Source organism: Muribacter muris (assembly GCF_001038205.1).
In the GTDB taxonomy this organism is placed as follows: Bacteria; Pseudomonadota; Gammaproteobacteria; order Enterobacterales; family Pasteurellaceae; genus Muribacter; species Muribacter muris.
This window is the reverse complement of sequence record NZ_JWIZ01000062.1, coordinates 1-47,975: the sequence shown is the minus strand read 5'-3', so window position 1 is coordinate 47,975 and position 47,975 is coordinate 1. Positions and strand designations below refer to the sequence as shown.

Genomic DNA, 47,975 nt, shown 5'->3' with positions numbered 1-47,975 from the left:
CTACGGGCAAAAGGCAAGCCCTTTAAAGTGGCGCTTAATGCCTGTATGCGTAAACTTTTGACCGTGATTAACGCTATCATCCGTGATGGCTCACAGTGGCAGCCTCTGGCTGTTTAATTAACGAATATGTCTCTTTCCAAGAGTTTGGGGGATACAGTTGCTACAAGCGGATAAAAAAATAACTTTGTGCAACTGCTATATAATATTGAATTTGTCCTCAAAATTTACTTTTTCACGTCCGATGCCTGCGGCAGTTTATACAGTTGATTTTTATAGAGATAGCTGCCGAGTAAAGCGTGTGCCAGTGCCTCTTTTTTCATTTCCGCCGATTGTGCTTTCGGCTGAAACTGTTTGCTAACAAAATCGTATTGATAGCCTTTAGGTTCGGTATTGGGCTGCAAAATAATCACATCTTGCCCTTTTAGCATCGCTTGGGTTTGATCGTACTGCATAAAGGCTCGATTAGGATTGACGTTTTGAGTGAGGTCAAACCCAATCATTGGGTAATCGCTGGATACGCCGGCTAAGGAAAGCAAGGTTGGCGGCATATCAATTTGGCTGACTAAGCGATTATCCCGTTTTGGCTCAATTCCCTCGCCCAAGATCAGCGCAGGAATATGGAAGTTGTAAATCGGGACTAAATCCGCCCCGTTGACCCGTGAATCGTGGTCGGCAACTACCAAAAATAGCGTGTCTTGCCAATAATCCGATTGCTTGGCGAGATCGAAAAAATAGCCCAGCGCATAATCGGCGTATTTAGCGGCATTATTGCGGGTTTGCTTTTCCTTATCGTAAAGGGCAATTTTACCGTCTGGAAACTCAAAAGGATCGTGGTTGCTGGAGGTAAATACCAAGCTGAAAAACGGTTTATCCGTTTTTGCCAGTGTATTAAAGGTTTCGTGGGCTTTATCAAACAGATCTTCATCGCTCATTCCCCAAGTGCCCTTAAATTTCGATTGTTTATACGCTTTTTCGTCAATGATCGTTTCAAAGCCGTTACCGTAAAAATAGCTTGCCATATTGTCGAAATGTTTTTCGCCACCATAGAGAAATGAGGTTTGATAGCCTTGACGGCGTAGTAATTCGGCAATGGTGAAAAAGCCGGTTTGGCTTTTGGTGAGTTTTACCGTTGAGCGTGCCGGTGTCGGTGTGAAGCCTGCCGTTATGGCTTCAATGCCCCGCACCGAGCGAGTGCCGGTTGCATAGATATTTTCAAATAGCCAGCCCTCGTTTGCCAGCCGATCAAAATTCGGTGAGAGCGGTTTGCCGCCGAGCGTGCCGATAAATTGCGCACCAAGGCTTTCTTGCAAAATAATCACAATATTACGCCGCTTGCCTTGATAGCTGGCTGGGTTGCGGGTTAAGGTGGGAATGTCTGCTGAAATATAGTCGGACTCCGGTCGGTTACGGCTTTTTTTTACGATCGCCAACATCTCCGCTTCCGTCATTTTGCCGTATTGCTCGGAAGATTTTTCTTCATCTTTTAATTGCTGCACCGCATACAGCACGGAATAGCCGGAGTTCAGCACTAAGGAATTAACCAGCGGATCGCCGGAAAATGCCACCATTGCCGGATTGATCCCGCGATGCGCGAAACTTGATCTTGCCCCCAAAATAGAAAGTGCAATCACCAATAACGCTAGCAGAGGTCGCCATTTCCAGCTAATTTCCGTGATATTTTGCGTTACCCGCTTCGCAAGCCGCCAATAGATCACGGTTGCCACCACGACACTGATAAGCGACAGTAACACGGCGGTTAAATGCCCGTTTGCCAGCATAGTGAACACTTCTTTGGGGTAGAGCAGATATTCAATAAATAGACGGTTCGGGCGGAAATCGTAGGTTTCAATGAATGCAGGTGTGGCAACTTCCATAAACAGAATAAATACACTGCAAGCGGTCAGCCACAGGCGTAAAATGACAAACCAAATTTTGCCCAAAGTATTATTGTGCCAAAGTAAAATCGTCAGTAAAGCGGGTGTGCCGAAAAGGTAGCAGATCGAAACAATATCAATGCGAATGCCCTGTAAAAAGAGCGTAGTCCAACCGTTTACGGCGGTTATCCGCTCTGCTTGCCATAGGGCTAATCCTAAGCGGGAGAGGCTTAGCACAATCAGGTTTAACCCGATAAAATAAAGGATAGGGAATAAAGGGGAACGATGTTGTCTTTGCATAGTGCAAACCTACGTTAAAAGGGTTAAATGATCACCCACTCGAATCACGCCGCTGTTTTTCGGCACAAGGTGAACCCCAAAAATAGGCTTGCCGTGTTCGTTGGTATGGTACTGTTTGAGGGTTCTAAAAGGCTCAACCTTAGGATCAAGTGCTAGGGTGTGCGGGTGGCGGGTGATCATAATGCAACGGGTGCAACATTGTGCGACAGTAAATGCGACGCTCCCGATTTGAATGTGCTGCCACTGTTCTTCTTCAAACGCTTCAACGCCGTCTATGACAATATTCGGGCGAAACTGTTCCATTGTAACGGGGACGGGAGACCAACTTTGTAGCTGACAGAGTGATTTCTCATTGGTGAGTAACAGCGGGTTACTGTCGGCAAAGCTCATTGGGTGAGGTTCAAAATGTCTGACTTGGCGCTCGCTCTGCGCCCCTAGCCAACGTAATTGTACTGCTCGCCCGAAAAGGGGGCTAAGCCATTGATTGACTTGCTCGCTTGCCACCCAAGAAGGAAAATGCGTCCCCCATACTTCACCGCTTTGTTGGCGGATAAAATCCCGATATAACGCCACACATTGTTCGCCATTATCTAATGTGATAACGATACCTGTCGAAATGGGCAATGCCGACAGGCGATACAGTGCTGCCTCTTTGCGTGCCGTGATAAATGTACCGTCTTGCTCGGTAATCATAAATTCACGGTCGAAATTTAGCCCTTGCGGTTGTACAAAGGCTTGAGCGACTTGATAGGCTCGGGTTGATTTTATTGGATAAAGATTAAGCGCTGTAACCTGCATTTTATGTCTCCTTTTGAAAAACGATCAAAAAAGCAAGATAGCAGAAAACAAGGCGTAGCGATATTTGTATTTCGGCATATTAAGATTTAATTTTAGACAATTTTTATCTGACAAGCGGTCAGTTCAGCCTAATATTTAACAAAATGCCGATTTTATATTGCAGTGGCACGCATTTTCATCGTAGCGCTGCAACGCCAAGAAAGGTCAAATTTTTCAAAGTGTGATAATCCTACGTTTCCTTTTGAATTGCCGTTTGTGCGTTTATATCATCATTACAAATATGCGCAAAAACCGAGCGTATTTGCCCTTTGGTGAATCTAGGCTATAATTCCGCCTTTTTAGTGAGGATAGATTATGTTTGAAATTAACCCGATTAAAACCCAGCTTGCCGACTTAGCCGCCCGTACCGCAACGCTCAGGGGGTATCTTTGACTTTGAGGCAAAAGTCGAGTGTTTAGAAGAAGTCAATGCGGAATTGGAACAGCCGGACGTTTGGAACGAGCCTGAAAAAGCCCAAGCGTTAGGCAAAGAGCGTGTTGCCCTCGAAACGGTAGTCAATACCATTCACGCCCTTGAGCAAGGTATTGAAGATGTAGAAGGTTTAATTGAGCTGGCGGTGGAAGCAGAGGACGAGCAAACCTTTCACGAAGCCGTGCAAGAAGCCGAACAATTAGAAGAAAAATTGGCTCAACTGGAATTTCGCCGAATGTTTAGCGGTCAGCACGATGCCGCCGACTGCTATGTTGATCTACAAGCCGGCTCAGGCGGTACGGAAGCGCAGGATTGGACGGAAATGCTGCTACGAATGTATCTGCGCTGGGCGGAAAGCAAAGGCTTTAAGACTGAGTTAATGGAAGTTTCGGACGGCGATGTGGCAGGGATTAAATCGGCGACTATCCGCATTTCAGGCGAATATGCGTTCGGCTGGCTGCGTACCGAAACCGGCATTCACCGCTTGGTGCGTAAAAGCCCGTTTGATTCCAACAACCGCCGCCATACCTCGTTTAGTGCGGCATTTGTCTATCCGGAAATTGATGACGATATTGACATTGAGATCAACCCGGCGGATCTGCGTATCGATGTTTACCGTGCCTCCGGTGCCGGCGGTCAGCACGTCAATAAAACCGAATCGGCGGTGCGGATTACCCACATTCCAAGTGGAATTGTGGTGCAGTGCCAAAACGACCGTTCCCAACATAAGAACAAAGATCAGTGTATGAAGCAGCTTAAAGCCAAGCTGTACGAAATGGAAATGATGAAGAAAAACGCCGATAAACAGGCAATGGAAGAGAGTAAATCCGATATCGGCTGGGGCAGCCAAATTCGTTCCTATGTGTTGGACGACTCCCGCATCAAAGATTTACGCACCGGCGTGGAAAACCGCAATACGCAAGCGGTACTTGACGGTGATTTAGATCGCTTTATCGAAGCCAGCCTCAAAGCCGGTTTGTAAATTTTCTCCCAAAACCGACCGCTTGTAGCCTGGCTTTGGGTTGTTCAAAAGGCGGATTTGTGAAACAATTCACGCTATTTTATAAAATTTAGAAATTAAGGCGGTCTGAATTGATCGATTTCGATGGTTACCGCCCGAATGTTGGTATCGTCATCTGTAATCAGCAGGGGCAAGTTTTGTGGGCGAGGCGGTTTGGTCAGAACTCGTGGCAGTTTCCGCAAGGGGGCATTCACGAGGGGGAAAACATTGAGCAGGCAATGTACCGTGAGCTTTACGAAGAAGTCGGCTTGTCTAAAAAAGATGTGCGGTTGATTTGGGCATCTAAATACTGGTTGAAATATAAGCTGCCGAAGCGTTTGGTGCGGGCGGATACGGCACAGCCGGTTTGTATCGGGCAGAAACAGCGTTGGTTTTTGTTGCAACTGGTCAGTGATGAGAGCACAATCAATTTAAAAACGAGCAAAGTGCCGGAGTTTGACGGCTGGCGTTGGGTGAGTTTTTGGTATCCGGTTCGGCAGGTGGTGTCGTTTAAGCGTGATGTTTATCGTAAGGTGATGAAAGAGTTCGCCCAAGTGCTGATTAACGAAGCAAAAAAAACGGAAGCGGATAAATCGGAGAAACGGGCGTTTCGTGCCGACAAGCGTGAGTGGCGTAAGCCTTATCGAGTCAAAAAATAGGAGAGTTGTATGTGGGAAATTATCATTGTTTGCCTTGCTATCGGGGTGTTTGCGGGATTTATCGCAGGCTTGCTGGGATTAGGCGGGGGGACGGTGGTGGTGCCGACCTTATACTACGTGCTGCCTTATATCGGCATTCACGAGGACATACTAATGCCGGTTGCATTGGGAACGTCTTTTGCGACCATCGTCGTCAGTACAATGTCCGCCGCTCAACAGCACCATAAAAACGGCAATGTAGATTGGAAAACGGCGAAAACCTTAGCGCCAACCCTGATGATTTCGGTATTTATTGCCGGTTTGTTTGTCAGCGGTTTGCCGAAAGCGCATTTGACTAAAATGTTTGCGGTTATTGTAATCTACCTTGCTGTTAAGATGTTGATTTCATTGAAAACTACACCGAAGGTTAAACCTCTTACTACCAAATCGACCGTGATTGCCGGCGGAGTGATCGGGGCAGTATCCAGTATGGCAGGTGTTGGCGGCGGGGCGTTTGTCGTGCCGTTTTTAAACGGGCGAGGAATGGCATTAAAACGGGCAATCGGCACATCATCGATCTGCGGTTCATTGTTGGGCTTGGCAGGCGCATTGAGCTTTATTTCAAGCGGTTGGCACAATCCGTTATTGCCAGAGTATTCCCTTGGCTATGTCTATTTGCCGGCATTGCTTGGAATTACGATTAGTTCGTATTTCACCTCAAAAATCGGGGCGAATTTGGCAAATAAATTGCCGGTGTCCGTCTTAAAACGCATTTTTGCGGTGTTCTTAATTTTTGTCGGCTTGAGTATGCTGGTTAAATAATCTAATAAAGGAAAGTTATGCAAGAATTTATTCCCTTCCCCAAAATAAGTCCGGTGATTTTTGAAGTGGGCGGCATTTCGCTCCATTGGTACGGGGTAATGTATTTACTCGGTTTTGGTTTTGCCTATTGGCTGGGGACGCGTCGAGCAAAACAGTCTAACGGCATTTGGACGGTAGAACAGGTCGATCAACTGCTGTTCAATAGTTTTCTCGGTGTGGTGTTGGGCGGACGAATCGGCGATGTCTTCTTTTACAGTTTCGACCGTTTTTTAGCCGATCCGCTCTACCTGTTTCGTATTTGGGAGGGGGGAATGTCATTCCACGGCGGCTTAATCGGCGTGATTTTGGCTATGCTCTGGACGTCCCATCGCCAACATCGCTCATTTTGGCAGACCGCCGATTTCGTTGCACCCCTGATCCCGTTCGGCTTGGGAATGGGGCGTATCGGCAACTTTATTAACGATGAATTATGGGGGCGCGTAACGGATGTGCCGTGGGCGGTGCTTTTCCCTAACGGCGGTTATTTGCCCCGCCACCCCTCCCAGCTTTATGAAGCGGTGTTGGAGGGCTTAGTGCTGTTTTTGATTTTAAACGGCTTTATCCGCAAGCCCCGTCCGACCGGCTCGGTTGCCGGTTTGTTCCTCATCGGCTACGGCACATTCCGTTTTATTGTCGAATATTTCCGTGAATTTGACCCAACCGTCAATACCGCTCAAGACCTGATTACCCGTGGGCAGTTACTTTCCCTACCAATGATAGTGCTGGGGGCGATATTTATGTTGCTGGCATACCGTCGCAAAAAATCGTGATAAATTGACCGCTTGTAACAGGTATAGAAAAGGATAGAAAAATGGCACGTTTTAAATTGATTGGCTTTGATTTGGACGGTACTTTGGTAAACAGCCTGCCGGATTTGGCGCTTTCACTCAACTCAGCATTTTCCGAGGCGGGCTTACCCCAAGCCGCCGAAGAATTGGTCTTAACTTGGATTGGTAACGGTGCGGACGTTTTATTTGAAAGGGGATTGGAATGGACGGGCAGAGCTGCCGAGTTTTCACCTGAACAGATTGGCGAGATTAAACGCCGATTTGGTCATTTCTACGGCGAAAATATCTGCAACATCAGTAAACTTTACCCGAATGTGAAATCGACCCTCGAATCCCTCAAAGCGCAAGGCTACATATTGGCGGTGGTAACGAATAAACCGACTAAGCACGTTCAGCCGGTATTAAGCGCATTTGGTATCGATCATCTTTTTGCCGAAGCCCTTGGCGGACAATCGCTGCCGGCAATTAAGCCTCACCCCGCGCCCCTTTATTATTTATGCGGAAAATTTGGCTTATATCCGCACGAAATTCTGTTTGTCGGCGACTCGAAAAACGATATTCTTGCCGCCAAAGCAGCCGGTTGCGCCAGCCTTGGTTTGACCTACGGTTACAACTATAATATCCCGATCGCAAAATCCGAGCCGGATTATGTTTGTCAGGATTTCGCAGAGATTTTAACGATTGTGGCAAACGCCCATTAACCCAAACAAGCGGGCGGTTGAGGTGGATTTTTTGCAAATATCTCCCCTAAACCGACCGCTTGCACATCAAGAGAAAGATTATGTCAAAACCCATTGTATTTAGCGGCATACAGCCCTCCGGAGAATTAAGCCTCGGCAACTACCTCGGCGCATTGCGTCAGTGGACAAAAATGCAGGACGACTACGAATGCCTGTTTTGCATTGTCGATTTACACGCCATCACTGTTCGCCAAGACCCACAGGCATTACGCAAAGCCACCCTTGACACTTTGGCAATTTACCTTGCCTGCGGAATTGATCCGGCAAAAAGCACTATTTTCATTCAATCGCACGTGCCGGAACACAGCCAGTTAGCGTGGATTTTAAACTGCTATACCTACTTTGGTGAAATGGGGCGAATGACCCAATTTAAAGATAAATCTGCCCGCCATGAAGATAACGTCAATGTCGGCTTGTTCACCTATCCGGTGCTAATGGCGGCGGATATTTTGCTCTATCAGGCTAATCAAGTGCCGGTCGGTGATGACCAAAAACAGCACCTCGAAATTACCCGTGATATTGCCAACCGCTTCAATGCGTTATACGGCGAAAAAGATGCGGAAGGCAACCTGCTTGCCCCGATTTTTGCCGTGCCGGAAGTGTTTATCGCCAAAACGGGCGCTCGAGTAATGTCGTTGCTTGAGCCGACCAAAAAAATGTCCAAATCCGATGAAAACCGCAATAATGTGATCGGCTTACTTGAAGATCCGAAATCGGTGGCGAAAAAAATCAAGCGGGCGATGACGGACGGTGATGAACCGCCAGTGGTGCGTTACGACGTGCAGAATAAAGCCGGTGTATCGAATTTATTGGATATTCTTGCCAGTGTTACCGGCAAAACGATTGCCGAGCTGGAAACGGAATTTGAAGGGAAAATGTACGGGCATTTAAAATCGGCAGTGGCGGAAGAAGTCTCGGCGATGCTGACTGCGCTACAAGAACGCTATCATCATTTCCGTAATGATGAAGCCTTGCTGGAAAAAATCTACCGTGAGGGCGCAGAAAAAGCGAGAGCCAGAGCACAAGCCACGTTGAAACAGGTATATCAAGCGCTCGGATTTGTTGCTTAATTTACAAATTTATGTGATAAAAAATGCCCCAATTCGTTGGGGCATTTTTTTGTCTAAATTATAAGGCTTTTAAAATATCATCAACCCGTTCTTTTGCATCACCAAAGAGCATTTGCGTATTTTCTTTGAAGAATAGCGGGTTTTGTACGCCGGCGTAGCCGACCGCCATTGAACGTTTGAAGACGATAACGTTTGCCGCTTTCCACACTTCCAATACCGGCATTCCGGCGATTGGGCTGTTTGGATCGTCCATTGCCGCCGGATTGACGGTATCATTCGCACCAATAACCAGTACAACGTCCGTTTCGGCAAAGTCATCATTGATTTCGTCCATTTCAAGCACCACATCGTAAGGTACTTTTGCTTCCGCTAATAACACGTTCATATGCCCCGGTAAACGCCCTGCCACAGGGTGAATCCCGAAACGAACATTGACACCACGTTCACGCAGTTTTTGCGTAATTTCCGCAACCGGATACTGAGCTTGTGCCACTGCCATTCCATAGCCGGGAGTGATGATGACCGAGCCGGCATTTTTCAACATTTCCGCCACTTCTTCTGCGGTGGTTTCACGGTGTTCGCCCTGTTCTTCTTCGGAAGAGGCAACCACATCGTTACCAAAGCCGCCGGCAATGACGCTGATAAATGAACGGTTCATTGCTTTACACATAATGTAAGAGAGGATTGCGCCCGATGAACCGACTAGCGCACCGGTTACGATCAATAAGTCGTTGCTGAGCATAAAGCCCGCCGCCGCCGCCGCCCAACCGGAGTAAGAGTTGAGCATAGACACGACTACCGGCATATCCGCTCCGCCGATTGAAGCAACTAAATGCCAGCCGAATGCGAGAGCGATTGCCGTCATCAATAGCACAGGGAAAATATTTTCCGGACTATTTAAGAACACCACCATTAACAACGCGGAAACGACTAAAGCCGCAAGGTTTAATTTATGGCGGTGCGGTAACATTAACGCTTTTGAGTTGATGATGCCACGCAATTTGCCGAAAGCAACGATTGAACCGGTAAAGGTTACTGCTCCGATAAAGATACCTAAAAAGACTTCAACATTGTGGATATTTTGTAGCACAGGATCTGCTTCGTGGCTTAAACCGTAGCTGTTAAAGCCGACCAACACTGCTGCTAAACCGACAAAGCTGTGTAGGATCGCCACTAATTCCGGCATTTCGGTCATTTCGACTTTTAAGGCTTGGCGAATACCGATTGCACCGCCGATCGCCATTGCGATTAAGATCCAAATTGTACCTTTGGATTCCGGCCCAAAAATGGTTGCAACGAGGGCGATTGTCATACCGACAATACCGTACCAGCAGCCCGCTTTGGCGGTTTCGTGCTTAGAAAGCCCCGCAAGGCTCATAATAAAGAGCAATGCTGCGATAATATATGCAGCTTGAACTAAACCTTCAGACATTGCTTTCTCCTTAACCTTTTCTGAACATTGCAAGCATACGTTGGGTAACTTTAAAGCCCCCGAAAATATTGATACTTGCGACTAAAATAGCAATAAATGCGAGGATACTGATAAAGAACCCGCCTTGAGCGATTTGCAGTAATGCCCCGACAATAATAATGCCCGAAATGGCATTGGTTACTGCCATTAACGGTGTGTGCAGGGCGTGGCTCACGTTCCATACCACATAGTAGCCGACTACACAAGCCAGTACGAACACGGTAAAGTGCGATAAAAACGCCGCAGGGGCAACGGAAGCAATCCAAAGGAAAGCCACTCCCGCTAATGCCATTGCACCGTATTTCACACGGGGATCAGTCGGTTTTTCTTCTTTTTTAGCAACCGGTTTGGCATCGGCTTTCTGCTGTGGTTGAGCGGACACTTGAATTGGCGGTGCCGGCCAAGTGATTTCACCATCACGGATGACCGTAACGCCACGCAATACCACATCGTCAAAATCAATTTGGATATTACCGTCTTTCTCTTTGCAGAGCAGTTTGAGTAAATTGACTAAGTTTGTGCCGTAAAGCTGGGAAGACTGGGTTGGTAAGCGACTTGGTAAATCGGTGTAACCGATGACTTTGACTTGATTGTCGGTAACGACCACTTTACCTGCTTGGGTTAATTCGCAGTTGCCGCCGGTGGCTGCCGCTAAATCAACAATCACACTGCCCGGTTTCATTGACTCCACCATCTCTTTGGTAATCAAACGTGGCGCAGGTTTGCCCGGAATTAACGCGGTAGTGATAATAATATCAACCTCTTTCGCTTGCTCGGCATAAAGAGCAAGGGCGCGGCGGTTAAATTCTTCCGACATCACTTTAGCATAACCGTCGCCGCTGCCGCCTTCTTCTTTGAAATCAATTTCAAGGAAACTTGCGCCCATACTTTCGACTTGCTCTTTGACTTCTGGACGGGAGTCGAAGGCTCTCACGATCGCACCAAGGCTATTTGCCGCACCGATTGCCGCCAAACCGGCAACACCTGCGCCGATTACCAATACTTTTGCCGGCGGGACTTTACCTGCTGCGGTAATTTGACCGGTAAAGAAGCTGCCAAATTCGTGGGCGGCTTCCACTACCGCACGGTAGCCGGCAATATTTGCCATTGAACTGAGTGCATCAAGAGATTGCGCACGGGAGATGCGAGGTACGGCATCCATTGCCAATACATTAATTTTTTTTGCGGCTAATTTTGCCATTAACTCCGGATTTTGTGCCGGCCAAATAAAGCTGACGAGCGTTGCACCCTCTTTAATTAAGGCAATTTCTTCATCGGTTGGGGCATTGATTTTAAAAATAATATCCGCATTCCAAACGGCAGTGGCATTCCCCACCGTTGCGCCGGCTTCAGCAAAGGCTGCATCTTCAAAACTGGCTTTAAATCCGGCATCGCGTTCAACGATCACATTAAAGCCTAGTTTGAGGATTTGCTGAACGGTCTTCGGCGTTGCCGCCACACGACTTTCATTGTCCAGCAGCTCTCTTGGTACACCAATAAGCATAAAGACTCCTGTATGATTTTAAAATGAAATAGTGAAACTGTTTTCGTGAAAAAACAGGCATAAATGTACCATTTATTTTTGTGATTGGGAAAAATTTTTCTAATCCATTATCTAAAAGGGATAAATTGCAGAATTGTACTGTCCAAACCAGTATTCCGATAAAAAATTACATTAATTATTGGAGTTAGCAAGGCTTTTTTGCTATATTGACGCACAATTTTCCCCTTTTCTCGCCAAGGGGTTTCTTTTTTGAATACAACGCAAAATTAACGGATCCCACTATGTTTAAAAAATTTCTTGGATTATTTTCAAACGATCTTTCTATTGATTTAGGTACGGCAAACACCTTGATTTATGTTAAAGGGCAAGGCATCGTATTAGATGAGCCTTCGGTGGTTGCGGTTCGCCAAGATCGTATTGGGTCGTTAAAAAGTATCGCAGCGGTCGGCACTAATGCAAAATCAATGCTCGGCAAAACCCCAAAAAGTATTTTGGCGATTCGTCCGATGAAAGACGGTGTAATCGCCGATTTCTATGTAACGGAAAAAATGTTACAGCACTTTATCAAACAGGTGCATAGCAACAATTTTATGCGCCCAAGCCCGCGCGTATTAGTGTGCGTACCGGCTGGGGCAACCCAGGTCGAGCGTAAAGCGATTAAAGAATCGGCAATCGGTGCAGGTGCGCGCGAGGTTTATTTAATTGAAGAACCGATGGCGGCAGCAATCGGTGCGGGATTACCGGTTACCGAAGCGGCGGGGTCAATGGTGATTGACATTGGCGGCGGGACAACCGAAGTGGCGGTATTATCGTTAAACGGCATCGTTCACTCATCTTCAGTGCGGATCGGGGGGGATAAATTTGACGAAGCGATAATCGCTTATGTCCGCCGTCATTATGGTTCGGCGATCGGGGAAACCACGGCAGAGCGTGTCAAAAAAGAGATCGCCACCGCTTGTATCCAATTAGATGATAAAACCAAAGAGCCTCTAGAAGGCGAAGTAAAAACAATGGAAGTACACGGCCATAATCTGGCGGAAGGTGCGCCGAGAACCTTTGAATTAAACTCAAAAGAAGTGCTGGAAGCGATTGAACAGCCATTAACAGGCATTGTAGAAGCGGTAAAAGGCGTATTGGAACAATGCCCGCCGGAATTAGCCGCCGATATTTTCGAGCGTGGAATGGTTTTAACCGGTGGCGGTGCGTTACTGAAAAACCTTGATGTATTGCTCTCAAGAGCGACAGGTGTGCCGGTGATTGTAGCTGAAGATCCGCTTACGTGTGTGGCGCGTGGTGGCGGTAAAGCGTTAGAGATGATTGACACCCACGGCGGCGATCTATTTAGCGATGATAACTAATTGGATATTGCGATAAATTAGTGAATTGGTAGGGACGCATTGCGTCCCTCTGTTTAACGGTAAGCCCAGTTTTATGCTTACACTATGCACAAGCGGTTAGTTATATGTTGCGATTTGCAAACGCATTTTTGTCATCTATTCATCAGCGAAAGACACAATGAAGCCTATTTTTGCCAAAGCGCCCTCCCTTGGCGTGAGACTTTTCTTTGCGGTGAGCATTTCTATCGCCTTTATTTTATTGGACGGTCGCAGCAATGCAATGATCCAAATGCGGAATATGCTTGAAACCGCCGTCAGCGGTTTATACTATTTTGCCAATACGCCCCGCACGGTGTTAGATAGCGTTAGCAATAACTTCATTGATAGCCAAAAATTACAGCTTGAAAACCAAGCCTTAAAAGAGCAGCTACGGGAAAAAAACGCCGATTTGTTATTGCTTGAGCAGCTCAAGGTAGAAAACCAACGCCTGCGTTTGCTGCTTAGCTCCCCCCTACGTCAAGACGAATATAAAAAAGTGGCGGAAGTATTAACCGCCGAAATGGACGCTTACCGCCAACAAATTATTGTCAATCAAGGTCGCAAAGACGGCGCATTTGTCGGGCAGCCGATTATTGATGAAAAGGGCGTAGTCGGGCAGATTATTTCTGTCGGCGAAACCAGTAGTCGAGTATTACTGCTGACGGATGTTACTCACGCCGTGCCGGTACAAATTTTACGCAACGATGTGCGGGCGATCGCTAACGGCACGGGCAATAATGATGAATTGATTTTAGATAATCTGCCTCGAACGGTGGACATTAAAACCGGTGATATTTTGGTTACTTCCGGCTTAGGCGGACGTTTTCCGGAGGGCTATCCGGTTGCCGTGGTCGAAATGGTGCATAATGACGGCTCAAACCATTTTGCCAAAGCTATTGCTCGACCCTTGGCATCTTTAGAACGGCTGCGTTATTTATTACTATTGTGGCCGACAGCGGAAGAAATGCATAAAACCCAGCGGCTTTCTCCGCAAGATGTGCGTGATGTGGTGGAAGAACGCCGCCGAAATTTACACCCGCTCTCTCGGCTTAAAAATGCGAAAAAGATGAAAATCGGTAATAACGAAGAACCGAAAAACGAACCGCTTGAACCGGAAGAATTGCTTGAAAATCCGGCAACTGCACCGGAGACAGAGAGCGAGATTAACCACAGTACAGATCAAGGGGCAGAATAATGAGAGAAAATGCACTGTTTCAAATTCTGGTATTGGTGCTGATTTTTATTGTGGCGTTTGTGTTGGAAATTATGCCGTGGCCGGCGGGATTTCAAGGGCTGCGTCCAACGTGGGTGGTGTTGGTGTTGATTTATTGGGCATTGGCACTGCCGAATAAAATCAGTGTCGGGACAGCATTTATTGCCGGTATTATTTGGGATCTGATTTTAGGTTCCATTCTAGGCGTTCACGCTTTAGTCTTGTCGGTTGCGATCTATTTTGTGGCGAAATATCACCTGATTTTGCGTAATCTTTCCCTCTGGTTGCAAGGGGTGCTAGTGATTGCCTATATTGCCGTGATCCGTTTTTTGATCTTTTTTGTCGAACTGGTTTTACACGGTGCCGTGTTTAACCAACAAGAGCTATTGGGGGCGATCATTAGCGGCGTTTTATGGCCTTGGATCTTCCTGTTAATGCGACAAATCCGCCGAGGGCTACACTTACGCTAATGAACAGTTTAAGCCTTGATTTTTCAGCCGATTTTCGCCCGCTTTCCGCCAGAATGCGCCCTCGCAATTTGACGGAATATGTCGGGCAGGGACATTTACTCGGACAAGGCAAACCGCTTCGCCGTGCGATAGAAGCAGGGTATAGCCACTCAATGATTTTCTGGGGGCCGCCCGGTACGGGTAAAACCACCTTGGCAGAGATTATTGCGAGCAGTCTTGATGCCGAAGTGATTAAACTGTCTGCGGTAACTAGCGGTATTAAAGAGATCCGAGAAGCGATTGAACAAGCTAAACTGCACCGTCAAACCGGACGGCGAACGTTGCTGTTTGTGGACGAGGTACATCGTTTCAACAAAAGCCAGCAAGATGCGTTTTTGCCGCATATTGAAGACGGCACGATTGTGTTTATTGGCGCAACCACCGAAAACCCTTCCTTTGAACTGAATAACGCTTTGCTCTCCAGAGCGAGAATTTACATTCTCAAACCGCTGCAAGCGGTCGAAATTCGCCAAATTTTGCAAAATGCCCTTACAGACAAAGAGCGGGGGCTGGGCAATGAGAAAATGGTGATCCAAGATAATGTACTGGATCTGCTGGCGGATTATGTTAATGGTGATGGTCGCTTTGCGCTAAATTGCTTGGAATTGATGAGCGATATGGCGGAAGCACTGCCACAGGGCAAATTATTGGATAAAAACCTGCTGGTAGAAGTGCTGGGGGAACGCCAAGCCCGTTTTGATAAAGGCGGTGATCGTTTTTACGATCTGATGTCCGCCCTGCACAAATCGGTGCGGGGATCATCACCGGACGGCGCACTCTATTGGTATGCCCGTATTTTGACCGCCGGCGGCGATCCCCTGTATGTCGCCCGCCGCTTATTAGCGATTGCTTCCGAAGATATTGGCAATGCCGACCCCCGAGCAATGCAAATTGCGTTGGCAGCGTGGGACTGCTACACCCGAGTGGGCGCTTACGAAGGCGAGAGAGCGATTGCGCAAGCGGTGATTTACCTTGCTGTTGCCCCGAAAAGTAATGCCGTGTATACCGCCTTTAATGCCGCCAAACAGCTCGCTGCTGAAGCAAAAGATTATGATGTACCGCCTCATTTACGCAATGCACCGACCGCATTGATGAAATCCCTCGGCTTTGGCGAAAGCTACCGCTATGCGCACGATGAAGCCTACGCTTACGCCGCCGGTGAGAATTATTTCCCGCCTGAATTAAAACAGACCCAATTCTATTTCCCGACAGACAGAGGAATGGAAAAACAGATCAGAGAAAAACTCGACTGGCTTAAACATTTAGATGCTACTAGTGAACAAAAACGCTATAAATAAAATCGCCGATTTAAAATTTAATTGAGCAAAAAAAAACAGAAGTAAAATAAAATTTGTTCAATTAACCTAAAAAGGAAAATTATGCGTTCTCGTATTTATACGCTCAAATGGGGTAATTTTAATCTGATTGACGGCGATTTTATCAGCGGCTACGCTCGCACTTATGGTGAATGGTCGGAAGTTGAAGTTCAATTTTTTCGTCAAGTTCTTTCAGCGCAAAGCAATATTATTGAGGTCGGGGCAAATATCGGTATGCACGCCGTCCCTCTAGCGAAAATGGCACACCAAGGCAAACTGTTTTGTTTTGAACCGCAGCGGATTATCTTTCAAGTGCTATGCAGCAATTTAGCTATCAATCAATTAACCAATGTTTATACTTATCAGCAAGGGGTTAGTGACGAAGCAGGCGTCATTCAAATTGCTTCTTCGGATTATGAAACAGCGTGGAATTACGGCAGTTTTTCACTGGATAAAGGCTTTAATACTGAAGGTACATTTCAAGGTAATATTGCATACGAAAGCGTGCAGGTTGTAAAAATCGACGAGCACCCTGAAATTCAAACACTCCCTCATTTATCATTGTTAAAAATTGATGCCGAAGGCTTTGATCTTAATGTATTGAAAGGGGCTATTCAAACGATTGAGAAGCACAAACCGGTGATTTTTATTGAAGCGCATCTCCATAAATCCCAAGATTTAATTCGCTACCTTAATCAACTCGGCTACCGCTGTTTTTGGTTTATCTCCGACCGTTATCAACCAAATAACCATTTTGGGCAGCCGAAAACAATTTCAGGGCTGGATTACAATCTTGCTTGTTTCCACGAAAGTCAAACACCGACCTTACCAACGTCTTTATTAGCAAATCCGGATAGCTTACCGGATACGCTCCCGCTCTTGTCTTACAACTGATTTTGTAAAGAGTTGCACTGTTATTGCACCAACTTAAAGTGCACTCAAAATGTAGGGACGCTACGCCGGCGTCCGTCATAAAATGATAGCTAATCGACCGCTTGCAACCTACTATTGAGGTTTAGCAGAAACAGGCTTTTTCTGTTAAAATCCGTACCTTTTCTCCCTCAATCAACGTACGAAAATGCGATGACATTAACTCAAAAAATCAACAACGCTTTTAGTGAAAGCGGCACATTAAGCCAGAATATTCAAGGCTTTAAGCCTCGTGAGGCGCAGTTGGAAATGGCGCAAGCGGTCGGCAGAGCGGTAAAATTGGCAAACAGTGCGGTGATTGAAGCCGGCACCGGTACGGGCAAAACCTTTGCTTATCTTGTGCCGGCGTTGTTGTCCGGCAAAAAAACGATCATTTCCACCGGTTCAAAAAACTTGCAAGATCAACTGTTTAAGCGGGATTTGCCCACAATCCAAAAAGCCTTGAAATATAAAGGTAAAATTGCCTTGCTCAAAGGGCGGGCGAATTATTTGTGCTTGGAGCGTTTAGATCAGGTGATCGCAATGGGGGTATTGGGCGATAAATCGGTGCTATCGGATCTCGGCAAAGTGCGTAAATGGCAGGCGGCAACCCAAACGGGTGATTTGAGCGAGTGTATCGCCCTTGCCGAAGATAGTCCGATTTTACCGCAGTTGGTTTCGACAACTGAGAGCTGCCTTGGATCGGATTGCCCGAACTATAAAGAGTGCTACATCGTTCACGCACGTCGTAGAGCAATGGAAGCGGACGTGGTGGTGGTTAATCATCATCTGTTTTGTGCGGATATGGCGGTTAAAGAAACGGGGTTTGGCGAGTTGATTCCGGAGGCGGAGTTGGTGGTGTTTGATGAAGCGCATCAGTTACCGGACATCGCCAGTCAATATTTCGGGCAGTCCCTAACCTCTCGCCAACTGTTTGATTTATGTAAGGATTGCACGATTGTTTATCGCTCGGAATTAAAAGATCTCGCCCAGCTTGGCAAAGCGGCGGATCATCTGCAAAAAGTGGTGCAGGATTTCCGTTTATTGATTGGAGAGGGCAACAAGCGGGGCAATTTACGGGAATTATTGCAAAATCGCACGGTGGTTGAGGGGCTGAATAAGCTGAATGACACCCTTGAATTTTTGAGCGATGTGGTGAAAAAATCGCTGGGGCGTTCGGAAACCTTAGATAAAATCTTCGAACGTTTGGCAGAAATCAAAGTCAAGCTTAAAAAACTCAGCGATACTACCACGGTAGGTTATTGCTATTGGTATGAAACGAACGGGCGGGCGTTCGGCTTGCACATTACGCCTTTGACGGTGGCGGATAAATTCGGCGAGCAGCTTAACACACAAAAAATCGGTTGGGTGTTTACTTCCGCCACTTTGGAAGTCGGCGGCAAGTTCGACCATTTCTGCCAACGGTTAGGGATTATGAATGCCGAGCAAATGGTGCTGCAAAGCCCGTTTGATTATGCGAAGCAGTCTCTATTGTGTGTGCCTCGTTACCTGCCCGATAGCAATAAAGCCCACACGCTCACGGCGTTGGGGCAGTTACTCAAACCTGTGATTGAGGCAAATAAGGGGCGTTGCTTTTTGCTCTGTACCTCTTATTTTATGATGCGGGGGCTGGCCGATTTTCTGCGGGAACACAGCGATTTAAGCGTATTGCTACAAGGGGAAACCAGTAAAAGTCGCCTGCTGGAAAAATTTGTCGCCGAGCCGAACAGTGTGTTGGTTGCTACTCAAAGTTTTTGGGAAGGGATTGATGTGAGGGGCGATGCACTCTCATTGGTGATTATTGATAAACTGCCCTTTACCGCACCAGACGAACCGTTACTCAAAGCAAGAATGGAAGATTGTCGCTTGCAAGGGGGCGATCCCTTTAACGATATTCAAATTCCCGAAGCGGTCATTACGCTTAAACAAGGTGTGGGACGGCTTATCCGTGATGTAACGGACAGAGGGGCGGTGATTATCTGTGATGCCCGATTGGTGATGCGGCAATATGGGGCGACTTTCCTGAAAAGCCTGCCGCCCTCCCAACGCACACGGGATTTGGGGAAAGTAATTGGCTTTTTAAAAGCACAGGGTAGCTAACAAGCGGTCGGTTACGGCATATTTTTTGCAAAATACCGCCTTTGTTAGTATTGTTTAAAGGATAATGGCGGTATGTTACGGATAATATTAGGCAAGCTGTTACGCTTTTGCGTCGCACTTGGGATTTTATGTTTAATGCTTTATTTAGGAAAAGGGCTGGCGTGGCTAGTACCAATTGGTATATCGGAAAGTATTTGGGGATTGCTGCTTTTATTCGGTGGATTGACGTTAGGTTTTATCAAGCTGAATTGGGTGTTACCGGCTTCCCGCCCCTTGTTACGTTATATGACACTCTTTTTTCTGCCGATTTGTGCCGGGATTGTTGAGCAAACAGAGGTGTTACTGGCGCATCTAAATGCGTTAGTGATGGCTAATTTTTTAAGTGCTGTGCTGTCTTTAGTTATTATTGGCTACTTTTCTCAATGGCTGTTTAGCCGTTCAGTAAAACGGGAGCGCCGTCGATGAATGTGCCGATTTATGCTTACTCATTACTGACGGTTGCGGTGTTTATTGTGGCGTTGAAGCTAAGTAAAACACTCAAATCTGCGGTGTTGAACCCTTTCATTTTATCGCTATTATTGTTAGCGGCGATATTGGTATTATGTCATATTCCCTTTGGCGATTATTATCAAGGTAATTTTCCGATCAATCAGCTATTAGGTGTGTCGGTTGTCGCGCTTGCCGTACCGTTTTATGAGCAATTACCGCAAATTCGCAAGCATTGGCGTGTCATTACAATCGTGGTGTTAGCCGGCTCGCTTTTTTCGATGTTGACGGGGGTATTGCTGGCATTACTGTTTGGTGCAAGCCAAGAGATCATTATGGCGATTTTGCCTAAATCGGTAACAACGGCGATTGCCGTTTCGATTGTCGATCAAATCGGCGGTAATTCGGCGGTCGGGGCGGTAGCGGTTACTGTATCGGGTTTGACCGGCTCGGCATTTGGTATTGCCGTATTACAGTGGCTAAAGGTGCATAATGCCCGTGCAGTCGGGTTGAGTATGGGGGCAGTCTCCCACGCATTAGGCACAGCTCGTTCAATGGAATATAGCGTAAAAGCAGGGAGCTATGCGTCTGTTTCGCTAGTGCTGTGCGGATTGGTATCGTCCCTGCTTGCCCCTTTGTTGTTTAAATGGGTGATTTGCGGGTGGTTTTAAATTTGGCATAACCGCCGTTTGCCTTTAGAATAAGCCACTTTTTACGATAAAGTTGAAATATTATGTCAAAACCTTCTTTCTCACTTGATGAGATAACCCACGATCAATCGACTTGGCAGACGTTTAAACGCTTGTGGCCGATGATCTCGCCGTTTAAAGCGGGTATTTTGGTGGCAATGTTAGCAATGGTGCTGAATGCAGGTGCAGACGCTTACCTCATCACAATGCTAAAACCGTTAATTGATGAGGGCTTTGGCGGAACGTCCGATCGTAACTTTCTGAAAATGATGGCGTTTATTGTGGTCGGGCTGATTTTCGCACGGGGGCTAACCAGCTTTGTATCCAGCTACTGTTTGGCGTGGGTGTCCGGTAAAGTGGTGATGACAATGCGTCAAAAGGTGTTTAAGCATTTGATGTTTATGCCTGTTACTTTTTTCGATCAAAATTCCTCCGGCAAATTATTATCCCGCATTACATACGATTCCGAGCAGATCGCCAATTCTTCTGCCAGTGCCTTGCAGAGCGTGGTACGGGAGGGAGTTTATATTCTCTTTTTAGTGGCAACAATGTTTTATTACAGTTGGCGGTTATCCCTTGTGCTATTTCTTATCGGGCCGATTATTGCCGTGCTGATTCGCCTAGTGGCGAAGCGCTTCCGCCGTTTAAGCCGCAATATGCAGGAATCAATGGGCAGTATGACGGAGAGTGCCGAGCAAATGTTGCGGGGACATAAAGTGGTACTCTCCTTTGGCGGGCAGGCGGTCGAAGAACACCGCTTTAACCATACCAGTAATGATATGCGCCGCAAAGGAATGAAAATGATGGCGGCAACAGCGATTTCCGACCCGATTATCCAAGTGATCGCCTCATTAGCGTTAGCGGTAGTGCTGTTCTTAGCCGGCTCGCCGGAGATTATGGGCGATAGCCTGACTGCTGGCGAATTTGCCGCCGTCCTTGGTGCATTGATGGGTATTCTGCGTCCACTGAAAACCCTCACTAACGTCAATGCGCAATTCCAACGGGGAATGGCGGCTTGTCAAACGCTATTCGCCCTATTTGATTTACCGACCGAGCGGGATCACGGTACTTATCAAACTTCTCGTGCAAAAGGTGATATTCGTTTTGAAAACGTCTCTTTCACCTATTACGGCAAAGATCAGCCGGCACTTAATCGCATTTCGTTTGAATTACCGGCAGGGAAAACGCTGGCATTAGTCGGGCGTTCAGGTTCGGGGAAATCTACCATAGCTAATCTGATTACCCGTTTTTATGAGATTGACAGCGGCACGATTTTACTGGACGGTAAAAATATTCAGGATTATCGCTTGAATAATCTGCGTGAGCAGTGTGCGATTGTCTCTCAACAGGTTCACCTGTTTAACGACACCATTGCCAATAATATCGCCTATGCCGCACAAGATAAATTCAGCCGTGCCGAGATTGAGCGGGCAGCCAAAGCAGCGTATGCGATGGAATTTATCGAAAAAATGCCGCAGGGGTTGGATACTGTAATTGGCGAAAACGGCGTGAACTTATCGGGCGGGCAGCGGCAACGTCTGGCAATCGCCCGTGCATTGTTGCGTAACTCGCCGGTGCTGGTCTTAGATGAGGCGACTTCCGCTCTTGATACGGAATCGGAACGGGCAATTCAAGCGGCATTGGACGAACTACAAAAAGACCGCACCGTATTGGTGATTGCTCACCGCCTTTCCACGATTGAAAAAGCTGATGAAATTTTGGTGATCGATCACGGTCGGATTATAGAACGTGGCACTCACCAAGCACTGCTGGCACTAGGCGGCGCGTACAAACAGCTCCACCAAATGCAGTTTAGTGAATAGCGGGGTGAAAATTCCTATTCGGTTGTAGCACGGCTATTTAGTGTAGAAATACGACGTTGATGCCGTTAAATAGATTGAAATCATTTCAGAGTAGATCTGATGTGGCATCGACAAGCGGTCATTTCCGCAATAACATTTGCAATTTCAGGCAGTAATCGGTAAGGTTATCACCTATTTCATTGTTTTTTATTTTTTAAGAGGTTTTCGTATGAAAATTATCCTATTAGGTGCGCCGGGGGCGGGTAAAGGCACGCAAGCCCAATTTATGATGAACAAATTCGGTATTCCGCAAATTTCAACGGGGGATATGTTCCGTGCGGCGATTAAAGCCGGCACCGAGTTAGGTAAACAAGCTAAGGCGTTGATGGACGAAGGAAAATTAGTGCCGGACGAGCTGACGGTGGCGTTGGTTAAAGATCGTATTGCCCAACCGGATTGTGCCAACGGGTTTTTATTAGACGGTTTTCCTCGCACGATTCCGCAAGCCGATGCCTTGAAAGAATCCGGTGTGAAAATTGATTTTGTGTTGGAATTTGATGTGGCTGATGAGGTGATTGTGGAACGTATGAGCGGTCGCCGAGTGCATCAAGCGTCAGGACGTACCTACCACGTGGTGTATAACCCGCCGAAAGTGGAAGGTAAAGACGATGTAACCGGCGAAGAGTTAATTATTCGCCCGGACGATAAAGCGGAAACCGTGTTAGAGCGTTTGGCAATTTATCATAAACAGACCAAGCCATTGATTGCCTACTACACCGCTGAAGCCGAAGCCGGCAATACCCAATATTTCCGTTTAGACGGCACACAGCCGGTCGAAAAAGTCAGCGAAGAATTAAATCGCATTTTAGGTTAATTCAATAAGCGCTCGGTTGGAGCAAATTTTTTGTAACACACGAGGATATATCCGTATCATATTTTGAAATCCTTTGGTGTTTGACGGGGTAGGTATAACTTGCCTAGGCTTCATTTTTGATCGTACGGCAAAAACTTTGCCAAAACCAACCGCTTGTACTACTTGGGACGCTTTTGCGTCCCTTTTGTTTTCGTGATCTGTGTAACAATTTTGCAATATTTCTTTACAAAAACACCGCTTGCATTAAAAAATCTATTGCAGTTCATTCAAAAATTTGTATATTGAAGCCCTAGCCAATTTTACAACGATGCAAATAACCCTAGGAGTGAAAATGAAAAAGCTAACACAACTCTCCCTCTTGGCTTTGGCGGTGGCGTCTGGTTCGGCAGTGGCAGCACCAAAAACCTTTGTTTACTGCTTGGAAGCCTCGCCTTCCTTTTTAAGCCCGCAGCTTGGGACAGACGGCGGAACCTTAGATGCCTCTTCCCGTGCTATGTTTAATCGCTTAACGGCGTTTAAAGCAGGAGAAACTAGCATTGAGCCGTCTTTGGCGGAAAGTTGGGAAGTGTCGGACGATAAGAAAACCTACATTTTCCATTTGCGTAAAGGCGTGAAATTCCATTCTGCGAAAGACTTTACCCCAAGCCGTGATTTTAATGCGGACGATGTGCTGTTCTCGTTCAACCGCCAGCTTGATCCGAATCACCCTTATCACAAAGTATCCGGCGGAAATTATGAATATTTTGTCGGAATGGATATGCAAAATATCATTCATAAAGTGGAAAAAGTGGACGATTATACGGTAAAAATCAGCCTAAATATGCCGAATGCGCCGTTTTTAGCCAATTTGGCGATGGATTTTGCTTCAATTATGTCGGCGGAGTATGCCGATAAAATGTTGAAAGCCGGTACGCCGGAGAAAGTGGATACCAACCCGATCGGTACGGGGGCTTTCCAATTTGTCGATTATAAAAAAGACTCCCAAATCCGCTATAAAGCCTTTGAACAATATTGGGACGGTAAGCCGGCGATTGACCGCTTAGTGTTCTCAATTACCCCTGATGCGTCCGTGCGTTATGCCAAATTACAAAAAGCGGAGTGCCACGCCGCACCTTATCCGAATCCGGCGGATATTGAAAAAATGAAAAATGATCCGGCGATTAACCTGATGAGTAAACCGGGGCTCAATATCGGTTATTTGAATTTCAACGTACAAAAAGCACCGTTTGATAATGTAAAAGTGCGTCAAGCGTTAAGTTATGCGGTGAATAAACAGGCGATCATTGATGCGGTTTATCAAGGCTCGGGACAAGTGGCAAAAAATCCGATTCCGCCGACAATGTGGAGCTATAACGAAAACACACCGGATTATGACTATAATCCGGAAAAAGCCAAAGCCTTGTTAAAAGAAGCCGGCTTTGAAAACGGTTTTGACACGGATTTGTGGGCAATGCCGGTTTCCCGCCCGTATAATCCGAACGCACGGCGAATTGCGGAGCTGATTCAGGAAGATTGGAAAAAAGTCGGCGTGAATGCCAAAATCGTTAGCTATGAGTGGGGTGAATACCTTAAACGTATGCGGGCGGGCGATCACCAAACAGGCTTAATGGGTTGGTCGGGCGATAACGGCGATCCGGATAACTTCTTAAATACTCTATTAAGCTGCTCCGCGGTGGAGTTAGGCTCGAACTACGCCAAATTCTGTCATAAAGGGTTTGATGAATTAGTGGTAGGCGCATCACAAGAAACGGATCACGCCAAGCGGGTCGCGCTGTACGAACAAGCCCAGCTCGTCTTTAAAGAACAAGCACCGTGGATTACCTTGGCGCACTCTACCTCGTATTTCCCTGTACGCAAAGAAGTCAAAGGCTATGTGATGAGTCCGTTTAACGTACACAGCTTTGAAAAGGTGGATTTAGACAGCCAATAATTCGGCAGTAATGCCCTTTACAAGCGGTCAGTTTATGGTAAATTCTTGCGATATTATGTCGCTTGCAATATCGTTCATCATTAGATGACGCAATACTTTGCCCGTTTAATGACAGCTTAATTGTGCCATTTATGACGAACAGCAGTAAGCATTATCATATTGTAAAAAGTACGCAAAAACCGACCGCTTGCTAACTTAAACATCGAGAGTTTGAATGTTTCAATTTATTCTTAAACGTATTTTAATGGTTATCCCAACCTTCTTTGCGATAACCTTAATTACTTTTGCTTTAGTTCACCTTATTCCCGGCGATCCGATTGAGATCCGAATGGGCGAGCGAGGGCTTAGCCCCGAAATTCACGCCCAAATGATGAGCCAGCTCGGCTTGGATTTACCCCTTTACGAACAATATTTCAACTATATCAAAGGCGTATTTCAGGGCGATTTGGGCAATTCTTTTCGCAATAATGAACCGGTTTTAAAAGAGTTTTTCACACTGTTTCCTGCGACGGTGGAATTAGCGTTTTTTGCGCTGCTATGGTCGCTGATCGGCGGTATTGTGCTGGGGGTGATTGCTGCGGTGAAAAAAGAGTCGTGGCTTTCCCACGCTGTAACGTCTCTGTCGCTGACCGGCTATTCAATGCCGATTTTTTGGTGGGGATTGATCTTAATTCTTTATGTTTCAACTCCCTTGGGGCTACCGGCTTCCGGTCGTTTACCCGCAGAATTTTGGATTGAGGCGGACACCGGATTTATGCTGATTGATACTTGGCGTTCAGACGAACCGGGGGCATTTTTAGCGGCGATCAAATCCTTAATTTTACCGGCGATTGTGCTGGGGACGATTCCGTTGGCAATTATTACCCGCATGACTCGTTCCTCAATGTTAGAAGTGTTGGGTGAGGATTATATCCGCACGGCGAAAGCCAAAGGGCTGAATACCACCCACATTGTCATTATTCACGCTCTGCGTAATGCGTTAATTCCGGTGGTTACGGTGGTGGGGCTGATTGTCGGGCAGCTATTATCGGGAGCAGTATTAACGGAAAATATTTTCTCGTGGCCGGGGATCGGCAAATGGATTATTGATGCGATCAATTCCCGTGATTACCCCGTATTACAAGGCTCGGTACTGATTATTGCAACCTTAATTATTTTCGTGAATTTGTCGGTTGATCTGCTTTACGGTATTGTGAATCCGCGTATTCGCCATACCTAATTTTGTTTGGAGTGATAATGTCTCATCTTGAATCCGCTTCGCCGGCACCGCTTACCCCGTTACAAGAATTTTGGTTTTATTTCCGCCAAAATAAAGGGGCGGTGATTGGGCTGGCTTTTATTGTTTTTGTGGCGTTTATTTGCCTTTTTGCCGATGTGATTGCCCCTTTCGACCCGATTAGCCAAAATCGCAGTGCCTTATTATTACCGCCTGCGTGGTTTGACGGCGGGCAAGCGCCCTATTGGCTCGGTACTGATGATATTGGGCGGGATATTCTGTCCCGTATTATTTATGGGGCAAGATTGTCGATTTTTATCGGCTTGCTGATTGTGCTGATGTCTTGCGTATTAGGCGTGATCTTAGGCTTAATTGCCGGTTACTATGGCGGCACGATTGACATTGTGATTATGCGCTTTGTCGATATTATGCTTGCGATTCCGAGCCTGTTGCTTACCATCGGCGTGGTAACGATTTTAGGGCCTTCGCTGGTGAATGCGGCGATTGCGATCGCCGTGGTCTCTATTCCGAGCTATGTCCGTTTAACCCGTGCCTCCGTGCTGAGTGAAAAAAATCGGGATTATGTAACCGCTTCCAAAGTGGCAGGGGCAGGTGTTGCACGGTTAATGTTCATCGTGATCCTACCAAACTGCCTTGCCCCACTGATTGTGCAAATGACAATGGGGATCTCCAATGCGATTTTAGAACTCGCCGCCCTCGGCTTCTTAGGGATAGGGGCGCAACCGCCGACACCGGAGTTGGGGACAATGTTGGCGGAATCCCGTAGTTTTATGCAGTCGGCGAACTGGCTGGTTACGATTCCGGGGCTGGCAATTTTATCGCTTGTGTTGGCATTTAACCTGATGGGCGATGGTTTGCGTGATGCGCTCGATCCAAAATTAAAGCAGTAGGAGGACGCAATGGCATTATTAGAAGTAAACCAGCTTTCCGTCCATTTCGGCGAACAAAAAAGCCCGTTTAAAGCGGTGGATCGGATTAGCTATCAAGTCAATGAAGGCGAAGTGTTGGGGATTGTCGGTGAATCGGGATCGGGTAAATCGGTCAGCTCACTGGCGATTATGGGATTGATTGATTTCCCCGGACGGGTAATGGCTGGCGAGCTACGCTTTCACGGCAAAGATCTGCTCGAACTGACGCCGAAAGAAAAGCAGCAGATTATCGGTGCCGATGTGGCAATGATTTTCCAAGACGCAATGACCAGTCTCAATCCGAGCTATACGGTCGGCTATCAGATTATGGAGGCGTTAAAGGTGCATCAAGGCGGCACAAAAGCAAGCCGTCGCCAACGGGCGATTGAACTATTGACAATGGTGGGCATTCCTGATCCCGAATCTCGCTTGTCCGTTTATCCGCACCAACTTTCCGGCGGAATGAGCCAACGGGTGATGATTGCAATGGCGATTGCTTGTAACCCGAAGCTACTGATTGCTGATGAGCCGACCACGGCGTTAGACGTAACGATTCAAGCGCAAATTATCGATCTGCTACTGACCTTGCAACGCAAAGAGAATATGGCGTTGATTTTGATTACCCACGATCTTGCGTTGGTGGCGGAGTCGGCACACCGTATTATTGTGATGTATGCGGGGCAAGTGGTGGAAGAGGGCAAAGCCGAGCACATTTTCCACTCCCCGCTTCACCCTTATACGCAGGCATTACTTAAAGCACTGCCCGAATTTGCGGAGGGCAAATCCCGTCTGCAATCGCTACCCGGTGTCGTGCCGGGCAAATACGATCGCCCGCAAGGGTGTTTGCTCAACCCTCGTTGCCCTTATGCAACGGAGCGTTGCCGCCGTGAAGAACCGCCGTTACATCAGCTTAACGGCCGCCAAGTAAAATGCCATACGCCATTGAATGTGCAAGGTCAGCCAGAGGCTTTTATCGGATAACTCAAATGCAAAAAAACGATCACAACGCACCGCTTCTTGAAGCGGTGGAATTGAAAAAATATTATCCTGTTAAACAGGGAATGTTCCGCCAGCCTAAGTTGGTTAAAGCGGTGGACGGCGTTTCTTTCAGTCTCGAACGGGGCAAAACCCTTGCCGTTGTAGGCGAATCAGGCTGCGGCAAATCAACCCTTGGGCGTATGCTCACAATGATTGAATGTCCGACCGAAGGGCAATTATTCTATAACGGGCAGAATTTTTTAGGCAGCGACCAAGCCACCAACCAGCTTCGTCGCCGTAAAATTCAAATTGTGTTTCAAAATCCTTATGCGTCCCTTAACCCTCGCAAAAAAGTCGGCACAATTTTAGAAGAACCGCTGAAAATTAACACGGCGTTATCCGCCAAAGAGCGAAAAGCCCAAGTGCTTGAAATGATGGCAAAAGTCGGCTTAAAACCTGAGTTTTACGACCGCTACCCGCATATGTTTTCCGGCGGGCAACGCCAACGCATTGCGATTGCCCGTGGGCTAATGCTACACCCCGATATTGTGGTGGCAGACGAACCGGTTTCGGCATTGGACGTTTCCGTACGGGCGCAAGTACTGAATTTAATGATGGATTTACAGGCGGAAATGGGGCTGTCCTATGTGTTTATTTCCCACGATTTATCGGTGGTGGAACACATTGCGGACGAAGTAATGGTAATGTATTTAGGACGTTGTGTTGAACAGGGTGAAACCAAAACCCTTTTTAGCAACCCACGCCACCCTTATACGCAAGCCTTACTCTCGGCAACGCCGCGATTAAACCCGAACCAACGGCGAGAGCGTATTAAACTGACCGGCGAGCTACCAAGCCCGCTTAACCCGCCGAAAGGTTGTGCTTTTCACGCGCGTTGTTGGAAAGCGACAGAGCGTTGCAAGCAAGAACGTCCTACGTTAGAAAGTCGGGCGGACGGCACAAAAATTGCTTGTTTTTGGGCTGATGAGTGATGTTTTGATGTGAACCTCATTGCAATGATTCTCACGTTGCCGATTTTCGTTTATGCCGTCGGTTAAATACGTTTCAAGAAAGGTAAGGATTATTCAAACGCCGAATATTCCTTACCTTTTTGCGCACTTGCAGTATTATATTACAGTTACACAACGTTAAATGAACCGCTGTCCGTTTAATCACACTACATTGTGTGGTTATATGAAAGAGGCTAGCGTGGCGTTTCTACAAGAATATTGCAAATTTTCTGCCCTAACCGACCGCTTGTACTTGCAGGAACGGAAGCGGTTGATTACACTTCCCTCTCTTTGACTACTATCGGCTGATTATGAGAATACCCAGAGTTTACCACCCAGAATTATTATCTGGCAAAACCCATTGCCAGTTAAGCGAAGATGCTGCCAACCATATTGGTCGGGTACTGCGAATGGGAGAGGGAGAAGATATTATTCTGTTTGACGGTACAAACCGGATTTTTCACGCGACCATTGCACAAGTGCATAAAAAGCAAATTGAGGTACGGATTCATCACAGCGAATTTGACGATCGGGAATCTCCCCTTGCTATTCATTTAGGACAAGTTATTTCACGGGGGGAGCGAATGGAATTTACCATTCAAAAATCGGTAGAATTAGGGGTGAAAACGATTACGCCGCTTTGGTCGAGCCGTTGTGGTGTGAAATTAGATGCCGAACGGCAGGATAAAAAAATTCAGCAGTGGCAAAAAATTGCAATAGCCGCTTGTGAGCAGTGCGGGCGTAATGTTGTACCGGAAATCCGTCCGATAATGCCGTTGGCGGATTGGTGTAAAGAGCAGGATGAGATGTTAAAACTGAACCTCCACCCTCGTGCCGAGTACAGTTTAAAATCCTTGCCGTCTATTCCGAAAGCGGGCGTTCGCTTGCTAATTGGCTCGGAAGGCGGGCTGTCGGCGGAAGAAATTGCAATGACGGAAACGCAAGGTTTCACCGAAGTGCTGCTTGGGAAAAGGGTACTTCGCACTGAAACGGCGGCATTAGCCACCATTACCGCATTGCAGATTTTATATGGGGATATGAGCTAAATGATGAATTTACAAGGCAAATTTTTAATTGCTACCCTTGATATGCAGGACGATTACTTTGATCGCGCGGTAATCTATCTCTGTGAGCATAATGAACAGGGCGCTTGGGGGGTAATGATTAACTCGCCGACTGATCTCTCGGTAATGGAATTGTTAGCAAAAATGGACTTTTTAATGGCAAACAGTCGGAATTACAGCCAAGATCAGTTGGTCTTGAGCGGTGGGCCGGTCAGCCAAGAGCGAGGCTTTATTTTACACACTCCGACACCGCAATCATTTCTACATAGCTATCCGGCGGGCAATGACTTGATAATGACAACTTCCGGCGATATTTTGGAAACGTTCGGGCAGACGGTTGCACCGGAGAATTTTATTGTCTGTTTGGGGTGCTGTACGTGGAAACCGGATCAATTAGAGCAGGAAATTGCGCAAAATAGCTGGGCGGTTGCACCGTTTGATAAAACTATTTTATTTCAAACGGGCTATTTGGATCGTTGGGTGGAAGCTAATGGCTTATTAGGGGATAACATTCCCACTGCTGCAGGGAGAGCGTAAATGGGGAAGACTGTGATTGCCTTTGATTTCGGCACAAACAGTATCGGTTGTGCTGTTGGTCAGAGTATTACCGGTACGGCTCAAAGTTTGCCGGCATTCAAAGCACAAGATGGGGTACCTAATTGGCAGGAAATAGGTAAGCTGCTGGCACAATGGCAGCCGGATCTGCTGGTTGTCGGCTTGCCGCTTAATATGGATGGTACGGAGCAGCCATTGACACAACGGGCGAAAAAGTTTGCCAACCGTCTGCACGGGCGTTTTAATTTGCCGGTTGTATTACAAGATGAGCGACTGACAACGGTTGAAGCGAAAGCAGAAATTTTTGCCCGTGGCGGCTATCGGGCATTAAAAAAAGACAAAGTTGATGGAATTTCAGCCTGTTTGATTTTAGAAAGTTGGTTTGATAGCCAAGGTTAGCGGATAACAAGCGGTCGGTTTTGTCTCAAAATATGCACGATGGCGTTATTGTCTAGTAAATGATAAAAAGCGCTTTCAATGACAATCTAAAGACAAATAGTGATGTTCGTTATATGCGGAAATCATTATTATATCTGTTGTTTTTATGTTTAGCGTGCAAAGCTAGGCATAATTCTGAATAATGTTTTTTAGTTTTGCCTATGGGTTGGCAGCTTGGCACGGAAATTGTCAATTGTTAATAAAATAATTGCAACGATAAGGCAAGCCAATAAAAGATAGGATTTTGTCTCTAACACTTCGCCGATCGCAAACGAGATCATCAGCATCACCAACGGTTCGGCATAGCCTAATAGACCTAATACGTTAATCGGTAATAAATTACTGGAATAAATATATAAAATAAATGCCATACCATTAACCAGCCCAAATAAAATTAAATAGCCGTAAAAATAGTGATTTTTCAGTAAAATGATTTCGCTGTCTATTTGCCAAATAAAATAAACGGCTAATGGCAATAAGAGTAATAACTCCACACAAAATGTGGCGAGTGTATTGATATTAAAATAGCGGCGTAATGCAATATAAATCGGGTAGCCAAAGCCTGCGACAAAAGTTGCCCAAGAGATTTCATCGGCTAAGATAATGTTCGTGCCTACGCCTAAGCAGGCGAACGCCAACGCCCACCATTTTAAACGGGAAAAATGCTCTTTGAAGATCAATTTACCTAATGCTACGGCAACTAACGGCAATAATAAATAACCGATAGAGACTTGAATGGCTTGGTGATTATTGGGTGCCCAGAGAAATAACCATAATTGAACGCCGGTATTGAGGGTTAATAATAAAATCACGCCGATTAAATGGGGTTGTCGGCGAATATTGGCAAACAGCTTGTTAAAATTATTTTGTTGTTGAAAGAGGAATATCGCAAATAAAATGATAATGCGTAAACCGAGCATTTCGGTATCGGTTAAAGGCTGTAAGAGCAACGTAAAATAGTAGCCCGTACCAAATAAAATATTGCTGATGAGCGCTAGAAATATGCCTTTTGCCACTGTTCCCCCTTATTTTTGTCCTTTTCGATGATGAAAAATCCCTTCAAAAACCAACAAGGCAATCGCAATACTCAAACAGAGCATCAGCACATAGGCATTTTGATCCAACACTTCACCGATTAAAAACGACACAACCAACATTGAGGCTGGCTCAACGTAACTTAACAGCCCCAATACGTTAATCGGCAAAAGGCTACTGGCAATCACATAGGCGATTAACGCCGAGCCGCTAACCAGCCCCAGTAACATTAGCCATTCGTAAATGAGCGGATTTTTCGCCAGTACAGCGTCCATATCTGTCTGCCACACAAAATAACTGGCGGCGGGCAGCATCAACACTATTTCACAGATAAAACTGGAGAGGTGTGAAATCGCAAAATATTTGCGCAGGCTGAAGTAGAGCGGGTAGCCGAGCAGTACCATCAGGGTTGCCCAAGAGAGCGTGCCTGCGGTGATTAACGTCAGCAATACGCCGATAATGGCAAACAGAATGGCGGCAATTTTCAGGGGCGAAAGGCGTTCTTGAAAGATAAAGCGCCCAACGGCAACCATTGCGATCGGCATCAACAGATAACCGATTGAAACATCGATCGCCGCATTATTATTCGGTGCCCAAAGGAACAGCCACATTTGCGATGCCGTAATCGCGGAGGTGATACACAGCACCAAGATCAAGCGGGGAGATTGACGCAATTTTTGCAAAAAACGGCGAAATTCACCCGCTTGTTTGAAAATCACAAGGGCAATAAACAAAAAAGGCAACGTAACCCAAATCCGAAAGCCATAGATACTCTCGCCGGAGAGGGGGCTAAGGGCAGTGGACAAATAGTAAAGCCCGCCAAATAAAAACGAAGCGGAAAGCGAAAACAATGTACCTTTAAGCATTGCTATTTGTCCTGATTCATTATTGACGATAATTCTGCAAAAATTTCGCTAACCGACCGATGGCGGTTTCTAATTGATGCACGTGTGCCAAGCTGACGACACGGAAGTGATCCGGTTTATGCCAGTTAAAGCCCGAACCTTGCACGAGCAACACTTTTTCTTGGCGTAATAGATCTAACACGAATTGCTGATCGTTCTGAATACCGTACATTTCCGTGTCGATTTTCGGGAACAGGTACATTGCCCCTTTCGGTTTAACGCAGCTTATCCCAGGAATTTGGGTGAGCAGCTCGTATGCTTTGTTGCGTTGTTCCAACAAACGCCCGCCGGGCAGAATAAATTCATTGATGCTTTGATAGCCGCCCAATGCCGTTTGAATTGCGTGTTGCATCGGCGTATTGGCACATAACCGCATTGATGCCAGCGTATCCAAACCTTCAATAAAGCCTTTTGCCTGCTGTTTCGGACCGTTTAGCACCATCCACCCCTGACGGAAGCCTGCCACCCGATAGGCTTTGGATAAGCCGTTATAAGTAACGGTTAACAGATCAGGCGCAAGGGCGGCAATGTGGTGATGCACTGCACCGTCATAGACAATTTTCTCGTAGATCTCGTCTGAAAAAATCATCAGATTGTGTTGGCGTGCGACTTCCGCAATGTCTAACAACAGTTGGCGGCTATAGACCGCACCGGTCGGGTTATTTGGGTTAATCACCAAAATGGCTTTGGTATTCGGGGTAATTTTCGCTTTAATATCCTCAATATCCGGAAACCATTCATTTTCTTCATCGCACAAATAATGCACCGCTTTCCCGCCAGCTAAGGTCGCAGCCGCTGTCCAAAGCGGATAATCCGGCATCGGGATCAGAATTTCATCTCCATCATTTAATAGCGCTTGCATAGACATCGTAATCAGCTCCGATACCCCATTGCCGATATACACATCGCCCACATCAATATCCCGTAGCCCTTTAAGTTGGTAATATTGCACAATCGCTTTACGGGCGGAATATAACCCTTTTGAATCGCAATAGCCCTGTGCGGTCGGCAAATTGCGGATAACATCCACCAAAATTTCCGCCGGTGCGTCAAAACCGAAAGGGGCGGGGTTGCCGATATTCAGCTTGAGAATTTTATGCCCTTCTTCTTCAAGGCGGATTGCCTCTTTATGTACCGGGCCACGAATATCGTAGCGAACGTGGGTCAGTTTATCTGTCTTTGCAAATCGTTCCATTTTCTCTTCCTCGGATTTTCATCGTAAAAAACGCTTCACTGTACTCCGATTTGTTGGGAAAAAAAAGAGAAAATACGTTAAAATAACACTCTTTTTTGCTGCAAGCGGTTAGATTGCCTCAATATTTTACAAATGTCTATTTTTCATCAATTAAAACAACAACTTAGCCAACAGATTCAACATCTTGCCGACACGGCGGAATGGAGTGAGCTGACAGCGGAGATTGCATTACCCGATGAAACGCCGAATGTATTGGCTTGGTTAAAGGGACAAACGCATTTTCCCCAATATTTTTGGCAAAGCCGTGATGAAGATAACACATTGGTTGCGCTGGGAGCTGCCCGTCGCTTTGAGTGCCTTGATGATGCCCAAGCCTTTAGCGAACGCTATGGCTATCGGTTGGTCGGCGGGCTGACCTTTGAGAAAGCGTGCCGTTTTATTTTACCCCGCTTACTGTTTGTCAAAAACGTGCGGAAACTGACCGCTTATTGCTATTTAAACGGGCAAGAGCGGCAGCAGGTTAGCCAATTTCTCCACCAAATCGCACCTATGACAACCTTGACAAAAACGGCGGGGAGCGAACCGCTTGCACGTCAGCAAGCCGCCACGTTTTCGGATTGGGCGGCGAATATTGAACGGGCGATCCACACCATTCAAACCAGTGAATTAAACAAAGTTGTACTGGCAAATGCGACGACGCTGACCTTCACTAAGCCGGTTTGCCCTTATGATCTGCTCTTTGCCAGCCAACAAAAAAACCTCGGCTGCTACCATTTTTTATGGTCGGAAAACGGCGAGCAGACGTTTATCGGCTCAAGCCCAGAGCGACTGTATCGGCGGCAAGGGCGTTATTTTTATACGGAAGCACTCGCCGGCACAGCGGCGGTAACGGCAGATGTCGAACAGACGGAATGCAACGCCTTATGGCTGCTCAATGATCCGAAAAATCGTTATGAAAACTGGTTGGTAGTGGACGATATTTGCAGCCATTTAACCGATTGTGCCGCCGATATTCAAGTCGGAGAAGCAGAAATTAAACGGCTTAAAAATGTACAGCATCTACGCCGCTTTATCCAAACTCAGCTCGCCGATAAGGTGAAGGACGGCGACTGCCTCGCCCGTATTCACCCGACCGCCGCCGTTGCCGGCTTGCCTCGCCCGCTTGCCACGGAGTTTATCCGCCGGCACGAACAGTTTCAGCGAGGTTGGTATGCTGGCACGCTTGGCTATTTCACGCCGGAAAATGCCGAGTTTTGCGTGGCATTACGTTCAGCGTTGATCGAAAAAAATCACATTACCCTCTATGCAGGGGCGGGGATTGTCGAAGGGTCAAAGCCCGATGACGAATGGCAGGAGATTGAGCGAAAATCGCTGGCAATCGCAAATTTATTGACGGTAGAACGTTAAACAAACGGACGCTTGAGCGTCCGTTTCGTTTGATTTATGCCTTTTTCAAAAATTCCGATTTCAGCATAATCTTGCCGCAATCGACATTGTGATCGCCGTGGGCAAGGCGAATCCCTTTGAATTTAGCACCCTTTTTCAATACTTCTGACGAACCTTTTAATTTCAGATCCTTAATTAAGATCACATCATCGCCGTCTGCCAGTAAATTGCCGTTACTATCTTTGACGATCAGTTGATCATCGTCCGCTTCCTCAACTTCATTGCCTGTCCATTCATAACTGCAATCAGGGCAGACAAACTGAACGGAGTCGTGGTAAGTATTTTCGCCTTTACAAGACGGGCAAATTGGAAAATCCATTGTTATATCCTTAGTTTAAAAACGCCAATTATAACGCAAGCGGTCAGATTTCGACAGTTTTTTACAACAGTCGCTACAAATCCACGCATTTTGTTGATTTTCTAAAGATTATAGCGATACTGAATAAAATCGGTTCGGCTGGCGAGTTTATCATAAAGGCTCTGCGCTGTTTGATTATGAATAGATGTTATCCAATAAACTCGCTCACAATGACGTTGTTCGGCAAAGCGATAGATAAACTCAATGAGTTTTTTAGCGATACCTTGATGACGAAAGTCAGGTGCGACAAACAAATCTTCTAAATAACAATGTTCATTTATTGCCCAAGTACCGGAATGGAACACAAGGTGGGCAAATGCGACCAATTTATTATCAATAATGACACCAAGCCCTTGCATTGCGTGATTGGCTAACAATTTTTGCCAAGTGGATTCCGTGATTTCTTCCCTTAAAGTCGCCTCATAGAAAGCAAGATAGCCTTCCCACAAGGTTTTCCATTGCTCATAATCACTATGGAGGAGTGGTCTGATATGCATTATATCTTCTCCTAAAAAGGATACGGCGTGCGTATCCTTTGCATAAAATATTTTAAATTCAACCGCTTGCTACATTCCGGCGATGTATTTCAACATCACACCGGCGGCAATAGCTGAACCGATTACACCAGCGACATTCGGCCCCATTGCGTGCATTAACAGGAAATTTTGTTTGTCGGCTTCTAGCCCCAGTTTGTTGGATACCCGTGCTGCCATTGGTACGGCGGAAACGCCCGCCGAGCCGATAAGCGGGTTGATTTTGTGCTTACTGAATTTGTTCATCAGTTTCGCCATAATCACACCGCTTGCCGTGCCGATACCAAAAGCAATGATACCCAGTGCCAAAATGCCTAAGGTTTGCGGTTGTAAAAATTTGTCCGCCACTAATTTTGAACCGACCGAAAGCCCCAAGAAGATAGTAACGATGTTGATCAGTGCATTTTGCGACACTTCGTTTAAACGCTCAACCACGCCGCTTACCCGCATTAGATTGCCGAAGCAGAACATTCCCAATAACGGGGCGGCATCAGGTAGTAGCAGGGCGACCAAGAGCAGCAGAATGATCGGGAACAGCACTTTCTCTTTGGTACTGACGGTACGCATTTGCACCATTTTGATTTTACGTTCTTGCTCGCTAGTTAAGGCGCGCATAATCGGCGGCTGAATAAGCGGCACGAGAGCCATATAAGAATAGGCGGCAACGGCGATTGCACCTAATAATTCCGGCGCGAGTTTACTGGCGAGATAAATCGCCGTTGGGCCGTCCGCCCCGCCGATAATGCCGATAGCCGCGGCTTGCGGGAGGGTAAATTCAATCACGCCCAACCAGTTTAGCCCGACTGCACCCAGTACGGTTGCAAATATGCCGAATTGAGCCGCCGCCCCGAGTAACAAGGTTCTCGGGTTGGCGAGTAGCGGGCCGAAATCGGTCATTGCTCCCACGCCCATAAAGATGATGAGCGGGGCTGCTCCCGATCCAATCGCCACATTATAAAACAGGGCAAGTACGCCGGCGGTATAGCCCATATCGCCCGCGAGCACTTCCATTTGTTGTTTTACCGAAGGCAGTGCAGTCGCAAGGGCGGCTTTGATCGCACTTGGGTCGGCAGCACTGCCTAATTTTGCGGCAATAATGCTAAGTTGTTCCGGCGTGCCTTGATGGAGCAGATTATCCAATGCGGTCATTGCCAATCCGGCTTCGGGAATATTTGAAAGTAACCCGCCAAAGCCAATCGGCAACAAAAGCAACGGCTCAAACTGACGGGCAACCGCCAACCAAAGCAATAATAGGCTGATAGCGATCATAATCGCCTGCCCGATTTCAAGGTGCATCAAGCCCATTCCTTGTATTAAGGCTGAAATACTTTCCATTATTGCTCCTCTATACCAACGTCATCAATGTATCGCCCACGGCAACCACATCACCGGCTTTAACGGCAACCCCCTGCACTTTGCCCGTTTTGGCGGCACAAATTTGCGTTTCCATTTTCATTGCTTCAAGGGTGAGTAGCACATCGCCTTCATTCACAGCCTGTCCTTCGGAGACTAAGACTTTCAAAATATTGCCTGCCATTGGCGCTGCAACCGGTTCACCGCCCGTTGCAGCGGCAGGTTGCGGAGCGGGCTGCTGTGTTTGAGGGGCTGGCGTCGCCACAGGTGTGGACACTTGGGCAATGTCGCTAATATCGCCGCCTTCGCTGACTTTTACCACAAAGGCTTTGCCTTCCAGCTCAACGGTATAAACGGCAGAACCATTGGTTTGGGCAGCTTGTTTCGCTGGTTGAGCGGTTTCAGTTGTTGCCGCTGGTGCAGGCTCAAAGGCTGCCGGATTGTCCCGATTTTCGAGGAATTTCCACGCAATTTGGGGGAATAATGCTACGATCAACGCATCGTCAATCGCTTCTTTTGCAAGTTTCACCCCTTTTTCGACCGCTTGCTGTTTGACTTCCGCCAATAATGTCTCCATTTCCGGTGCAAGATGATCTGCCGGGCGATCGCTAATCGGTTCTGCCCCCTCTAATACACGGGCTTGTAAATCGGCATTGACCGGTGCGGGCGTGCGACCGTATTCCCCTTTCAAAATACCGGCGGTCTCTTTAGCAATGGTTTTGTAGCGTTCGCCCATTAACACGTTCATCACCGCCTGCGTACCCACAATTTGTGAGGTCGGTGTAACGAGCGGAATATAGCCGAGATCTTGGCGAACGGCAGGGATTTCGTTTAACACTTCATCAAGACGATCGGCGGCGTTTTGCTGTTTAAGCTGATTTTCAAGATTGGTCAGCATACCGCCCGGCACTTGTGCGACTAAAATGCGACTGTCCACGCCTTTTAACTGCCCTTCAAATTGGGCATATTTTTTGCGGACATCACGGAAATAGGCGGCAATGCGTTCCAGCTTGGTAATATCCAACCCTGTGTCGTAGCCTGTGCCTTGTAAGGTTGCCACTAAAGCCTCGGTCGCAGGATGGCCGTAAGTACCGCTCATTGATGAAATGGCGGTATCAATGCCGTCCACGCCGGCTTCAACGGCTTTGAGCAATGCCATTTCCGCCATACCGGTAGTGGCGTGGCAGTGCAGATGTAGGCGAACGTCATAGCGTTTTTTAATTTCGCTCACTAATTCGTACGCAGCCGTCGGGGTTAAAATACCCGACATATCTTTGATTACGAGGGAATCAATGCCGATTTCGAGTAATTGTTCGCTCAGATCCAACCAAGTTTGGAGAGTATGGACAGGGCTGGTGGTGTAGCTTAGCGTGCCTTGGGCGTGCCCGCCTTGTTTACGCACCGCTTGTAATGCTTGTTTCATATTGCGTGGGTCGTTCATTGCATCAAAGACACGGAAAACGCTCATTCCGTTTGCGACTGCCCGTTCGACAAAGCGATCGACCACATCATCGGCGTAGTGGCGGTAGCCCAACAAGTTTTGCCCGCGTAGCAACATTTGTAGCGGGGTTTTCGGCATTGCTTTTTTGAGTTCACGCAGGCGTAGCCACGGATCTTCACCTAAAAAACGAATGCAGGCATCAAAAGTTGCACCGCCCCAGGCTTCTAAAGACCAATAACCGATATCGTCCAATGCTTCGGCGATCGGTAGCATATCCTCCAAACGTAAACGAGTGGCAAACAGAGATTGATGCGCATCACGCAAAACCACATCGGTTACCGCAATTTTTTTGAGTTGTGTTGTCATAATTTTTCCTTTTTATTCGTGAATGCCTTGCTGGCGGCGGTGATGGTTGATCGCAGCGATGATAACAGGGCGTAAATGCGCCACATCATCAGATACTGCCTGTGGTTGAACCGCTGGGGTATTTGGTGGGCTGACGGCATCGCTGAAAAAGCGGTTGATGAGCCGAGACATCAGGGTAATCGCACCAATGAGCAGCAATAAAAACAGTATTACAAAGCCCATTCCCACAAACATCAAATTCACGCCCTCAACGATGAGCTGACTTTCTGTCATAAACAATTTCTCCAAACTAAAATGCAGAAACCACTGCTGATTTCGTCAGCAGTGCTCTGCCAATGTAAATGAGTTTTTGGCTAATTTCAATCCCTAAAACGTTGGAATTTTGTTGAATTTGGCGATAATCCGACCGCTTGTTTAGCCGATTAAATTGCCGATATATTTAGAGAGCGTCATCGCACTCAGCACCGCCATTAGCACAACCACGATCGCGCCGCAAACGGTCATCCAAACAGGGTGTTTGTAGTCGCCGACAATGCGGCTTTTGTGTGCGGCGAGCAGGATCAAGCCGAGGGAGATCGGTAAGATCAAGCCGTTAAGTGTGCCGACAAAAACCAGCACTTGCGCAGGGCGACCGATAGTCGCCAGCACGGCGGTAGAAATCACGATAAAAGCGATAATCCAGTAATTTTTGTGCTTTTCAATGCTCGGTGAGAAACTGGTGATAAATGATACGGAGGTGTAGGCTGCGCCGATGACGGAGGTAATGGAGGCTGCCCAAATGACAATGCCGAAAATCATCAAGCCGAGGTTGCCGGCAGCGTAAGAAAAGGGCGTGGCGGCAGGGTTTTTCGGATCAAGGGTAACGCCTTGGGAAACCACACCTAAGACTGCTAAAAACAGCACGATACGCATAATAGAGGCAATAAGAATAGCGGAAATCGAGCTTTTGCTGACCTGTTTTAGTGCAGATTTGCCGGTAATACCCGCATCCAGTAAACGGTGAGCGCCGGCAAAGGTGATATAGCCGCCGACCGTGCCGCCTACGAGGGTTACAATGGCGATGACGTCCAATTTTTCCGGCAAAAAAGTGTGTACTGCGGCATCGGCTAACGGCGGGTTTGCTTTGACGGCGACATAAATCGTTAAAGCGATCATCACAAAGCCCATTACTTGCGCGAAGCGATCCATTGCTTTACCGGCTTCCTTGAATAAAAAGATCCCGATTGCCAATGCACCGCTGATGATGGCACCGGTTTCAGGCGATAAACCGGTGAGAATATTTAAGCCCAGCCCGGCACCGCCCACGTTACCGATGTTAAACGCCAAGCCGCCCATTACGATTAAGATCGCTAAAAAATAGCCTGCGCCCGGTACAATGGCGTTGGCAATATCTTGGGCTTTTTTCTCGGAAACTGCCACAATCCGCCAAATGTTGAGCTGTGCGCCGATATCCAGCAAAATAGAGAGTAAAATCACAAAACCAAAACTGGCAAGCAAGGTTTGGGTAAAGGTTGCGGTTTGGGTTAAAAAGCCCGGGCCGATTGCAGAGGTAGCCATTAAAAAAGCGGCGCCTAACAGGGCATTACGGTTGTTTGACATTGTGTTCCCCTAAATAAAGTGGTTTGTTGTTATGTGATGTAAGTAAGCGGTCGGTTGCGCAGCAATATTTGCAAAAATGCACACACCGAACGGTTTCACGGCATTGTTCAACGCCAATCGTTTTAGGTGAGCGAGTACCGCTCAAACGCCTACGCACGATGCGGATAGTTTTCTCTAGCCACGGCATAAGACCTTTTGCAGATTTTTGCCACGAACTCACCGCGTGAATTTAGCCGTTGGCAGAGAGTGCGATGCCTTGTTGGGTCAGTGCCAGCCGAATTTTTTCAGCAAATTCAATGGCGTGTGCGCCATCACCGTGCAGACAAATACTGTCGGCTTGGATTGCCACCCTTTGACCGTCGACGGCGGTTACTGTGCCGTCTAATACCATTTGTAGCACTTGGCGGATTGCTTCTTCATCGCTCTCAATCAGTGCATCGGCTCGGCTACGCGGGACGAGTGAACCGTCCGAGAGATAATGGCGATCGGCAAAGACTTCGGAAATCACGCCTAATCCTTGTTTTTGAGCGGCATCAAGCATCAGGCTGCCGGCAAGCCCCATCAATTTAAGGTTTGGATCAAAAACCTTGATAGTCGAGGCGATCAGGGCTGCCAAATGTTCATCTTGTGCAGCTTGATTGTACAACGCCCCGTGCGGCTTTACATAGGCGAGCGGCACGTCATAGGCTTCACAGAGTGCTTTCATTGCGCCAAGTTGGTAGAGTAGGCAGGCTTGCAACTCTTCATCGGGCAGGGTCATTGGTGTCCGCCCGAAATTTTTGCGATCGGGAAAACTCGGGTGTGCGCCAACCCGTACTTTGTGTTGCTTTGCCCAAAGGATTGCTTGGCGCATTTTTTGGTAATCGCCTGCGTGTAAGCCGCAGGCGACATTGGCAGAGGTAACTAATTGCAAAAGAGTTTGATCGTTGCCACAGCCTTCGGCGAGATCAACGTTTAAATCAACGTGCTTCATAGACGCATCTCCGTATTCGGTTTAAATAATCTTGATTGGCTTGATAAAGGCGAAGGGCTTGCTCTCGCGATACACATTCAAAATAGACATTACTGCTGAACGGATTTTGGGCTAATCGACCTAAATCCGCTTGAATGACGCAGGCGATTTTGGGATAACCGCCGGTGGTTTGCGCATCTGCCATTAAAATGATGGGTTGCCCATCCGGCGGGACTTGTACCGTGCCGGCTGGGGCGGCGTAAGAGAGCATTTCAAGCGGTGCGTTGAGAGCTAAAGGTTGCAAACCGCTGAAACGGTAGCCCATTCGGTTACTGTTCGCCTGTAATTGCCAGCCTTGTGAGAAAAAAGCCTGTTGGCTTTGTGGGCTGAACGCATCAAATTCTGAGGATTGGGTGGCGTAAATTTTATTGGTAAAGGCAATCGGTTCAACCCCTAGTTGAGATAATGTTGTATCCCGCCGCCCCGTTGCCAAGTGATCGCCACTTTTGAGCAAACGCCCTTGATAGCCGCCAAATTCGGCTTTTAGATCGGTACTGGCAGAGCCAAGCACAAGTGGCACATTAAAGCCGCCAGCCACGCACAGATAGGCATAGTTGCCGGAGATAAAGCGTTTTAAGGTTAAACGCTGACGAGCTTTGGCGGTGTAACGCCAGTAGGGCAGGACGGGCATACCGTCTAATTCCGCCTCAATGATCGCACCCGTGATACAAAACGGCGTGGAGCAATCGAAGGTGAGCGTCATTCCGGCAAGTGTCAGCTCGATTGCCGACGCATTGTCAGGATTATCAAGTAATAAGTTGCCCGCTTGAAGTGCCAATGAATCCATTGCTCCGGCGTGTCCGATACCGAAACGGCGTAGCCCAAAGCGCCCTAAATCTTGTATATGGGCAAAGCCCTGCATTTGTTCAATATAAATCATAGTCTGATACTCTCTGCCACAAATCTCACTTGATCGCCTGCTTTGAGTAGAACCGGCGGGCTAAGGGTTAAATCGAAAAGGGCTATCTCGGTTTTACCGAGTAACTGCCACCCGCCCGGTGAACTAAAGGGGTAAATACCCGTTTGGCTGCCGCCGATGCCGACTGATCCTGCCGGCACTTTAGTGCGTGGTACATCACGGCGTGGCGTGTGGAGATTATCGGGCAAACCGCCTAAATAGGGGAAACCGGGTTGAAAGCCCATCATAAAAACCGTATAGGTAGGTTCGGTATGGCGGCGGATAATGTCTTCAGGGGTGGTCTGGTGAAAGCGGGCGACATCTTGCAGATCTTCGCCAAATTCACCGCCGTAATGGACGGGGATTTCCACTAAACGCCCTTGATGTGTGCTACTTTGATGTTGGAGAGTTTGCCAGCGTTGTTGCAGGATTTCCATTAAAACGCCCGTATCGGCATTGAGATCGTGAAAAACGGTTAAATTATTCATTCCAACGACCACTTCCAGCACATTCGGCAATGTGTTTGCCTCGTCTGCCATTCGCCAAAGGCGTTGTTGGTTGCTCAATGTTGCCGGTGGTGGCAGGGTACATAACAAAGAGTGTTCGCTGGTATAGCTAATGGATAACATAGCGTCCCTATATTGTTAAAATAATGTAAATATGTTTTACGTTATACGGGGTGATTTGTCAAATACTATTTAGTTTGTCATTTTAACTCTAAGTTATAATCGGATCGGATACGCCAGTAGGTGGCAAAGCGGGGTTTGCCGGAGGCGGTTAGCCCTCGATATTTGTAGGTGATAATTGCCCCGATTGGCGGCGGGTTTTCCCGATCTTTATCCTTAAAGCCCGAACCGATCCGGAATATACCTTGTTCATTGCGGCAGCTAATTGCGCCGAGTTTGCCCTGATATTTTCCTTTGCCTTGATGGTGAGCTACGACTTCACATTCCGCATCGGCGACTGCTTTCAATTTAAGAATTTGGGCGGAACGCCCGTGAATATAGGGGGAGTGAGGATTTCTCACCACAACACCCTCGCCGCCGGCAGCTTGAATTTGCTCGAAAAATTGCTTGAGATGAGCGTCATCTTTAACGGGGATTTGCGGGATAATGTGAATATAGGGTGTCGGGTTCTGGGCGAGATAATCCGCCAAGGTTTTCAAGCGGGCAAACAGATCGCCTTGAGCTTGCGGCACATCGAAAACATAGAGTTTGAGCTTGTACCACCCCTTAGGGCTGGCAGAGCGTACGGTAGCTGCTATCTCTTCAAATTTTCCCCGCTCGCTAAACAGTTCGCCGTCAATAGCAAAGGGTGGAAAAGATTGGGTAAAATAATCCGGTGCTGAAAGCGGGTAGCCTTGGCGACTGAGTAACTGCTTGCCGTTCCAGTAACCCCTTACGCCGTCTAACTTTTCGCTCATTACCCAGCCTCGAATATCTTGATCTCGGTATTGCTCCAATAGCATTAGATCCAAGGGTTGTGCTACCAACGAAGTGCATAGTAAAAAGAGGAGCGAGCGCCACATTTTCCTTTCCTTCTCATCAGAATATTAAAGGTGAAAATATAGCGTTTTTATGGAAAAAAGCAGAAATAGAGATCGATTTTACGATCACGATCACAAAATAAACGGGCAAGCGGTGAGATTGAGTGAATATTTTGCAAGGTGGATCAGCGGTTGATTAGTGTAAAGTGTAGTTGTAACATCAGAGCATTTTTAGTTCATACCTAAAAAGGAGACAAAGATGAATCAATATGCACATTATTCACCGGCAATGTTAAGAGAATTGATTGCAAAACAACACATTACCGGACAAACATCAGGAATGGCATTGGGATATGCTCAAGCGAATTTAGTCATTTTGCCGAAAGAATATGCCGATGATTTTGAGGTATTTTGTGCCAAAAACCCTAAACCTTGCCCGATATTAGAGATTGTCAGGGGGACGAAATTTACGCAGGCAGTGGCAAAAAGCGGGAATATTTATACGGATATTCCCGAATATTATGTATATGAAAACGGTGTGAGAACCCAACAACTTTATGATGTTGAAAGCTATTTCAATGAAAATATGGTGGGATTTTTAATCGGGTGTAGCTTTTCTTTCGAGGAGAGTTTATTAAGTGCGGGTTTAGGTGTACGCCATATTGAGCAACAATGTAATGTGCCGATGTATCGAACAAATATCGCTTGCCAAGCCGTTGGAGCATTTAAAGGAAATATGGTGGTCTCTATGCGCCCTTATACGAGAGAACAGGCATTGCGTGCTGAAGCGATTACCGCTCAATTTCCTTCCGTACACGGTGCGCCTATTCATTTCGGCGATCCCGAAGCGATCGGGATTGCGGATCTCTCTCAACCGGATTTTGGGGACGCTGTTGAGATCAAAGCGCAGGAGATCCCAGTTTTCTGGGCGTGCGGCGTAACGCCTCAAAATGTGATTTTAGAGGCGAAATTGCCGCTCGTGATTACCCATTCACCGGGATGTATGTTTATTACCGATATTCAGAATGTCGCCTTGAAACAGACTGCTGAATGAACGGTTTGTAAAGGTATAATTAGTGAAGTTGAGGGTTTTTGCTTTTGCAAGAAGGCGAAAAATGGCTATGTAAAAACAGGCTGACCACCCGCAGATATTCAATAATTTCTTCACCGGCGGCGAGTAAATCGTCATTGTTATCTTGTTCGTCATAACCCAATTTGGCGATTTCAGCGAGATCGTCAATTGCTTCGCCGACCTCATCGGTTTCTTGTTGCAGTTTTGGTTGGGCTAACCCTAATCCAAGCAGAAAATGTTCTGTCCATTCTGCGATCCCATCGGCAAGTGTAAAGCCGTTTTCATCTGCGGGCTGCCACAGGGAAAATAGCGTATCGGCTTCATCAAAACTTTGACTAAGCTGTTGATAAAATTCAGTTAATTTCGCTAATGGCGCTTGTGAAAAAGCGTGTCCGTTATGGGTAAATTGATAGGTGAGCGTTTGCCAAGAGTCATCTTGAATACCGCCTGCCAATAAACCGCTTAAAAAACCGTGAAATTCCGCGGGAGTATAGTCGATTTGGAGCTCGCTAATCAGTTGTTTGAAGTCGTTACGGTGAGAAATAGCCATAGTCTGTTATTTGTGATTTAGTCAAAGGGTGGCATAATAGCAAAAAATTTTGAGTTCGTGAGGATTTCCCGACAATGTCGAAAAATAATATTGAATTATCGCTTTTTGGTCAGGTGCTACGTTTATACTGCCCGCCGGAGCAGCAAGAGGCGCTGCGAGAATCGGCACAACGTTTAGAGGAACGGGTCAGCCTGTTAAAAGAGCAATCGGGCATTATTCAGTTGGAGAAAGTGTTGTCGATTGTGTCGCTCAATTTGAATTATGAGCTTGAGTTGGAGCAGCGCAAAAATGCAGAAAATAAGAATGTGCTAATGGCTTGTGTACAACATCTCGATCAATCGCTGGCAAAATTGCAATCAAGCGGGGCGGAGACGGTATCAATTGGTCAAGAAAATAACTAATGAACCGATTTCTGCAATTTTATTGATCTGACCACTAGGAAAAAACGTTAAATTCCGTTAGTATTTCTTTCGCCTGAGGTGTACGTTGCTTGTTACGTCCCTGAGCCGATATTTAAAACTCCTTGAGTTGAGCTCCTATTTGTTGGTGAGCAGGCTCGCCTAGCGAGAAGCCTAAAAATGAATATGTTCGACTCCCTTGAACCTTCTGGTTCAAGGACCACAACAGGTAACGGCACTTCGGGTCTTTTATCTATGTTAAATACCTCTTTATCTTCTAGTGAGCAACGCCGACTGTTGCGTCAAGCAATGAAAGCCAAGCGTTTGGCGTTAAGCGATGCACAACAACAATTCGCCGCCAATGCCATTTTGCCTCATATTTTAACGTTAGTTGAACAGTATCAAGCGCAACATATTGCGTTTTATCAAGCATTTCAGGGGGAAATTTCGCCTCAACCGGCGATTGATCGGCTACTGAAACAAGGGAAAAAAATCTATCTGCCGGTATTGCACCCTTTTTCTGCTCATCAACTTCTGTTTATCGCCTACCAATCCCCTCAAGATTTATCCCCGAACCGCTTTGGGATTTTAGAACCCCGCCTTGACGTACGCAAGGTACTGCCCTTTGAGCAACTGGATATGCTGTTTTTACCGCTTGTGGCGTGCGATAAGCAGGGCAATCGGTTAGGAATGGGCGGCGGCTTTTATGATCGCACTTTGGCACAAATTCCTGATGTGGTGAGTGTCGGCTTGGCACATCGCTGCCAGCAAGTCGAGCAATTACCGCTGGAAAGTTGGGATATGCCCCTGCAACATTTAATTCTTGGGGAGAGTGAATAATGCAACCGAAATACCCGCCACCACTCGTATTTGCTTGTTGTGCGATAGCCATTTTTGCGTTACCGAGTGTGCTAGAGCCTCATTTTATCCAAAGAATAATTGCTGGCGTTATCGGCGTATCTGCCTTAATCGTTGCCGGCTGTGCCGTGTGGTATTTTCATCAAGCCAAAACCACCCTTGACCCTCGCGTGCCTGCTCACACCACTGTTTTAGTTACCTCAGGCGTTTACCGTATGAGCCGTAACCCAATGTACTTTGCCCTTGCCGCTCTCTTGGTGGCGGAAAGTTTATGGTTGAACCGCTTACTCGGTTTTGGGGTGGTATGGGGCTTTGTGTGGTTTATCACCCGTTTTCAGATTTTGCCGGAAGAACAATCGCTCGCCCGCATATTCGGCGACAACTATCAAGATTATAAAAAACAGGTTCCCCGTTGGTTGTGGTAGAATGAACAAGCGGTCAGTTTGGCGGCATTTTTTGCAAAAGTACGGTATTATGTAGCAAATGCACAAAAATAGACATTTTAATAGAATGTAGGGACACACTGCGTGTGTCCTTTATAAAAATCAAATTATTTCAATA

At 46.9% G+C, this 47,975-nt stretch carries 47 protein-coding genes and 1 other RNA gene; 30 read left to right on the top strand and 18 right to left on the bottom strand.

What is annotated here, in order from left to right:
• Positions 1–224 precede the first annotated feature (224 nt).
• On the bottom strand, positions 225–2,174 hold the full coding sequence (locus tag RO21_RS09505) for an LTA synthase family protein (protein ID WP_047977553.1): 1,950 nt from the start codon (positions 2,172–2,174) through the stop codon (positions 225–227).
• 9 nt (positions 2,175–2,183) lie between these two features.
• Complete coding sequence (locus tag RO21_RS09500; protein WP_047977552.1) at positions 2,184–2,972, bottom strand: MOSC domain-containing protein; 789 nt, start codon at positions 2,970–2,972, stop codon at positions 2,184–2,186.
• A 354-nt stretch (positions 2,973–3,326) separates the two neighbouring features.
• Here RO21_RS09500 and prfB point away from each other — a divergent pair.
• The 6 genes from prfB (at position 3,327) to trpS (ending at position 8,540) form a co-directional block, all read left to right on the top strand.
• Positions 3,327–4,425, top strand: a protein-coding gene (gene prfB / locus RO21_RS09495; protein ID WP_157019735.1) for a peptide chain release factor 2 whose coding sequence is annotated in 2 segments (ribosomal slippage) — positions 3,327–3,401 and positions 3,403–4,425 — 1,098 coding nt in all. Because the reading frame shifts where the segments join, the coding sequence is not laid out codon by codon here.
• A gap of 110 nt (positions 4,426–4,535) precedes the next feature.
• Positions 4,536–5,102 carry an RNA pyrophosphohydrolase gene (gene rppH / locus RO21_RS09490; protein WP_047977550.1) on the top strand — a complete coding sequence of 189 codons (567 nt, stop codon included), beginning with the start codon at positions 4,536–4,538 and terminating at the stop codon, positions 5,100–5,102.
• Positions 5,103–5,111: 9 nt separating this feature from the next.
• A complete protein-coding gene (locus RO21_RS09485; protein ID WP_047977549.1) occupies positions 5,112–5,903 on the top strand; it encodes a sulfite exporter TauE/SafE family protein in 792 nt (263 codons plus the stop codon).
• A gap of 17 nt (positions 5,904–5,920) precedes the next feature.
• On the top strand, positions 5,921–6,712 hold the full coding sequence (gene lgt, locus RO21_RS09480) for a prolipoprotein diacylglyceryl transferase (protein WP_047977548.1): 792 nt from the start codon (positions 5,921–5,923) through the stop codon (positions 6,710–6,712).
• A gap of 41 nt (positions 6,713–6,753) precedes the next feature.
• A complete protein-coding gene (locus RO21_RS09475) occupies positions 6,754–7,431 on the top strand; it encodes a phosphoglycolate phosphatase (RefSeq protein ID WP_047977547.1) in 678 nt (225 codons plus the stop codon).
• Between the two features lie 80 nt (positions 7,432–7,511).
• Positions 7,512–8,540 carry a tryptophan--tRNA ligase gene (trpS, locus tag RO21_RS09470; RefSeq protein WP_047977546.1) on the top strand — a complete coding sequence of 343 codons (1,029 nt, stop codon included), beginning with the start codon at positions 7,512–7,514 and terminating at the stop codon, positions 8,538–8,540.
• Between the two features lie 58 nt (positions 8,541–8,598).
• Here the strand turns inward: trpS and pntB are convergent, their stop codons facing one another.
• A complete protein-coding gene (pntB, locus tag RO21_RS09465) occupies positions 8,599–9,972 on the bottom strand; it encodes a Re/Si-specific NAD(P)(+) transhydrogenase subunit beta (RefSeq protein WP_047977545.1) in 1,374 nt (457 codons plus the stop codon).
• Between the two features lie 10 nt (positions 9,973–9,982).
• Positions 9,983–11,515, bottom strand: coding sequence for a Re/Si-specific NAD(P)(+) transhydrogenase subunit alpha (gene pntA / locus RO21_RS09460; protein WP_047977544.1), 1,533 nt, complete (start codon positions 11,513–11,515; stop codon positions 9,983–9,985).
• Between the two features lie 281 nt (positions 11,516–11,796).
• Here pntA and RO21_RS09455 point away from each other — a divergent pair, with 281 nt between their 5' ends.
• The 18 genes from RO21_RS09455 (at position 11,797) to ruvX (ending at position 30,870) form a co-directional block, all read left to right on the top strand.
• Positions 11,797–12,873, top strand: coding sequence for a rod shape-determining protein (locus tag RO21_RS09455; protein WP_047977543.1), 1,077 nt, complete (start codon positions 11,797–11,799; stop codon positions 12,871–12,873).
• 157 nt (positions 12,874–13,030) lie between these two features.
• A complete protein-coding gene (gene mreC, locus RO21_RS09450) occupies positions 13,031–14,086 on the top strand; it encodes a rod shape-determining protein MreC (RefSeq protein ID WP_047977542.1) in 1,056 nt (351 codons plus the stop codon).
• Complete coding sequence (mreD, locus tag RO21_RS09445; RefSeq protein ID WP_047977541.1) at positions 14,086–14,574, top strand: rod shape-determining protein MreD; 489 nt, start codon at positions 14,086–14,088, stop codon at positions 14,572–14,574. The genes mreC and mreD overlap by 1 nt, the downstream gene beginning before the upstream one ends.
• The gene (locus RO21_RS09440) at positions 14,574–15,911 is read left to right on the top strand and encodes a replication-associated recombination protein A (RefSeq protein WP_047977540.1); all 1,338 of its coding nucleotides are present in this window, start codon (positions 14,574–14,576) and stop codon (positions 15,909–15,911) included. Before mreD ends, RO21_RS09440 begins: the two co-directional genes overlap by 1 nt.
• A gap of 81 nt (positions 15,912–15,992) precedes the next feature.
• Positions 15,993–16,823, top strand: a complete 831-nt coding sequence (locus tag RO21_RS09435) for an FkbM family methyltransferase (RefSeq protein ID WP_047977539.1) — start codon at positions 15,993–15,995, stop codon at positions 16,821–16,823.
• Between the two features lie 189 nt (positions 16,824–17,012).
• Positions 17,013–18,938, top strand: a complete 1,926-nt coding sequence (locus tag RO21_RS09430) for a DNA repair helicase YoaA (protein WP_047977538.1) — start codon at positions 17,013–17,015, stop codon at positions 18,936–18,938.
• Positions 18,939–19,010: 72 nt separating this feature from the next.
• Entirely contained in the window at positions 19,011–19,403 is a 393-nt protein-coding gene (locus tag RO21_RS09425) for a CidA/LrgA family protein (protein WP_173425303.1), read from the top strand.
• The gene (locus RO21_RS09420; RefSeq protein ID WP_047977537.1) at positions 19,400–20,095 is read left to right on the top strand and encodes an LrgB family protein; all 696 of its coding nucleotides are present in this window, start codon (positions 19,400–19,402) and stop codon (positions 20,093–20,095) included. The genes RO21_RS09425 and RO21_RS09420 overlap by 4 nt, the downstream gene beginning before the upstream one ends.
• A 62-nt stretch (positions 20,096–20,157) precedes the next feature.
• Entirely contained in the window at positions 20,158–21,936 is a 1,779-nt protein-coding gene (gene msbA, locus RO21_RS09415; RefSeq protein ID WP_047977536.1) for a lipid A ABC transporter ATP-binding protein/permease MsbA, read from the top strand.
• A gap of 208 nt (positions 21,937–22,144) precedes the next feature.
• Positions 22,145–22,789, top strand: a complete 645-nt coding sequence (gene adk / locus RO21_RS09410; RefSeq protein WP_047977535.1) for an adenylate kinase — start codon at positions 22,145–22,147, stop codon at positions 22,787–22,789.
• A gap of 331 nt (positions 22,790–23,120) precedes the next feature.
• Complete coding sequence (locus RO21_RS09405) at positions 23,121–24,719, top strand: ABC transporter substrate-binding protein (RefSeq protein ID WP_047977534.1); 1,599 nt, start codon at positions 23,121–23,123, stop codon at positions 24,717–24,719.
• Between the two features lie 214 nt (positions 24,720–24,933).
• On the top strand, positions 24,934–25,938 hold the full coding sequence (locus RO21_RS09400) for an ABC transporter permease subunit (protein WP_047977533.1): 1,005 nt from the start codon (positions 24,934–24,936) through the stop codon (positions 25,936–25,938).
• Positions 25,939–25,955: 17 nt separating this feature from the next.
• Positions 25,956–26,846: an ABC transporter permease subunit gene (locus tag RO21_RS09395; RefSeq protein ID WP_047977532.1), complete on the top strand. Its 891-nt coding sequence runs from the start codon at positions 25,956–25,958 to the stop codon at positions 26,844–26,846.
• A gap of 9 nt (positions 26,847–26,855) precedes the next feature.
• Entirely contained in the window at positions 26,856–27,845 is a 990-nt protein-coding gene (dppD, locus tag RO21_RS09390) for a dipeptide ABC transporter ATP-binding protein (RefSeq protein ID WP_047977531.1), read from the top strand.
• A 5-nt stretch (positions 27,846–27,850) separates the two neighbouring features.
• Positions 27,851–28,834, top strand: coding sequence for a peptide ABC transporter ATP-binding protein (locus RO21_RS09385; protein WP_157019733.1), 984 nt, complete (start codon positions 27,851–27,853; stop codon positions 28,832–28,834).
• Positions 28,835–29,163: 329 nt separating this feature from the next.
• On the top strand, positions 29,164–29,898 hold the full coding sequence (rsmE, locus tag RO21_RS09380) for a 16S rRNA (uracil(1498)-N(3))-methyltransferase (protein WP_047977530.1): 735 nt from the start codon (positions 29,164–29,166) through the stop codon (positions 29,896–29,898).
• Complete coding sequence (locus RO21_RS09375; protein WP_047977529.1) at positions 29,899–30,453, top strand: YqgE/AlgH family protein; 555 nt, start codon at positions 29,899–29,901, stop codon at positions 30,451–30,453.
• Positions 30,454–30,870 carry a Holliday junction resolvase RuvX gene (gene ruvX / locus RO21_RS09370; protein ID WP_047977528.1) on the top strand — a complete coding sequence of 139 codons (417 nt, stop codon included), beginning with the start codon at positions 30,454–30,456 and terminating at the stop codon, positions 30,868–30,870. It begins immediately after the preceding gene.
• Between the two features lie 188 nt (positions 30,871–31,058).
• Here ruvX and rarD (RO21_RS09365) read toward each other — a convergent pair whose 3' ends face one another.
• Genes rarD (RO21_RS09365) through RO21_RS09355 form a run of 3 tightly spaced genes read right to left on the bottom strand, consistent with a single transcriptional unit; the run spans position 31,059 to position 34,044 of the window.
• Positions 31,059–31,925 carry an EamA family transporter RarD gene (rarD, locus tag RO21_RS09365; protein ID WP_047977527.1) on the bottom strand — a complete coding sequence of 289 codons (867 nt, stop codon included), beginning with the start codon at positions 31,923–31,925 and terminating at the stop codon, positions 31,059–31,061.
• A 9-nt stretch (positions 31,926–31,934) separates the two neighbouring features.
• Positions 31,935–32,810 (bottom strand): EamA family transporter RarD, encoded by an 876-nt coding sequence (gene rarD / locus RO21_RS09360; RefSeq protein WP_047977526.1) that lies wholly within the window; start codon positions 32,808–32,810, stop codon positions 31,935–31,937.
• 19 nt (positions 32,811–32,829) lie between these two features.
• The gene (locus tag RO21_RS09355) at positions 32,830–34,044 is read right to left on the bottom strand and encodes a pyridoxal phosphate-dependent aminotransferase (protein WP_047977525.1); all 1,215 of its coding nucleotides are present in this window, start codon (positions 34,042–34,044) and stop codon (positions 32,830–32,832) included.
• A gap of 132 nt (positions 34,045–34,176) precedes the next feature.
• Between RO21_RS09355 and RO21_RS09350 the strand changes: the two genes are divergently transcribed.
• The gene (locus RO21_RS09350; RefSeq protein WP_047977524.1) at positions 34,177–35,451 is read left to right on the top strand and encodes an isochorismate synthase; all 1,275 of its coding nucleotides are present in this window, start codon (positions 34,177–34,179) and stop codon (positions 35,449–35,451) included.
• A gap of 34 nt (positions 35,452–35,485) precedes the next feature.
• On the opposite strand, the gene RO21_RS09345 is transcribed toward RO21_RS09350, so the two are convergent.
• From RO21_RS09345 to RO21_RS09300, 10 genes are all read right to left on the bottom strand, one after another.
• Positions 35,486–35,809 (bottom strand): zinc ribbon domain-containing protein YjdM, encoded by a 324-nt coding sequence (locus tag RO21_RS09345; protein WP_047977523.1) that lies wholly within the window; start codon positions 35,807–35,809, stop codon positions 35,486–35,488.
• 101 nt (positions 35,810–35,910) lie between these two features.
• A complete protein-coding gene (locus tag RO21_RS09340; RefSeq protein ID WP_047977522.1) occupies positions 35,911–36,345 on the bottom strand; it encodes a GNAT family N-acetyltransferase in 435 nt (144 codons plus the stop codon).
• Positions 36,346–36,414: 69 nt separating this feature from the next.
• The gene (locus RO21_RS09335; protein WP_047977521.1) at positions 36,415–37,716 is read right to left on the bottom strand and encodes a sodium ion-translocating decarboxylase subunit beta; all 1,302 of its coding nucleotides are present in this window, start codon (positions 37,714–37,716) and stop codon (positions 36,415–36,417) included.
• A 10-nt stretch (positions 37,717–37,726) separates the two neighbouring features.
• Positions 37,727–39,541: a sodium-extruding oxaloacetate decarboxylase subunit alpha gene (gene oadA / locus RO21_RS09330; protein ID WP_047977520.1), complete on the bottom strand. Its 1,815-nt coding sequence runs from the start codon at positions 39,539–39,541 to the stop codon at positions 37,727–37,729.
• Between the two features lie 12 nt (positions 39,542–39,553).
• Entirely contained in the window at positions 39,554–39,814 is a 261-nt protein-coding gene (locus tag RO21_RS09325) for an oxaloacetate decarboxylase subunit gamma (RefSeq protein ID WP_047977519.1), read from the bottom strand.
• 141 nt (positions 39,815–39,955) lie between these two features.
• A complete protein-coding gene (locus RO21_RS09320) occupies positions 39,956–41,140 on the bottom strand; it encodes an NRAMP family divalent metal transporter (RefSeq protein WP_047977518.1) in 1,185 nt (394 codons plus the stop codon).
• Positions 41,141–41,369: 229 nt separating this feature from the next.
• Positions 41,370–42,113, bottom strand: coding sequence for a 5-oxoprolinase subunit PxpA (gene pxpA / locus RO21_RS09315; RefSeq protein WP_047977517.1), 744 nt, complete (start codon positions 42,111–42,113; stop codon positions 41,370–41,372).
• Positions 42,100–43,032, bottom strand: a complete 933-nt coding sequence (locus tag RO21_RS09310) for a 5-oxoprolinase subunit C family protein (protein ID WP_047977516.1) — start codon at positions 43,030–43,032, stop codon at positions 42,100–42,102. Before RO21_RS09310 ends, pxpA begins: the two co-directional genes overlap by 14 nt.
• Positions 43,029–43,679 (bottom strand): 5-oxoprolinase subunit PxpB, encoded by a 651-nt coding sequence (gene pxpB, locus RO21_RS09305; RefSeq protein WP_047977515.1) that lies wholly within the window; start codon positions 43,677–43,679, stop codon positions 43,029–43,031. Before pxpB ends, RO21_RS09310 begins: the two co-directional genes overlap by 4 nt.
• A 77-nt stretch (positions 43,680–43,756) precedes the next feature.
• A complete protein-coding gene (locus tag RO21_RS09300; RefSeq protein WP_047977514.1) occupies positions 43,757–44,578 on the bottom strand; it encodes a DNA ligase in 822 nt (273 codons plus the stop codon).
• Between the two features lie 217 nt (positions 44,579–44,795).
• Between RO21_RS09300 and RO21_RS09295 the strand changes: the two genes are divergently transcribed.
• A complete protein-coding gene (locus RO21_RS09295) occupies positions 44,796–45,590 on the top strand; it encodes a putative hydro-lyase (RefSeq protein ID WP_047977513.1) in 795 nt (264 codons plus the stop codon).
• A gap of 19 nt (positions 45,591–45,609) precedes the next feature.
• Here the strand turns inward: RO21_RS09295 and RO21_RS09290 are convergent, their stop codons facing one another.
• Positions 45,610–46,158: a UPF0149 family protein gene (locus tag RO21_RS09290; protein WP_047977512.1), complete on the bottom strand. Its 549-nt coding sequence runs from the start codon at positions 46,156–46,158 to the stop codon at positions 45,610–45,612.
• A 74-nt stretch (positions 46,159–46,232) separates the two neighbouring features.
• Between RO21_RS09290 and RO21_RS09285 the strand changes: the two genes are divergently transcribed.
• The 4 genes from RO21_RS09285 to RO21_RS09275 all read left to right on the top strand — a co-directional run bounded on the left by RO21_RS09285 (position 46,233) and on the right by RO21_RS09275 (position 47,839).
• Positions 46,233–46,559: a cell division protein ZapA gene (locus RO21_RS09285; protein WP_047977511.1), complete on the top strand. Its 327-nt coding sequence runs from the start codon at positions 46,233–46,235 to the stop codon at positions 46,557–46,559.
• Positions 46,560–46,626: 67 nt separating this feature from the next.
• Positions 46,627–46,807, top strand: a non-coding RNA gene (ssrS, locus tag RO21_RS12325) — 6S RNA.
• 4 nt (positions 46,808–46,811) lie between these two features.
• On the top strand, positions 46,812–47,396 hold the full coding sequence (locus RO21_RS09280; protein ID WP_047977510.1) for a 5-formyltetrahydrofolate cyclo-ligase: 585 nt from the start codon (positions 46,812–46,814) through the stop codon (positions 47,394–47,396).
• Positions 47,396–47,839 (top strand): methyltransferase family protein, encoded by a 444-nt coding sequence (locus RO21_RS09275; protein WP_047977509.1) that lies wholly within the window; start codon positions 47,396–47,398, stop codon positions 47,837–47,839. The genes RO21_RS09280 and RO21_RS09275 overlap by 1 nt, the downstream gene beginning before the upstream one ends.
• Positions 47,840–47,975: the final 136 nt, after the last annotated feature.

Excerpts from the sequence above, each read along its gene's own strand:
- RO21_RS09505 (WP_047977553.1), bottom strand. The coding sequence starts at position 2,174 with ATGCAAAGACAACATCGTTCCCCTTTATTCCCTATCCTTTATTTTATC.
- RO21_RS09500 (WP_047977552.1), bottom strand. The coding sequence starts at position 2,972 with ATGCAGGTTACAGCGCTTAATCTTTATCCAATAAAATCAACCCGAGCC.
- RO21_RS09485 (WP_047977549.1), top strand. The coding sequence starts at position 5,112 with ATGTGGGAAATTATCATTGTTTGCCTTGCTATCGGGGTGTTTGCGGGA.
- lgt (WP_047977548.1), top strand. The coding sequence starts at position 5,921 with ATGCAAGAATTTATTCCCTTCCCCAAAATAAGTCCGGTGATTTTTGAA.
- RO21_RS09475 (WP_047977547.1), top strand. The coding sequence starts at position 6,754 with ATGGCACGTTTTAAATTGATTGGCTTTGATTTGGACGGTACTTTGGTA.
- trpS (WP_047977546.1), top strand. The coding sequence starts at position 7,512 with ATGTCAAAACCCATTGTATTTAGCGGCATACAGCCCTCCGGAGAATTA.
- pntB (WP_047977545.1), bottom strand. The coding sequence starts at position 9,972 with ATGTCTGAAGGTTTAGTTCAAGCTGCATATATTATCGCAGCATTGCTC.
- pntA (WP_047977544.1), bottom strand. The coding sequence starts at position 11,515 with ATGCTTATTGGTGTACCAAGAGAGCTGCTGGACAATGAAAGTCGTGTG.
- RO21_RS09455 (WP_047977543.1), top strand. The coding sequence starts at position 11,797 with ATGTTTAAAAAATTTCTTGGATTATTTTCAAACGATCTTTCTATTGAT.
- mreC (WP_047977542.1), top strand. The coding sequence starts at position 13,031 with ATGAAGCCTATTTTTGCCAAAGCGCCCTCCCTTGGCGTGAGACTTTTC.
- mreD (WP_047977541.1), top strand. The coding sequence starts at position 14,086 with ATGAGAGAAAATGCACTGTTTCAAATTCTGGTATTGGTGCTGATTTTT.
- RO21_RS09440 (WP_047977540.1), top strand. The coding sequence starts at position 14,574 with ATGAACAGTTTAAGCCTTGATTTTTCAGCCGATTTTCGCCCGCTTTCC.
- RO21_RS09435 (WP_047977539.1), top strand. The coding sequence starts at position 15,993 with ATGCGTTCTCGTATTTATACGCTCAAATGGGGTAATTTTAATCTGATT.
- RO21_RS09430 (WP_047977538.1), top strand. The coding sequence starts at position 17,013 with ATGACATTAACTCAAAAAATCAACAACGCTTTTAGTGAAAGCGGCACA.
- RO21_RS09425 (WP_173425303.1), top strand. The coding sequence starts at position 19,011 with ATGTTACGGATAATATTAGGCAAGCTGTTACGCTTTTGCGTCGCACTT.
- RO21_RS09420 (WP_047977537.1), top strand. The coding sequence starts at position 19,400 with ATGAATGTGCCGATTTATGCTTACTCATTACTGACGGTTGCGGTGTTT.
- msbA (WP_047977536.1), top strand. The coding sequence starts at position 20,158 with ATGTCAAAACCTTCTTTCTCACTTGATGAGATAACCCACGATCAATCG.
- adk (WP_047977535.1), top strand. The coding sequence starts at position 22,145 with ATGAAAATTATCCTATTAGGTGCGCCGGGGGCGGGTAAAGGCACGCAA.
- RO21_RS09405 (WP_047977534.1), top strand. The coding sequence starts at position 23,121 with ATGAAAAAGCTAACACAACTCTCCCTCTTGGCTTTGGCGGTGGCGTCT.
- RO21_RS09400 (WP_047977533.1), top strand. The coding sequence starts at position 24,934 with ATGTTTCAATTTATTCTTAAACGTATTTTAATGGTTATCCCAACCTTC.
- RO21_RS09395 (WP_047977532.1), top strand. The coding sequence starts at position 25,956 with ATGTCTCATCTTGAATCCGCTTCGCCGGCACCGCTTACCCCGTTACAA.
- dppD (WP_047977531.1), top strand. The coding sequence starts at position 26,856 with ATGGCATTATTAGAAGTAAACCAGCTTTCCGTCCATTTCGGCGAACAA.
- RO21_RS09385 (WP_157019733.1), top strand. The coding sequence starts at position 27,851 with ATGCAAAAAAACGATCACAACGCACCGCTTCTTGAAGCGGTGGAATTG.
- rsmE (WP_047977530.1), top strand. The coding sequence starts at position 29,164 with ATGAGAATACCCAGAGTTTACCACCCAGAATTATTATCTGGCAAAACC.
- RO21_RS09375 (WP_047977529.1), top strand. The coding sequence starts at position 29,899 with ATGATGAATTTACAAGGCAAATTTTTAATTGCTACCCTTGATATGCAG.
- ruvX (WP_047977528.1), top strand. The coding sequence starts at position 30,454 with ATGGGGAAGACTGTGATTGCCTTTGATTTCGGCACAAACAGTATCGGT.
- rarD (WP_047977526.1), bottom strand. The coding sequence starts at position 32,810 with ATGCTTAAAGGTACATTGTTTTCGCTTTCCGCTTCGTTTTTATTTGGC.
- RO21_RS09355 (WP_047977525.1), bottom strand. The coding sequence starts at position 34,044 with ATGGAACGATTTGCAAAGACAGATAAACTGACCCACGTTCGCTACGAT.
- RO21_RS09350 (WP_047977524.1), top strand. The coding sequence starts at position 34,177 with ATGTCTATTTTTCATCAATTAAAACAACAACTTAGCCAACAGATTCAA.
- RO21_RS09345 (WP_047977523.1), bottom strand. The coding sequence starts at position 35,809 with ATGGATTTTCCAATTTGCCCGTCTTGTAAAGGCGAAAATACTTACCAC.
- RO21_RS09340 (WP_047977522.1), bottom strand. The coding sequence starts at position 36,345 with ATGCATATCAGACCACTCCTCCATAGTGATTATGAGCAATGGAAAACC.
- RO21_RS09335 (WP_047977521.1), bottom strand. The coding sequence starts at position 37,716 with ATGGAAAGTATTTCAGCCTTAATACAAGGAATGGGCTTGATGCACCTT.
- oadA (WP_047977520.1), bottom strand. The coding sequence starts at position 39,541 with ATGACAACACAACTCAAAAAAATTGCGGTAACCGATGTGGTTTTGCGT.
- RO21_RS09325 (WP_047977519.1), bottom strand. The coding sequence starts at position 39,814 with ATGACAGAAAGTCAGCTCATCGTTGAGGGCGTGAATTTGATGTTTGTG.
- RO21_RS09320 (WP_047977518.1), bottom strand. The coding sequence starts at position 41,140 with ATGTCAAACAACCGTAATGCCCTGTTAGGCGCCGCTTTTTTAATGGCT.
- pxpA (WP_047977517.1), bottom strand. The coding sequence starts at position 42,113 with ATGAAGCACGTTGATTTAAACGTTGATCTCGCCGAAGGCTGTGGCAAC.
- RO21_RS09310 (WP_047977516.1), bottom strand. The coding sequence starts at position 43,032 with ATGATTTATATTGAACAAATGCAGGGCTTTGCCCATATACAAGATTTA.
- pxpB (WP_047977515.1), bottom strand. The coding sequence starts at position 43,679 with ATGTTATCCATTAGCTATACCAGCGAACACTCTTTGTTATGTACCCTG.
- RO21_RS09300 (WP_047977514.1), bottom strand. The coding sequence starts at position 44,578 with ATGTGGCGCTCGCTCCTCTTTTTACTATGCACTTCGTTGGTAGCACAA.
- RO21_RS09295 (WP_047977513.1), top strand. The coding sequence starts at position 44,796 with ATGAATCAATATGCACATTATTCACCGGCAATGTTAAGAGAATTGATT.
- RO21_RS09290 (WP_047977512.1), bottom strand. The coding sequence starts at position 46,158 with ATGGCTATTTCTCACCGTAACGACTTCAAACAACTGATTAGCGAGCTC.
- RO21_RS09285 (WP_047977511.1), top strand. The coding sequence starts at position 46,233 with ATGTCGAAAAATAATATTGAATTATCGCTTTTTGGTCAGGTGCTACGT.
- RO21_RS09280 (WP_047977510.1), top strand. The coding sequence starts at position 46,812 with ATGTTAAATACCTCTTTATCTTCTAGTGAGCAACGCCGACTGTTGCGT.
- RO21_RS09275 (WP_047977509.1), top strand. The coding sequence starts at position 47,396 with ATGCAACCGAAATACCCGCCACCACTCGTATTTGCTTGTTGTGCGATA.